The sequence below is a fragment of the uncultured Alcanivorax sp. genome, from assembly GCF_947258575.1.
Classification (GTDB): domain Bacteria; phylum Pseudomonadota; class Gammaproteobacteria; order Pseudomonadales; family Alcanivoracaceae; genus Alcanivorax.
This window is the reverse complement of record NZ_CAMYIV010000005.1, coordinates 170,127-226,861: the sequence shown is the minus strand read 5'-3', so window position 1 is coordinate 226,861 and position 56,735 is coordinate 170,127. Positions and strand designations below refer to the sequence as shown.

The 56,735-nt window shown below is 60.7% G+C and carries 53 protein-coding genes (1 of these 53 only partly in view); 23 read left to right on the top strand and 30 right to left on the bottom strand.

Annotated elements, in window-relative coordinates; translation table 11 throughout:
• Positions 1-24 precede the first annotated feature (24 nt).
• The 7 genes from Q0Y02_RS06065 to rsd all read left to right on the top strand — a co-directional run bounded on the left by Q0Y02_RS06065 (position 25) and on the right by rsd (position 7,010).
• Positions 25-2,367: a Tex family protein gene (locus tag Q0Y02_RS06065; RefSeq protein WP_297765847.1), complete on the top strand. Its 2,343-nt coding sequence runs from the start codon at positions 25-27 to the stop codon at positions 2,365-2,367.
• A 161-nt stretch (positions 2,368-2,528) separates the two neighbouring features.
• Positions 2,529-4,088, top strand: a complete 1,560-nt coding sequence (gshA, locus tag Q0Y02_RS06060; protein ID WP_297765844.1) for a glutamate--cysteine ligase — start codon at positions 2,529-2,531, stop codon at positions 4,086-4,088.
• Positions 4,089-4,335: 247 nt separating this feature from the next.
• The gene (locus tag Q0Y02_RS06055; protein ID WP_035246175.1) at positions 4,336-4,527 is read left to right on the top strand and encodes a ribosome modulation factor; all 192 of its coding nucleotides are present in this window, start codon (positions 4,336-4,338) and stop codon (positions 4,525-4,527) included.
• Between the two features lie 179 nt (positions 4,528-4,706).
• A complete protein-coding gene (locus Q0Y02_RS06050; RefSeq protein ID WP_297765839.1) occupies positions 4,707-5,213 on the top strand; it encodes a disulfide bond formation protein B in 507 nt (168 codons plus the stop codon).
• Positions 5,214-5,220: 7 nt separating this feature from the next.
• Positions 5,221-5,592, top strand: a complete 372-nt coding sequence (locus Q0Y02_RS06045; RefSeq protein ID WP_297765836.1) for a CidA/LrgA family protein — start codon at positions 5,221-5,223, stop codon at positions 5,590-5,592.
• Positions 5,582-6,307 carry an LrgB family protein gene (locus Q0Y02_RS06040; RefSeq protein WP_297765833.1) on the top strand — a complete coding sequence of 242 codons (726 nt, stop codon included), beginning with the start codon at positions 5,582-5,584 and terminating at the stop codon, positions 6,305-6,307. Before Q0Y02_RS06045 ends, Q0Y02_RS06040 begins: the two co-directional genes overlap by 11 nt.
• A 217-nt stretch (positions 6,308-6,524) precedes the next feature.
• Positions 6,525-7,010, top strand: a complete 486-nt coding sequence (rsd, locus tag Q0Y02_RS06035; protein ID WP_297765829.1) for a sigma D regulator — start codon at positions 6,525-6,527, stop codon at positions 7,008-7,010.
• Positions 7,011-7,409: 399 nt separating this feature from the next.
• On the opposite strand, the gene Q0Y02_RS06030 is transcribed toward rsd, so the two are convergent.
• Positions 7,410-8,132 (bottom strand): FKBP-type peptidyl-prolyl cis-trans isomerase, encoded by a 723-nt coding sequence (locus Q0Y02_RS06030; RefSeq protein ID WP_297765826.1) that lies wholly within the window; start codon positions 8,130-8,132, stop codon positions 7,410-7,412.
• A gap of 16 nt (positions 8,133-8,148) precedes the next feature.
• Positions 8,149-8,490 carry a DUF4124 domain-containing protein gene (locus tag Q0Y02_RS06025; RefSeq protein WP_272975259.1) on the bottom strand — a complete coding sequence of 114 codons (342 nt, stop codon included), beginning with the start codon at positions 8,488-8,490 and terminating at the stop codon, positions 8,149-8,151.
• 203 nt (positions 8,491-8,693) lie between these two features.
• On the opposite strand from Q0Y02_RS06025, the gene Q0Y02_RS06020 reads away from it, so the two are divergent.
• Positions 8,694-9,434 carry a ParA family protein gene (locus Q0Y02_RS06020; protein WP_297765820.1) on the top strand — a complete coding sequence of 247 codons (741 nt, stop codon included), beginning with the start codon at positions 8,694-8,696 and terminating at the stop codon, positions 9,432-9,434.
• A 185-nt stretch (positions 9,435-9,619) separates the two neighbouring features.
• On the opposite strand, the gene bioA is transcribed toward Q0Y02_RS06020, so the two are convergent.
• Complete coding sequence (bioA, locus tag Q0Y02_RS06015; protein ID WP_297765817.1) at positions 9,620-10,894, bottom strand: adenosylmethionine--8-amino-7-oxononanoate transaminase; 1,275 nt, start codon at positions 10,892-10,894, stop codon at positions 9,620-9,622.
• 269 nt (positions 10,895-11,163) lie between these two features.
• Positions 11,164-11,628: a TIGR02444 family protein gene (locus Q0Y02_RS06010; RefSeq protein ID WP_297765814.1), complete on the bottom strand. Its 465-nt coding sequence runs from the start codon at positions 11,626-11,628 to the stop codon at positions 11,164-11,166.
• A gap of 62 nt (positions 11,629-11,690) precedes the next feature.
• On the opposite strand from Q0Y02_RS06010, the gene Q0Y02_RS06005 reads away from it, so the two are divergent.
• Positions 11,691-13,595, top strand: a complete 1,905-nt coding sequence (locus Q0Y02_RS06005) for an ATP-binding cassette domain-containing protein (protein ID WP_297765811.1) — start codon at positions 11,691-11,693, stop codon at positions 13,593-13,595.
• Between the two features lie 22 nt (positions 13,596-13,617).
• Here the strand turns inward: Q0Y02_RS06005 and Q0Y02_RS06000 are convergent, their stop codons facing one another.
• Both Q0Y02_RS06000 and Q0Y02_RS05995 read right to left on the bottom strand, forming a co-directional pair.
• Positions 13,618-14,307, bottom strand: a complete 690-nt coding sequence (locus Q0Y02_RS06000; RefSeq protein ID WP_297765808.1) for an anti-sigma factor — start codon at positions 14,305-14,307, stop codon at positions 13,618-13,620.
• The gene (locus Q0Y02_RS05995) at positions 14,304-14,849 is read right to left on the bottom strand and encodes a sigma-70 family RNA polymerase sigma factor (protein WP_297765805.1); all 546 of its coding nucleotides are present in this window, start codon (positions 14,847-14,849) and stop codon (positions 14,304-14,306) included. Before Q0Y02_RS05995 ends, Q0Y02_RS06000 begins: the two co-directional genes overlap by 4 nt.
• A 172-nt stretch (positions 14,850-15,021) precedes the next feature.
• Here Q0Y02_RS05995 and Q0Y02_RS05990 point away from each other — a divergent pair, with 172 nt between their 5' ends.
• From Q0Y02_RS05990 to Q0Y02_RS05975, 4 genes are all read left to right on the top strand, one after another.
• Entirely contained in the window at positions 15,022-16,542 is a 1,521-nt protein-coding gene (locus Q0Y02_RS05990; protein ID WP_297765802.1) for a DUF4331 domain-containing protein, read from the top strand.
• 11 nt (positions 16,543-16,553) lie between these two features.
• Positions 16,554-16,799 (top strand): hypothetical protein, encoded by a 246-nt coding sequence (locus Q0Y02_RS05985; RefSeq protein ID WP_297765799.1) that lies wholly within the window; start codon positions 16,554-16,556, stop codon positions 16,797-16,799.
• Between the two features lie 169 nt (positions 16,800-16,968).
• Positions 16,969-18,018 carry a tetratricopeptide repeat protein gene (locus Q0Y02_RS05980; protein WP_297765794.1) on the top strand — a complete coding sequence of 350 codons (1,050 nt, stop codon included), beginning with the start codon at positions 16,969-16,971 and terminating at the stop codon, positions 18,016-18,018.
• On the top strand, positions 18,015-19,139 hold the full coding sequence (locus Q0Y02_RS05975) for a HupE/UreJ family protein (protein ID WP_297765791.1): 1,125 nt from the start codon (positions 18,015-18,017) through the stop codon (positions 19,137-19,139). The genes Q0Y02_RS05980 and Q0Y02_RS05975 overlap by 4 nt, the downstream gene beginning before the upstream one ends.
• Positions 19,140-19,421: 282 nt before the next feature.
• Here the strand turns inward: Q0Y02_RS05975 and Q0Y02_RS05970 are convergent, their stop codons facing one another.
• Positions 19,422-20,588, bottom strand: a complete 1,167-nt coding sequence (locus Q0Y02_RS05970; protein ID WP_297765788.1) for an acetyl-CoA C-acetyltransferase — start codon at positions 20,586-20,588, stop codon at positions 19,422-19,424.
• Between the two features lie 467 nt (positions 20,589-21,055).
• On the opposite strand from Q0Y02_RS05970, the gene Q0Y02_RS05965 reads away from it, so the two are divergent.
• A complete protein-coding gene (locus Q0Y02_RS05965) occupies positions 21,056-22,168 on the top strand; it encodes a lipid A deacylase LpxR family protein (protein ID WP_297765785.1) in 1,113 nt (370 codons plus the stop codon).
• A gap of 126 nt (positions 22,169-22,294) precedes the next feature.
• Here Q0Y02_RS05965 and Q0Y02_RS05960 read toward each other — a convergent pair whose 3' ends face one another.
• The 7 genes from Q0Y02_RS05960 to Q0Y02_RS05930 all read right to left on the bottom strand — a co-directional run bounded on the left by Q0Y02_RS05960 (position 22,295) and on the right by Q0Y02_RS05930 (position 26,219).
• On the bottom strand, positions 22,295-22,675 hold the full coding sequence (locus tag Q0Y02_RS05960) for a CbiX/SirB N-terminal domain-containing protein (protein ID WP_297765782.1): 381 nt from the start codon (positions 22,673-22,675) through the stop codon (positions 22,295-22,297).
• Between the two features lie 171 nt (positions 22,676-22,846).
• A complete protein-coding gene (locus tag Q0Y02_RS05955; RefSeq protein WP_297765779.1) occupies positions 22,847-23,755 on the bottom strand; it encodes a histone deacetylase in 909 nt (302 codons plus the stop codon).
• A gap of 82 nt (positions 23,756-23,837) precedes the next feature.
• The gene (locus Q0Y02_RS05950) at positions 23,838-24,518 is read right to left on the bottom strand and encodes a DUF4336 domain-containing protein (RefSeq protein ID WP_297765776.1); all 681 of its coding nucleotides are present in this window, start codon (positions 24,516-24,518) and stop codon (positions 23,838-23,840) included.
• A gap of 53 nt (positions 24,519-24,571) precedes the next feature.
• Positions 24,572-24,796, bottom strand: coding sequence for a DUF3820 family protein (locus Q0Y02_RS05945; protein WP_035246140.1), 225 nt, complete (start codon positions 24,794-24,796; stop codon positions 24,572-24,574).
• A gap of 6 nt (positions 24,797-24,802) precedes the next feature.
• Positions 24,803-25,252 carry a hypothetical protein gene (locus Q0Y02_RS05940; protein WP_297765770.1) on the bottom strand — a complete coding sequence of 150 codons (450 nt, stop codon included), beginning with the start codon at positions 25,250-25,252 and terminating at the stop codon, positions 24,803-24,805.
• Positions 25,246-25,878, bottom strand: a complete 633-nt coding sequence (locus Q0Y02_RS05935; protein ID WP_297765767.1) for a cation diffusion facilitator family transporter — start codon at positions 25,876-25,878, stop codon at positions 25,246-25,248. The genes Q0Y02_RS05940 and Q0Y02_RS05935 overlap by 7 nt, the downstream gene beginning before the upstream one ends.
• On the bottom strand, positions 25,878-26,219 hold the full coding sequence (locus Q0Y02_RS05930) for a DUF3703 domain-containing protein (protein WP_297765764.1): 342 nt from the start codon (positions 26,217-26,219) through the stop codon (positions 25,878-25,880). Before Q0Y02_RS05930 ends, Q0Y02_RS05935 begins: the two co-directional genes overlap by 1 nt.
• 80 nt (positions 26,220-26,299) lie before the next feature.
• Here Q0Y02_RS05930 and Q0Y02_RS05925 point away from each other — a divergent pair, with 80 nt between their 5' ends.
• The gene (locus tag Q0Y02_RS05925; RefSeq protein WP_297765761.1) at positions 26,300-26,710 is read left to right on the top strand and encodes a helix-turn-helix domain-containing protein; all 411 of its coding nucleotides are present in this window, start codon (positions 26,300-26,302) and stop codon (positions 26,708-26,710) included.
• A gap of 126 nt (positions 26,711-26,836) precedes the next feature.
• Positions 26,837-27,229, top strand: a complete 393-nt coding sequence (locus Q0Y02_RS05920) for a hypothetical protein (RefSeq protein WP_297765758.1) — start codon at positions 26,837-26,839, stop codon at positions 27,227-27,229.
• A gap of 146 nt (positions 27,230-27,375) precedes the next feature.
• Here Q0Y02_RS05920 and Q0Y02_RS05915 read toward each other — a convergent pair whose 3' ends face one another.
• From Q0Y02_RS05915 to Q0Y02_RS05900, 4 genes are all read right to left on the bottom strand, one after another.
• On the bottom strand, positions 27,376-28,485 hold the full coding sequence (locus Q0Y02_RS05915; RefSeq protein WP_297765755.1) for a DUF1513 domain-containing protein: 1,110 nt from the start codon (positions 28,483-28,485) through the stop codon (positions 27,376-27,378).
• Between the two features lie 41 nt (positions 28,486-28,526).
• Entirely contained in the window at positions 28,527-29,549 is a 1,023-nt protein-coding gene (locus Q0Y02_RS05910; RefSeq protein ID WP_297765752.1) for an imelysin family protein, read from the bottom strand.
• A 21-nt stretch (positions 29,550-29,570) separates the two neighbouring features.
• Positions 29,571-30,965: a di-heme oxidoredictase family protein gene (locus Q0Y02_RS05905; RefSeq protein ID WP_297765749.1), complete on the bottom strand. Its 1,395-nt coding sequence runs from the start codon at positions 30,963-30,965 to the stop codon at positions 29,571-29,573.
• Positions 30,966-31,070: 105 nt separating this feature from the next.
• Positions 31,071-32,351 (bottom strand): imelysin family protein, encoded by a 1,281-nt coding sequence (locus tag Q0Y02_RS05900; protein ID WP_297765745.1) that lies wholly within the window; start codon positions 32,349-32,351, stop codon positions 31,071-31,073.
• A 264-nt stretch (positions 32,352-32,615) separates the two neighbouring features.
• Here Q0Y02_RS05900 and nhaD point away from each other — a divergent pair, with 264 nt between their 5' ends.
• The gene (nhaD, locus tag Q0Y02_RS05895) at positions 32,616-33,851 is read left to right on the top strand and encodes a sodium:proton antiporter NhaD (RefSeq protein WP_297765742.1); all 1,236 of its coding nucleotides are present in this window, start codon (positions 32,616-32,618) and stop codon (positions 33,849-33,851) included.
• A 312-nt stretch (positions 33,852-34,163) separates the two neighbouring features.
• On the opposite strand, the gene Q0Y02_RS05890 is transcribed toward nhaD, so the two are convergent.
• Positions 34,164-34,445, bottom strand: a complete 282-nt coding sequence (locus tag Q0Y02_RS05890) for a hypothetical protein (protein ID WP_297765739.1) — start codon at positions 34,443-34,445, stop codon at positions 34,164-34,166.
• Between the two features lie 193 nt (positions 34,446-34,638).
• Between Q0Y02_RS05890 and Q0Y02_RS05885 the strand changes: the two genes are divergently transcribed.
• Together Q0Y02_RS05885 and Q0Y02_RS05880 are read left to right on the top strand one after the other, a co-directional pair.
• Positions 34,639-34,956: a hypothetical protein gene (locus tag Q0Y02_RS05885; RefSeq protein ID WP_297765735.1), complete on the top strand. Its 318-nt coding sequence runs from the start codon at positions 34,639-34,641 to the stop codon at positions 34,954-34,956.
• A gap of 19 nt (positions 34,957-34,975) precedes the next feature.
• Positions 34,976-36,538: a phospholipase D family protein gene (locus tag Q0Y02_RS05880; RefSeq protein WP_297765733.1), complete on the top strand. Its 1,563-nt coding sequence runs from the start codon at positions 34,976-34,978 to the stop codon at positions 36,536-36,538.
• Between the two features lie 54 nt (positions 36,539-36,592).
• Here the strand turns inward: Q0Y02_RS05880 and Q0Y02_RS05875 are convergent, their stop codons facing one another.
• On the bottom strand, positions 36,593-36,787 hold the full coding sequence (locus Q0Y02_RS05875) for a hypothetical protein (RefSeq protein WP_297766142.1): 195 nt from the start codon (positions 36,785-36,787) through the stop codon (positions 36,593-36,595).
• 244 nt (positions 36,788-37,031) lie between these two features.
• Here Q0Y02_RS05875 and Q0Y02_RS05870 point away from each other — a divergent pair, with 244 nt between their 5' ends.
• The 4 genes from Q0Y02_RS05870 to Q0Y02_RS05855 are packed head-to-tail and all read left to right on the top strand — an operon-like array spanning position 37,032 to position 41,482.
• Positions 37,032-37,808: a DUF3348 family protein gene (locus Q0Y02_RS05870; protein ID WP_297765731.1), complete on the top strand. Its 777-nt coding sequence runs from the start codon at positions 37,032-37,034 to the stop codon at positions 37,806-37,808.
• A complete protein-coding gene (locus Q0Y02_RS05865) occupies positions 37,805-40,069 on the top strand; it encodes a DUF802 domain-containing protein (protein WP_297765728.1) in 2,265 nt (754 codons plus the stop codon). Before Q0Y02_RS05870 ends, Q0Y02_RS05865 begins: the two co-directional genes overlap by 4 nt.
• Positions 40,069-40,740: an OmpA family protein gene (locus Q0Y02_RS05860; protein WP_272997207.1), complete on the top strand. Its 672-nt coding sequence runs from the start codon at positions 40,069-40,071 to the stop codon at positions 40,738-40,740. Before Q0Y02_RS05865 ends, Q0Y02_RS05860 begins: the two co-directional genes overlap by 1 nt.
• On the top strand, positions 40,733-41,482 hold the full coding sequence (locus Q0Y02_RS05855) for a DUF2894 domain-containing protein (protein ID WP_297765721.1): 750 nt from the start codon (positions 40,733-40,735) through the stop codon (positions 41,480-41,482). Before Q0Y02_RS05860 ends, Q0Y02_RS05855 begins: the two co-directional genes overlap by 8 nt.
• Before the next feature lie 125 nt (positions 41,483-41,607).
• Here the strand turns inward: Q0Y02_RS05855 and Q0Y02_RS05850 are convergent, their stop codons facing one another.
• The 10 genes from Q0Y02_RS05850 to Q0Y02_RS05805 form a co-directional block, all read right to left on the bottom strand.
• Positions 41,608-43,659: a BCCT family transporter gene (locus Q0Y02_RS05850; RefSeq protein WP_297765693.1), complete on the bottom strand. Its 2,052-nt coding sequence runs from the start codon at positions 43,657-43,659 to the stop codon at positions 41,608-41,610.
• Positions 43,660-43,897: 238 nt separating this feature from the next.
• A complete protein-coding gene (locus Q0Y02_RS05845) occupies positions 43,898-44,371 on the bottom strand; it encodes a hypothetical protein (protein WP_297765690.1) in 474 nt (157 codons plus the stop codon).
• A gap of 71 nt (positions 44,372-44,442) precedes the next feature.
• Complete coding sequence (locus Q0Y02_RS05840) at positions 44,443-46,473, bottom strand: hypothetical protein (protein WP_297765688.1); 2,031 nt, start codon at positions 46,471-46,473, stop codon at positions 44,443-44,445.
• 57 nt (positions 46,474-46,530) lie between these two features.
• Positions 46,531-47,757, bottom strand: coding sequence for a carboxylate--amine ligase (locus tag Q0Y02_RS05835; protein WP_035246113.1), 1,227 nt, complete (start codon positions 47,755-47,757; stop codon positions 46,531-46,533).
• A 1,164-nt stretch (positions 47,758-48,921) separates the two neighbouring features.
• Complete coding sequence (gene gcvPB / locus Q0Y02_RS05830; protein WP_297765684.1) at positions 48,922-50,388, bottom strand: aminomethyl-transferring glycine dehydrogenase subunit GcvPB; 1,467 nt, start codon at positions 50,386-50,388, stop codon at positions 48,922-48,924.
• Positions 50,385-51,743, bottom strand: coding sequence for an aminomethyl-transferring glycine dehydrogenase subunit GcvPA (gcvPA, locus tag Q0Y02_RS05825; RefSeq protein ID WP_297765681.1), 1,359 nt, complete (start codon positions 51,741-51,743; stop codon positions 50,385-50,387). The genes gcvPB and gcvPA overlap by 4 nt, the downstream gene beginning before the upstream one ends.
• Positions 51,744-51,894: 151 nt before the next feature.
• Positions 51,895-52,281, bottom strand: coding sequence for a glycine cleavage system protein GcvH (gcvH, locus tag Q0Y02_RS05820; protein ID WP_272974645.1), 387 nt, complete (start codon positions 52,279-52,281; stop codon positions 51,895-51,897).
• Positions 52,282-52,465: 184 nt separating this feature from the next.
• A complete protein-coding gene (gene gcvT / locus Q0Y02_RS05815; protein WP_297765677.1) occupies positions 52,466-53,545 on the bottom strand; it encodes a glycine cleavage system aminomethyltransferase GcvT in 1,080 nt (359 codons plus the stop codon).
• A 182-nt stretch (positions 53,546-53,727) separates the two neighbouring features.
• Positions 53,728-56,676: an Ig-like domain-containing protein gene (locus tag Q0Y02_RS05810; protein WP_297765674.1), complete on the bottom strand. Its 2,949-nt coding sequence runs from the start codon at positions 56,674-56,676 to the stop codon at positions 53,728-53,730.
• A 14-nt stretch (positions 56,677-56,690) separates the two neighbouring features.
• Positions 56,691-56,735, bottom strand: the end of a protein-coding gene (locus Q0Y02_RS05805; protein ID WP_297765671.1) for an outer membrane protein transport protein. The gene runs 1,314 nt beyond the window's last position; 45 of the gene's 1,359 nt are visible here — the last part of the coding sequence; its start codon lies off the right edge, out of view; its stop codon occupies positions 56,691-56,693.

The window sequence follows — 56,735 nt, the reverse complement described above, 5'->3', positions numbered from 1 at the left end:
GGCCGCACGCAGCCAGGAAATGTCATGCGCAGTATTGAACAGATTATCGCCGAGGAAATCGGCTGTCAGGAACGCCAGGTCCACGCTGCCGTAGGCCTGCTCGACGACGGTGCCACCGTCCCCTTTATCGCCCGTTACCGCAAAGAGGTAACCGACGGTCTGGACGACACCCAACTGCGTAACCTGGAAGAACGGCTGCGCTACCTGCGCGAAATGGAAGAACGCCGCGACGCGATCCTGAAGAGCATTGCCGAGCAGGAAAAACTGACCCCGGAGCTGGAGAAGGCGATCAAGGCCGCCGATACCAAAACCCGGCTGGAAGATCTCTACCTGCCCTACAAGCCCAAGCGCCGCACCCGCGCCCAGATCGCCCGCGAAGCCGGCCTGGAACCGCTGGCCGACGGTCTGCTGGAAGATCCGAGCCAGAACCCGGAAGAGCTGGCCGCCGGCTTCCTGAACGAAGAACACAAGATTGCCAGCGCCAAGGATGCCCTGGACGGCGCCAAGCAGATTCTCATGGAGCGCTTCGCCGAAAACGCCGATCTGCTCACCCGTCTACGTACCTTCCTGTGGGACAAGGCGCAGATCCAGGCCAAGGTGGTCGACGGCAAGGAGAAGGAAGGCGCCAAGTTCAGCGATTACTTCGACCACAGCGAAGCCGTCAAGAATATCCCCAGCCACCGGGCTCTGGCCCTGTTCCGCGGTCGTAACGAAGGCATCCTGCATGTCTCCATGGTGTTGCCGGAAGAACTGGAAAGCGCCCAGCCGCACCCCTGCGAAGCCATGGTCACCGCAGAAACCGGCTGGCAGCATCAGGGCCGCGCCGCCGATGACTGGCTCAAGGAAGTAATGCGCTGGACCTGGAAGATCAAGCTCAACACCCACCTGGAAACCGAACTGCTGGGCCGGGTCCGTGAGCTGGGCGAGGAAGAAGCCATTCAGGTGTTCGCCCGTAATCTGAAGAGCCTGCTGATGGCCTCCCCGGCCGGCCCCAAGTGCACCATGGGTCTCGATCCGGGTCTGCGTACCGGGGTGAAGGTGGTGGTGGTAGATGCCACCGGCAAGCTGCTGGAGCACAGCACCATCTTCCCGCACCAGCCGAAAAACCAGTGGGACCAGTCCCTGTCCGCTCTGGCCGCCCTGTGCCTCAAGCACAAGGTGGAATTGATCGCCATCGGCAACGGCACCGCCAGCCGCGAGACCGACAAGCTGGCCGGGGAAGTGGTCAAGGCCAGCAAGGGCAACATCCAGAAAATCATGGTGTCCGAAGCCGGCGCCTCGGTGTACTCCGCGTCGGAAACTGCCGCCCGGGAATTCCCGGATCTGGACGTCTCATTCCGGGGTGCCGTTTCCATCGCCCGCCGCCTGCAGGATCCGCTGGCGGAACTGGTGAAGATCGATCCGAAAGCCATCGGCGTGGGCCAGTACCAGCATGATGTGAGCCAGCTGAAGCTGTCCCGCTCCCTGGACGCGGTGGTGGAAGACTGTGTGAACTCCGTGGGCGTGGACGTGAACACCGCCAGCGCCCCGCTGCTGGCGCGCATCGCCGGCCTCAACACCACTATCGCCGGCAACATTGTCACTTATCGGGAAAGTCACGGTGCCTTTAGCTCCCGGGCCGACCTGAAGCTGGTGCCACGCCTGGGCGAAAAGACCTTCGAACAGGCCGCCGGCTTCCTGCGCATCATGGACGCCGCCAACCCGCTGGACAGTTCCTCGGTCCACCCGGAAGCCTACCCGCTGGTGGAAAAGATCGCTGAGAAACACGGTCGCCCGCTCAAGGACCTGATCGCTGACGTACCCTTCCTGAAGAAGGTCAACGCCGCCGACTTCACCGATGATACCTTCGGCCTGCCCACGGTCACCGACATCCTCAGCGAGCTGGAAAAACCCGGCCGTGACCCGCGCCCGGAATTCAAGGCGGCGGTGTACAAGGAAGGGGTGGAAACGCTCAAGGATCTCAAGCCAAGCATGATGCTGGAAGGCACCGTCACCAACGTGACCAACTTCGGCGCCTTCGTGGATATCGGCGTTCACCAGGATGGCCTGGTGCATGTCTCGGCCCTGGCCGACAAATTCGTGGAAGATCCCCACGATGTGGTCAAACCCGGCGATATCGTCAAGGTGAAAGTGCTGGAAGTGGACCTGGATCGAAAACGCATCAGCCTGACCATGCGCATGGACGACAAGCCCGCCGAGAAAGCCGACGGGCAACGCCCCGCCAGCGCCCGCAAGGGCAATGGCGGCGGCCAGCGCCAGGGCGGCAACAAGCGTGGCGGCGGCCAGCCCCAGAACAGCGGCGGCACCTTTGCGGATCTGTTCGCCAAGGCCAAGGACGAGCAGAAGAAAGGCAAGAAACGCCTGTAGTCATGGCTCAGGCTTACGGAAACAGCGGCACCCTCTTCCTCTGCCCCTCTCTCGCCAGTGGTAGTGGGACCGGGGAATCAGGATGCCGCCCCCGTGCAATGTAGGGCGGAAATGCCGATGGCATCTCCGTCACCCGGAGTTCGATAACGGAACCGCCTGCTATGGCACAGCTCGAACAACGCATCCATGCCCTGCTGGATTCAGACGCCGCCGCCACCCTGGCCGGCATTCGCCGCGGCATCGAGAAAGAAAGCCTGCGCATTACCACCGATGGCACCCTGGCGCAGACGCCACATCCGGCGGCACTGGGCTCCGCGTTGACCCACCCCTATATCACCACGGACTATTCCGAAGCCCTGCTGGAATTCATCACGCCACCCAGCACCGAGCTGCACAAACCGCTGGAATTTCTCGAACAGCTGCACCGTTATGTGTATAGCCATATCGGTGATGAAGTGCTGTGGGTCAACTCCATGCCCTGCATGATCCGCAACGATGCCGACGTGCCGGTCGCCCAGTACGGCAGCTCCAACGTGGGACGCATGAAGAGCGTCTACCGGGAAGGATTGGGTCACCGTTATGGCCGCAAGATGCAGACCATCGCCGGCATCCACTACAATTTTTCCTATCCGGAAGAGTTCTGGAAACTGAACCAGGTGCTGGAGGGGGAAAGCGGTCCGCTGCAGGACTACATTTCCAAGCGCTACTTCGATCTGACCCGTAATTTCCAGCGTTATTCCTGGCTGTTGGTCTATCTTTTCGGTGCCTCCCCGGCGCTGTGCAAATCCTTCCTGGCAGGCCGCGAACACCAGCTGGACACGTTTGACCACACCCTGTTCAAGCCCAGCGCCACCAGCCTGCGCATGAGTGACCTGGGCTACCAGAACAATGCCCAGTCGTCTCTGGCCATCAGCTACAACAATCTGGACGAGTACGTGGCGACCCTCACCCACGCCATCAAGACGCCGGAACCGGCCTACGACGAGATCGGTGTGAAGGTGGGCGATGACTATCGTCAGCTCAATGCCAACATCCTGCAGATCGAGAATGAGTACTACTCCTCGATCCGCCCCAAGCGCACCATCAACAAGGGGGAGCGCCCCACCACCGCCCTGCAGAAACGTGGCGTGGAATATATCGAAATTCGCGCCCTGGACCTGAACCCCTTCGAGCCGGTAGGCATTAACCAGCAGGAAATCCGCTTCCTGGATCTGTTCGCCACCTACTGCCTGTTGCGCGAATCGCCACAACTGGAAAAGTGCGATCTCCATGCCAGCAAGGAGAACCTGCGCAAGGTGGTCTACGAGGGGCGCAACACAGCCATCGAACTGTGCAACTGGGGCAAGTCCGTCTCCCTGAAAGACTGGGCCAGCGAAAAGCTCACCCAGATGCAGCCCATCGCCGAGCTGTTCGACCGCACTCACGGCGGCACCAACTACAGCGATGCCCTGGCCCGCCAACAGGAAAAAGTGGACAACCCGGGCACTACTCCGTCCGCGCGCATTCTCGACAAGCTGGAAAGCTGTCAGCAAAGTTTCTTCCAGTTCGCCATGGATCAGGCTCTGGCCCACCGGGATCACTTCCTGTCACGCCAGCGTTGCGACGAGACCAACCAGCGCCTGGAACAACTGGCCGAACACAGCCTCACCGAGCAACGCCACTGGGAAGACGCGGAGACCCAGAGCTTCGAGGATTACCTGGCGGATTACTTCCGCGACTGAAGCCCCTCCCACGCAGAGGCTTGCCCGCAAGCTGCAAAGCCAGCACTGACAGCGTGCATCGCTTGCAGGCAAGCGCCTACATTGGGCCGCTCCGTCTTGATGCTGTCACAAGGCCGCTGTGCGCCGCGTCTCAACACTACGGCCCAATCCGGTTTTTGTGCAATTTCACAACAAAAAGACGCGCTTCTTCCCTGTTCAGTCTGTCTTGCGGTGGTAGTCTCGGACAAACCGGCAAGGGAGCGTCGCGATGCCAGATCGTGATCAGTGCGAAAAAGCCTACAATCAAGGATGTATGTGGGGCATGGGTGGAGGCGACAACAATCGCTGTCCTTATTCCGCCGATGATGCCCTGGCAGAATGGTGGTTTCAGGGGTGGGAAGCGGGCATCCAGGCCTGGCATGATCGCAACCTGCAGGAACAGGATGCCAGGCAGGCCTGACACCATTCGAACAGCAGCCCTACCCTCTACCTCGATCCTTTGGGGGCGGTCGTTCGACCGCGAATGCCCGGCCCCATGAAGATCGCGGTCGAACGACCGCTGCCACGGTTCAATCCCACCCTTGCCGCCAACCCCGCTTTTGCCTACCCTTCGCCGGTCCCCGACGAAAAGAGTGGCCCATGTCGTCCCTTATCCCAGCACCCCGTCAGCTTAACCTGCTTGCCCTGTTGGCTTGTATTGCCGCCATGGCCGGCGCCCTTTATCTGCAGCACGTTGATGGCCTGGAACCCTGCCCGTTGTGCATCTTTCAACGCATCGGCGTGATAGCTGCCGCCCTGATTCTGCTGATTGCCACCCTGCATGGTCCGCAGCGTACCGGCATACGTGTTTACGGTGCCCTCACCGGGCTGGCCGCGATTGCCGGCGGCGCCGTCTCCATCCGTCACATCTGGCTGCAAAACCTGCCGCCGGATCAGGTGCCCGCCTGTGGCCCCGGCCTCAACTACATGCTGGATGTATTCCCCCTGCAAAGCGTCATCCAGGAAGTACTGGCGGGCTCCGGGGAATGCGCAGAAATGGACTGGTCCTTCCTGGGGCTGAGCCTGCCAGCCTGGTCCCTGGTGGTGTTTTCCGGTCTGCTGCTGGTGGCGCTGGTGCAACTGTTCCGCCCGCTCCCCACACGCTGATCGCACCATGATCGACGGCCTGCTGATTCTGCTGTTTTTCCAGTTTCTTGGTGAGGTGCTGATCCGCCTCACCGGCATCCCCCTGCCCGCCTCCGTGGTCGGCATGGTGCTGCTGTTGCTGGCACTGTTACTCAATGCGCCCTTCAGCCAGCGCGTGGCCCCCGCCGCCGGCGCCCTGATCAAGCACATCAGCCTGCTGATCTTCCCGCTGGGGGTGGGCATCGTGCTGCAGTGGCACCGCTACGAAGACTATGCCCTGGCGCTGGGTGTGGCCGTGGTGCTGGGCACCCTGCTCAGCCTGGTGCTGGTCACCGTGATGCTGAAGAAGCTACTGGGCGGCAAGCATGGCGAATCCCGGGGAGGCAGCCATGATCGATAAACTCGACAGCCTGGCCGGCCTGGTGCACACCCCGTTGTTCGGTATCCTGCTGACACTGGTCAGCTATCGCTTTGCCCTGTGGGTCTATGGCCGCAGTAACAGCCTGCCCCTGTTCCACCCCTTTCTGGTGGCGTCGATTCCGGTGATTGTCGTGCTGCCACTGGTGGGCGTGGACTACGAGGAATACCGCGACCAGACCACCCTGATTTCCTTTCTGCTGGGCCCGGCAACGGTAGCCCTGGCTTGGCCCCTCTATCGCCAGCTGCACACGGTACGCAGCGTGCTAACGCCGATACTGATCGCCACCGTGCTGGGCGCCTTTATTTCTGCCGCCATTGCCGTGGGGCTGGCCTGGTGGCTGGGCGCTCCCGCCGAAGTTGTGGGCTCACTGGCACCCAAATCCATCACCACCCCGATTGCCGTAGAGGTAGTGCAATCCACCGGCGGCTATGTATCCCTGGCCGCTGGCGCCGTCGCTATCACCGGCATTGTCGGCGCCCTGGCCGCAGGCCCCATCTTCCGCCTGCTACGCGTCACCGACGACCGCATCAAGGGCTTTGCACTGGGCCTGGTAGCCCACGCCATCGGCACCGCCCGAGCCTTCGAATACGGCGAAAAAGCGGGGGCTTTTGCCGGGTTGGCGCTGGGCTTGTGCGGGCTGGTAACGGCGCTGGCACTGCCCTGGCTGTGGCCCTGGGTAGCGCAGTATCTATAACCGCTGCAGCGGGCGGCACGCATCACGCAACACGGATAGCGCTAAAAAACCGCTTTTTAGAAGAAATTTGTCTTTAACGACAAGTCGCTGAGATAGCGTGGTTTTTCCTCCTGATCCGGCTTCAGGCCGATTTTGTCCCATTGCCAGCACAGCCCCACCAGTCCTAGGCTCGATAGCCCAACAAGACAATAGTCAACGGGTACTCCAAGGAGGAACCATGGCGAGCTCCCATTCTGCAGCTCTGGCCCAATGGCAGCGCATCGAGGCGCTGGTGCAGGCCTGGCTGGATGAGCGTCAGCAACTGATTGTGCTGCTCTGCACCCTGCAGGGCCTGAAAGGCTTATCCGATCACCGCCAGCCATTGCAGAAACAGGTACAGAATTTCTGCCAGCTATTGATGGACTACATCAGCGCCGGCTACTTCGAGGTGTACCGGGAGCTGGTCAATGAGGCTCGCCATTTTCACCGCGACAACCCCACGCTTACCCGACAGATTCTCCAGCAACTGGACAACTCCACCGACGAAGCCCTGGCCTTCAACGAGGATTTCGAGCGCCCGGAACAGTGGCTGGCACAGCGGGACCAGTTACCGGAACGGATTACCCTGCTGATGCAGACGCTGGAAGAACGGTTTGCGCTGGAAGACCAGCTGATTCTCAGCATTCACCAGCAAGAACCGCCACGGCAGCAGGCGACGCATTGAAAGCAGCGGCAAGCTACAAGCTTCAAGCTGCAACACGAAGAAATGCATGGCGTGCAACAGCACCCGCCGTGTTCCGCGCGTCAAGGTTAATTGTAGGAGCGCCGCTCTCTGTGCTCCGCGAGCATGAGGCGCGAATGGAGGTGGCGACCACCTAACCGGTTACATGAAACCTGTCGAGTGCGGATATTCCTGATCGCCCTAAGGGCGATTTCCGCGCTACGCACGGTTCGCACCTCAAGATGTGTTATTCGCTTCGCTCACCCTTTGGGCCGCACGGAACTACGTGCGTTACTCCGCTACGCTACGTTCCTACAGAAGCTTCGTAGAAATAATGGCGCCCGAATCAACAAAAAGGGCGCCCGAAGGCGCCCTTTTTGTTGAAGCGTGTGACGACGGGATTTATTCCTCGTCGGCACCGCCTTCATTACCGCTGCCTTTCACGTCCAGCAGTTCGATCTCGAAAATCAGCGCCTGGTTCGGGCCGATATCGCCACCAGCACCTTGCTCGCCATAGCCCAGAGACGGCGGCACAACAATTTTCCACTTGTCACCTTCCGCCATCATCGGCAGCGCTTCCTGCCAGGCAGGAATGATGTGCTGCAGACCGAAGCTGGCTGGCTGGCCGCGCTCTACGGAGCTGTCAAAGACGGTGCCATCCGGCAGGGTGCCGTGGTAGTGAACTTCCACGGTGTCTTCCAGGGTCGGAGATGCGCCACCTTCTTCACCGGACTCCAGCACTTCGTACTGCAGGCCGCTGTCGGTGACGGTAACGCCATCACGCTCGGCATTCTCGGCCAGGAATTTTTCGCTGGCTTCCAGGTTATTGCCGGCCGCTTCTTCCATTTTCTTCTGCTGGGCTTCAATCATACGGCCCTGGAAGTCACGAATCAGCTGATCCAGATCCTCGTCACCCAGCTGGGATTTGCCGTCTTCGGCAAAGCCATCACGCAGGCCTGCCACCATGGCATCCAGATCCAGGTTTTCCAGGCTGCGCATCTGCTCCGCACTGCGGAAGCCCAGTGCGTAGGACGCTTTCTGGTCATCACTTTTCAGTTCAGCCGTTTCCTGACCACACGCTGCCAACAGGACAGTTCCCGCCAGCACGATTCCCAATTTCTTCATTCTGCCTCCAATTGGCCTACTGTTGTTGTTGCTGTTCCGGCACCTTACCACCGCGCATTTCTTCGGCAGTGATGGTATTGGGCGCTTTTACGGTAAAGGGTTCCGCCTGCACACCGGGCGGCGGAATCTGGCCATACTGCCAGTTTCCCTGGGGGTCACGCCAGCGATACATCTCTGCGCTTTCCCCGTTTTCCTCCATCCAGGGAGAAATCTTCCGGTCCAACAACCGTTCCGGCTGCTGCCAGTTCTGTTCCACATGCTGCCAGTCCAGTAGCGGCTTACCGCCACCGAGCGGCACGGTAAACAGCGCTGCCAGCACAACCGCCAGCAACACGATGATAATCAACAGGTAACGCATGATGTTTCCTCTCCCCCTTTACTGAGCCGTCTTCACAGGATTCAGTTCCCCGAGAGAGCAAAATAACATCACAAATTACATCAATGCGCCTTATTTTGCGGTACTGTTGGTTTTGTGAGCAGCATCACCTTTTCTTCTGATAGTGATCACGCCACCCAAACCGCCGGGTACAATCCCTCGCAAAAAAACGAATAAGACACGGCATGAATAGCGCACAGAACAGCCATGCAAAGGGGATCGGCTCCCAATCGCGTTCGTCCAGCCCGTCCCGCATGGTAATTCTGATCGCGAACAGTAAAGGGGGCTGCGGCAAGACCACCATTGCCACCAACCTGGCCTGCTACTATGAGGCCATGGGGCGACAGGTATCCCTGCTGGATATGGATCCACAGCAGTCGTCGCTGCAATGGCTGAAACTACGCCGTGATACCACGATCCACGGCCTGGCCTGGCCGGCGGGCGAGCCGGTCTCCCTGGGCAGACTGCAACAGAAGCTGGATCAGGCCGGCCCGATTACCATCATCGATTCACCCGCCGGCCTGGACACCCATCATCTGGATCACCTGCTGCGCCTGTCACAGGTAGTGCTGGTCCCGGTACTGCCCAGCCCTATTGATATTCGTGCCACCACCCGTTTCCTGCAAACCGTCATGCTGGCGCCCAGCTACCGTCGCCGTCCACGGCGGCTGGCAGTGATCGCCAATCGTTCCCGCACCCGCACCCGCATGTACGAATCCCTGCGCCAGTTTCTCGCCAGCCTGAAGATTCCCTACCTGGTCACCCTGCGCGATACCCAGCTTTATGTGCAGGCCATGAGTAATGGCGAAGGCGTCCTCGACGCCGCCGTCTCTCGCCATCTAGACGACCAGCAGCACTGGCGTCGCATTGGTGAGTGGCTGGAGGTGCAGCGGCATCTGATTCAGACCATGCCGGGGTTTCGGTAAACCACCTGTAGGAGTTCCCTTCCAGGGGACGAACCGCGTGTAAACGCGGAATTGCCCGCAGAGCGATCAGGTTCTACAGGTCGACTCATGGCAGTGCGGCAGGTGAAAGCTCTTGTCGCCTCACTTCGCGAGGTTCGTCCCCTGGAAGGGAACTCCTACAACGGCTTTAAAGTTGGGGCTTGACGTCAACTGCCCTCCGCCAGATCCCGCATTGCCCCGGTCAGCTTGCTCAGGTCCTCCGGCTCAATCACGAAGGGCGGCATGATGTAGACCAGTTTGCCGAACGGGCGAATCCATACGCCCTGTTCCACAAAGCGTGCCTGCACCTGCTCCATGGCCACCGGCTCCTTCATTTCCATGACACCAATGGCGCCCAGCACCCGGGCATCAGCCACGGAGGAGAGGTCCTTCAGTGGCAGCAGCTCCGCCTTGAGCTGCGCTTCGATGGCCGCGACTTTTTCCTGCCAGTCGGAATCCAGCAGCAACTGGATGCTGGCATTGGCGACCGCACAGGCCAGTGGATTGCCCATGAAGGTCGGGCCGTGCATCAACACGCCGGCCTCACCGTCACAAATACCCGCGGCTACCAGGTCGGTACAAAGGGTGGCTGCCAGGGTCATGTAGCCGCCGGTAATCGCCTTGCCCAGACAAAGAATATCCGGGCACACATTCGCATGCTCCAGCGCGAACAGTTTGCCGGTACGGCCAAAGCCGGTGGCGATTTCATCAAAGATCAACAACACCCCGTACTGGTCACACAGGGCACGCACCGCCTTCAGGTAGGTGGGGTGATACATCCGCATGCCGCCGGCGCCCTGTACCACCGGCTCCAGAATCACGGCGGCAATCTCCTGATGATGATCCGCCAGCATCTGCTGGATGGAATTGAGATCATCGGTATCAAAATCACTGTCATACGCGCATTGCGGCGCCTCGGCGAAATAATGTTTGGCCAGCACCCCGCTGAACAGCGAATGCATGCCATTGACCGGGTCGCAGGCAGCCATGGCCCCGAACGTATCGCCGTGATAGCCGTTGCGCAGGGCCAGCAATTTATCCTTGCCGGTATGCCCCTGGCTGAGCCAGTACTGCAAGGCCATCTTGATCGCCACTTCCACCGACACTGAGCCGCTGTCAGCGAGAAACACCTTCTCCAGCGGGTCCGGCGTCAATGCCACCAGTTTTTTTCCCAGCTCCACCGCCGGTTCATGGGTGAGCCCACCGAACATCACATGGGCCATGCGGTCGATCTGGTCCTTGGCGGCCTGGTTCAGCACCGGGTGGTTATAGCCATGCACCGCCGCCCACCAGGACGACATGCCATCCACCAGCTCGCGGCCATCTTCCAGCGTCAACCGCACCCCTTTGGCACTGGCCACCGCGAAGGTGGGCAGCGGTTTTGAGGTGGATGTGTAAGGGTGCCAGAGGTGATCGCGGTCAAAGGCCAGGTCGGTGGTCATGGGACAGTCCGGTGAAACACAAGGGGAATGAAGGATGGCAGGAGGACGTTAAAAGTTCAAAGTGCGAGAGCGCGAGGTGGTGGCACCGTAGGAGCTCCTCTTGAGGGGCGAACCGCGTGTCAACGCGGAATCGGCCGAAGGCTGATCAGGAATGTCAGGGCTCGACAGGCTTTTCTGGAAAGGGATGGGAGTAGCTGCGATACCATTTCCTCGCCAAGGCTCGGATTCGCACCTCAAGAGGTACTCCTACAGCGGCTTCGTCGCAATGCCTAAAGCGCAACCAGATCATTGAGGGATTTCTGCAACCCCTCACACTGCGCCGTTTCCGGCACCAGTACCAACATCCATCCCATGGCATCCACCGGCTTGCCGGCAGGCAGCAGGTTGTCGCACAGGGTCGGCAGGGTGGCCAGTAACCAGCGCTCCCCTTCCAGCTCCACCTGCTGCAGCTGCCGCTTGAATTCCGGCAGCCGCGCATCGGCGCCGGCCTTGCGGCGCACGGCCCGCAGCGGGCGCAGGTAATCGGCTTCGAATTGCCCGGCCAGCTCCGCCATGCGGCGCCCTACTCCGGCATCCGGTTGCTTGCCTGACGCTGCCAGCCACAGGCCAGACAGCAACAGGGCCACCGGCACCTGATAATCGTCCTGTAGATGCAGGCAAGCCCGCTCAAAATCCTTGTCCTGCCATCGCCCCAGGGCATAGCGCCACAGATCCTGCTTTATGGAGTTGTCCACGGTTCCCCCGCTACGTTTGCTGGCTTACACTGCGCCGGTTCTCATTAACCCCGGATTACCCCATGCTCTCTCTGGAACACATCAACCTTCGCCGCGGCCCCGACCTGTTGCTGGAAGACGCCAGCGTGGTCCTGCACAAGGGCTGGCGTGTGGGGCTGGTGGGCCGCAACGGCACCGGCAAGAGCTCGCTGTTCAAGCTTATCATGGGCGAACTGGAGAGCGACGGCGGCAACCTGAACCTGCCCGCGGACTGGCGCCTGGCCATGATGGCCCAGGAAGTACCGGCACTGGAACAGCCAGCCATCGATTATGTGCTAGATGGCCACCGTGCCCTGCGCCGGGCAGAGAAAACCCTGGCCGACGCGGAAACCGCCGGTGATAACCACGCCATCGCCCATGCCCACGGCGAGCTGGAGGCGCTGCACGCCTGGCAACAACCCGCCCGCGCCGCCACCTTGCTGGCCGGCCTTGGCTTCAGCGAAACCCAGCAACAACAGCCGGTAGCCAGCTTCTCCGGTGGCTGGCGCATGCGTCTGAACCTGGCCCAGGTATTAATGAGTGATGCGGATTTGCTGCTGCTCGATGAGCCCACCAACCACCTGGATCTGGATGCCATCCTCTGGTTGCAGAGTTACCTGATACAGCAACCGGGAGCCCTGCTGGTGATCTCCCACGACCGCGCCTTCCTGGATGCCACCGTCAACCAGATCCTGCATATCGAACACAAACAGCTGAAACACTACAGCGGCGGCTACTCGGATTTCGAACGCCAGCGCGCCGAGCAACTGTCCCTGCAACAGAAGATGCACGAGAAGCAGCAGGCCCAGGTCGCCCACATGCAGAAGTTCATCGCCCGCTTTAAGGCCAAGGCCTCCAAGGCGAAACAGGCGCAGAGTCGAGTGAAAGCGCTGGAACGACTGGAACTGATTGGCCCGGCCCACGTGGATTCCGGTTTCAGCTTTGATTTTCACAGCCCGAACAAACTGCCCAACCCCATGGAAAACCTGGATGCGGTGCAGTGCGGCTACCCGGGCGCGCCGATTCTCGACCAGGTCAGCCTGAGCCTGCGCCCGGAATCGCGCATCGGCCTGCTCGGCCCCAACGGCGCCGGCAAGTCCACCCTGATGCGCACCCTGGTGGGCGAACTGGCGCCACTGGGTGGGCGCTTCGAGAAAGATGGCGATCTGGTGATCGGCTACTTCCACCAGCAACAGGTGGACCGGTTGGCCGCCGACGATGCCCCCTACCAGATGCTGTCCCGCTTTTACCCCAAGTGGAGTGAATCGCAGCTGCGCAGCGAGCTGGGCCGTTTCGGTTTCCACGGCGATGATGTGTTTGCACCGGTGGGCCGTTTCTCCGGTGGCGAAAAAGCCCGCCTGGCGCTGGCCATGATCGTGCAGGAAAAACCGGCGTTGCTGCTCCTCGATGAGCCGGCCAACCACTTGGACCTGGACATGCGCGAAGCGCTGACCATGGCACTGCAATCCTTCGAGGGTGCAGTGGTGCTGGTGTCCCATGATCGTCACCTGCTGGAAACCACCGTGGACGAGTTCTATCTGGTGGCCAACGGGTCGGTGAGCCGCTTCGATGGCGACCTGGATGACTACGGTCGCTGGCTGCAACAGAACCGCCGCGACGGTAAACCCGTCAAGGAAGACAAGCCCGGCGACGGTCTCGATGCCAAGGCCCGCCGTCAACAGGCTGCCCAGCAACGCCACCAGCTTCGCCCGCTGAAAAAACAGGTAGAAAAACTGGAAAAGCAGCTCAGTCAGTGTGACCAGACGCTGGCCGATATCGAAACGGCCCTGGGCAACGAAGCCCTGTATACGGACGATAGCCGCAAGAACGAAATGAACGGGTTACTCGGCGATCAGGCACGCCTGAAGAAACAGCACGACGAGCTGGAAGAACAGTTACTGGAAGCGATGGAGTCGCTGGAGCAAGCCGAAAGTGAACTCACCGACTGATGCGTCCACTTCCGTTTGCGCGTTACATCTGCACCAGACGAGTCTGATACACCACCGGACCGGTGGGCTGGCCGGTCGGTGAGCCACCCGCAGGTTCCAGGCTGATCGCCAGAGAGCGAGATTGTAACAACTGGCGCACCTGCTGATCGCTGAGATTCATCTGCAACCGGGCACCACCCGTGGGCAGCAATGCCAGTGATATCGGCGCACCGGATTCCGGCAGCAACCACAACTGGTAATCCCTGCCACCGTCCGCCGGCTGAACCGGCGGCATGGCCTTCACGCTCAAGCGCTGATCCGCAGAGGCATTCACCAGCCACAGGGGCTCGGCCTGCTGACTCTGCACCACCCCGACATAATGCGTCACCACCGGCGGTGACGGCGTCCACAGCAGCAAGGCAAAAACCGCCAGCACGGCGATACCCGTGCTCCAGCGCCAGGCGGTCAGGGTTTGCCACCACCGCGACGCCACCGGTGCCGTGCCTGGAAAGAGCCGTTGCTCGATGCTATTCCACACGGCCTTCGGGGCGGCCTCTTCCGGCAAGGATTCATTGAAAGGTTGCAGCCGTCGCTCCCAGTACCATACCTGACGACGCACCCGGGCAGAGACCATCATCCAGCGCTCGAAACGTCGCCTGGCGGCGCCCTGCAGCGTGCCAACCACATATTCTGCGGCCAGCGCATGATTACGTTCGTAATTATCCGGCTTCATGTGTCAAGACACCGGCGCAATACATCCAGCCCGCGACGAATCCAGCTTTTTGTGGTTCCTAACGGCTCGCCCATGGCGACCGCCAGCTCCTGATGAGTGAAACCACGAAAGTAGGCCATCTCGATACTGGACCGATACCGTTCATCCAGATCTTTCAGACAGTGATTGAGTCGTTGACGATCAAGCTGATTGCCGACGTTATCCATTGGGCCCGGTGTGTTGCTTTCCTGGCGGTCACTGACGCTATCGTAATCCGCTTCGTGGCGGCGGCGGCGCAAGGCATCAAGACAGCGATAACGGCCTATGGACATTATCCAGGTCTGCACGCTGCCGCGATCACAATGGTATTCGCCGGCGTGGTGCCAGACCTGAATATAGGTTTCCTGGAGCACGTCACAGGCCTCATCACGATCACGCAGCAAGTGCACACACATGCCAAATACGGCGCGATGGGTTTTCTGATAAAAACCAGCAAAAGCCTGACGGTCGCCCTGAGCGATTCGAGCCAGCGCGCGTACCAGTCCGTCGTCTGCTTCCGCCATGACGAGGCACCCCCTGTATTACCATAAGTCGTTCCTCACTAATGACAGATGCGTTGTCGTTAATACGTGAAAAAAACCGATTTGGATGCACAAAAAAAAGAAAAAGAAATTCTGCATCCAGTTCCTCTCCTGACGCGTACTACCTACACACCGACAAGAAAGGAGATTCGTCATGCTATCCCGCCTTACCCTGCTTCCCGCGGCCTGTGCTGCCGCCACTCTGCTGGCCAGTGCCGGCACGATGGCATCCAGCCACCGAGAAGCGCCATTTATTACCGGTATGCCCAAAGTCGACGGTACGGATTTCTACATGTTCAACAGTTATGAATCCGGCCGAGAGGGTTATGTCACTCTGATCGCCAACTACCTGCCCCTGCAGGACTCTTATGGTGGTCCCAATTATTTCTCACTGGATGACGACGCCATCTATGAGATCCACATTGATAACGATGGCAACGCGCAAGAAAACATCACCTTCCGTTTCCAGTTCAATACCGAACGTCGTGACCTGGCCGTCGATGTAGGTGGCACCTCAGTCCCCGTACCACTGATTAATATCGGTGCGGTAACCGGCCAGAACAACGATGCCCAGAATGTACTGGAAAGCTTCACCGTAGAAATGGTGACCGGCGACCGTCGTACCGGCAACGTACAGAACCTGACCAAGGCCGGCAGTGGTGACAGCAGCTTTGCCAAACCGCTGGACAACATCGGCACCAAGTCCATTGCTGACTATGAAACCTACGCGGACAACTTCATCTACGACGTCACCATCCCTGACTGCCCCATGCCCGGCCGGGTATTTGCCGGACAGCGCCAGGAAGGTTTTGTCGTCAACCTGGGTGAGGTCTTCGACCTGGTGGCGCTGAATCCGCTGGGTGCACGTGACTCGCGCAGCAACATCATTGCCGACAAGAACATCACCAGCCTGGCACTGGAAGTTCCGGCTGACTGCCTCACCGGTGAGAACACCGTCATCGGCGGCTGGACCACCGCCAGCGTCCGCCAGGCCACGGTCATCAACCCGGCACCGCAGGGTTCCGAGACCACCGGCAGCAGTAACGCCAAAGGCCCGGCAGTGAAAGGCGGCGCCTTTACCCAGGTATCCCGGCTCGGCTCTCCGCTGGTTAACGAAGTGGTTATCGGCCTGCCCGACAAGGACCGTTTCAACAGCAGCGAACCGAAAGATGATGGCCAGTTCGCCACCTATGTGACCAACCCCAGCCTGCCTGCGCTGGTAGAAATCCTGTTCGGTGTACCGGCACCGGAAACTCCCCGTAATGACCTGGTCACCGTCTTCCTTACCGGTGTGCCCGGCGTCACTCAATTGCCCAGCGTCACTGCCAGCGAAATGCTGCGCCTGAACACTGGCATCCCGGCCACGGCGGCAGGTGGCCAGAATGATCTGGGTGTTGCAGGTGGCGACTTTGCCGGCTTCCCCAATGGCCGACGCCCGATTGATGATGTGGTAGACATCGCCCTCACCGCAGCCGAAGGCTTTCTGTGTGGCGCTGATGTGAACGGTGAAGCCGCTGGTGGCGAAATCGGCTCCTGCGGTACTCAGGACATGCAGGTCAACGGTGGCGCTATCGTCAACGACGGTGCCCTGCCGAACGCGGCGGACTACCTGACCCGTTTCCCCTACCTGAACACCCCGCTGCCTGGCGCCGATAATGTCGCCGTGGCAGAGTGAAGGAGGACACCATGCGATACTTACTGGCTACCACCGTCAGTCTCGGCGCCCTGGTGTTGAGCGGGTGCTTTGGTGACGACAATGATCGCCCTCGGCAACAGGCACCAGTGGCGATCAACTACACCGCCTTTGTGAAAGCTCAGCTTGCCACTACCGGGGATACCCGGGAACCGGTTGCGATTAATGACATCCGCTTCATTTTTCGCGATCAAACCAATCCGGATGCTTATAACAATGTATTGGCACCGGATAATTGAGACCCGCTCCCGCCGTCTAGCGACGGCGGGAGTCATCCGCTCCGAGAGGGCCCCCGGGAAGCGACAACACGCCAGTGAATGGCGGTTTGTCCGTACCCTGGCGGCCCTCTCTCTTTATCTGTCGAGCGCGCTGCTTCATGCCGCTCCCTATACTCCGGCCGGGGATCATGTGGTCCTCGCCCGTCTACCCCAGGCGCAGCGCGCCCTGGCGCCACCGGCAGCTCCCCTCGACCTGTCGGCGGCCCTGGCGCTGGCTCGCTCTCAGATTGACTATGCCAGCGCCCAGGGCGACCCCCGCTTTCTCGGTTACGCCGAGGCCACGCTGGCACCGTTCAGTCAGGACATGTCGTCACCGGCAGCCAACCTGCTGATGGCTCGCATCGAACAGCAACGTCATCAATTTGCCCGCGCCCGTCATCGCCTGACGCGACTGCTGGAACAGTCCCCCAACCAGGGGCAGGCGTGGCTGATGCTGGCCAATATCGATCGGGTACAAGGTCGTCTTGATGAGGCCCGCCAGGCCTGCCGGGAAGCCGCCAGCACGCTGCCGCCCACCACCGTATTGCTCTGTCAGGCCAGCGTACAGGCCATGACCGGCCAGCGGGAGCAGGCCTATCGCACCCTGCAGGCCCTGGCATCCAGCCCGGCCGCGCCACAGGGAAAATCCGCCCAGTGGCTGGACACCCTGAGCGCCGAAATGGCGCTGCAACAGGGCCGTCTCGAGCTGGCCTCCGAGCACCTTCGTGATGCCCTGCAGCAAGCCCCGGATGATCCCTATCTACGCTACCTGCAAAGCGACCTGTGGCTTGCCAACGACCAGGCAGAGGCGGTCATCCGCGATCTTTCTACTTGGCAGGACAGGGAAGGCGCCTTGCTGAGGCTGGCCATTGCCGGGCAACGCCTGGAGCACCCTCAGGCCCAGGCCTGGCGGGAGGACTACCGGGCCCGCATGGCCGCCGACCAGGACACCGGTCGCCAGCGCCACCTGCGCGAGCACGCCCGCTTCCTGCTTGAAGTGGAATCCGATCCACAAGGCGCCCTCACGCTGGCCCGGGAAAACTGGCAGCAACAACGGGAACTGGCTGACCTGCGACTGCTGCACGCCAGCGCCGTGGCCGCCGACGACCAGGCAACCCTGGACCAACTACAGGCCTTTGTGGACCGATACCAGGTTGACGATGCCCAACTCACTCAACCTGCCAAGGGAGCCAGTGAATGAGATCCCTGTGTTTGCTTTTCCTGCTGTTGCTGGCCGGGCAGGCGTTCGCCCACAAACCCAGTGACAGCTATCTGGTGATCAACACCAATGAGGGCAATGCACTGATCGAGGGACGCTGGGATATCGCCCTGCGTGACCTGCAGCTGGTATTGCCGGTGGACCAGAACGGCGATGGCGTCATCACCTGGGGCGAACTGCGCCAACAACGGCCTGCCCTCTCGGCCACCGTGTTGCCCGCCCTGACCATCGACGCGGTGTCCGACGAACAGCGTCAGGCCTGTGCACTCACCCTGACCCGGCTGCAGGCCATCGACCATGTGGATGGCACCTACGCCGCCCTGCACTGGCGTGGCGACTGTCAGAGCCCGCCGGAGCAACTGGCGGTGAACTACGAGTTTCTGTTTGACCGGGATCCCAGCCACCATGGCCTGCTGCGGCTGGAACAGGGCGACGACACCCTCACCGCCGTGTTCAGTAATCAGCACCGTAACCAGCGGATGGGGGCGGATGCCGGATCGCAATGGCAGGCGTTCCAGGGATTCATCCGCCAGGGTGTGCACCACATTCTGATCGGCTACGACCATATCCTGTTCCTGCTCACGCTGCTGTTCCCGGCAGTACTGGTATGGCAACGGGGTGGCTGGCAGCCGGCATCCACCATCACCGGCGCGCTCACTCAGACCCTGGCGATTGTCACCGCCTTTACGGTCACCCATTCGCTGACCCTGGCGCTGGCAACACTGGGGATCATCACGCTACCCACCTGGCTGGTGGAGTCTGCCATCGCCATCACCGTAGCGTTGGGTGCAGCGGCCAACCTGGTACCCCGGCTGTTTCCCAAACGCTGGGTGATGGCTTTCGTATTCGGGCTGATTCATGGCCTGGGCTTTGCCTCGGTACTGGCCGATCTGGGGCTCACCGACAGCGGGATCTTCCTGCCGTTGCTGGGCTTCAATCTGGGCGTGGAACTGGGACAGGTGGCCATCGTGCTGCTGTTTGTGCCGGCGGCCTATCTGGTCCGCGATACCGTGGCCTATCGACGGATCTTTGTACCGGTCGGCTCGGTAGCCATCATGATCCTGGCCGGCGTATGGCTGGCAGAAAGGCTCAGCGGCGCCTGACAAGGCATACATGCCGGGCCGTTGCCACGGATTGCGTAGGGTGGACTGAGCCTAAGGCGAACTGCACCGATTCGGCGTTTGATGGTGCAGTTCGCCCTAGGCTCAGTGCACCCTACGTCCTGGGGAGCTGTGAGTGCTCTCGACCATAAAAAAGCCGCCCCGGGAAACCGGGGCGGCTTTTTTTCGGGTCGAACAACGCGGCGGTACGGCACCCGACTTTTAATCCCTGGCGACACGCCAACCCCGCGTTGCAACTTTCAACTTTGAACTTTCAACTACGCCTTACAGCACTTCGATGATGGTCGCGTTAGCGGTGCCCAGGCCTTCGCAGATGGCCAGCAGACCGTACTTGCCACCGCGACGCTTGAGCTCGTAAACGAGGGTTCCCATCAGCTTGGTGCCGGTGGCACCCAGCGGATGCCCCAGCGCCTGGGCGCCACCGTTGACGTTGAGCTTGTCGTAGTCGGCCCCCACCGCCTTCATCCATGCCAGCGGCACGGAACCAAAGGCTTCGTTCACTTCATACAGATCGATATCACCAATGGTCATACCCGCCTGCTTGAGCACTTTCTCGGTGGCCGGGATCGGCCCTTCCAGCACCATGGTCGGATCAGAACCCACCACCGCCATGGCATGAATACGGGCCAGGGGGGTGAGGCCGTATTCCTTCACTGCCTTTTCGCTGGCAATCATCACTGCAGAAGCGCCATCGGTAATCTGGCTGGCGTTGGCGGCGCTGATATGGCCCCCTTCCTGCAACGGCTGCAGGGCCTTGATGGCATCCAGCTCCGCTTCCCAGCGGATGCCTTCGTCCACGATGTGCTCATCACTACTGCCATCTTCCAGGGTAATCGGCACCGGGATGATTTCCTCATTGAAGCGGCCCGCTTCCGTGGCCGCAGCACCACGCTTGTGGGAATCATAGGCGAACTGGTCCAACTCGGCCTTGCTCACCCCGTACTTCTCCGCCATGCGCTCGGCGCCGATGAACTGGCTGAAATTTTCACCGGGATAACGCTTGCTGATTTCACCGGTGAACGGGTTGCCCATTTCCTTGACGGCCGTTACCGGCGCACCGATGGGCACCTGGCTCATGGACTCCACGCCGCCGGCGATGACCAGATCCTGGGTGCCACTCATGACCGCCTGGGCAGCGAAATGAATCGCCTGTTGTGAGGAGCCGCATTGGCGATCGATGGTGACGCCGGGTACGGATTCCGGCAGACAGGAACTGAGAATGGAGGTCCGTGCCACGTTAAAGGTCTGCGGCCCGATCTGGCTCACGCAGCCAAAAATCACGTCGTCCACCTTCTCCGGCGCCACACCGATACGGCCTACCACCGCATCAATCACCCGGCCACCCATATCCGCCGGGTGTACCTTGCTCAGCCGACCATTCTTCTTGCCACCGGCGGTACGCACCGCCGCTACGATATATGCCTCTGCCACCTTGCCTCTCCTCACACGTGGTTGACGAAAACTCGATACTTTCTTTGAGGCTACGCTTGAGGCAGGGAACGGCTCAATGACAGAAAACAACGCGGCAAGCAGCCATTCGGTCACCGCCGCGTCAGCACAGGGCCGCCATACGGACTGTAAAGTTCGAAAAAATCGATTAAATCGCCCAGCCAGTTCCGCTGTTTCATCAAACGCTTCCAGCCCATCCTTGTCATCACAAGTCTGACGCTCACATTCGCTGAACCGTCACCGCTGGCATAACGACAACTCTCTGCAGAAACAGGCAATAACCGTCCAGCAACCTAATACCGCTACTGCACGTGCCGGCACGACTGTACGCGCAGCAAACGTAACAGGGGGCGCACTGCTCCCCCGCAGTTGGACACGGAGCCATGACACACACACAGAGACAGACAGGTGCAGCCAATTCACAGAGGCATCCCACGAGCAGGCAGGCCATGACCGTGCTGCTTGTGACCCTGCTGGCCAACCTGGCGGCACCCAGCCTCAGCCGTGGGGCCACCAGCGTCGATACCATGCAGCTGGCCCGGGCCGACGGCACGGCATTCGAAGAGCAGCGTCCACGACGCCCCCGCATCAACCCGGAACAGGAACGGGAAACCGGCAGCTGGTCGCTGACTCTGGATAACGACCTGCTGGTTCCCGGCAGCCGGGACCAGGACTACACCTATGGCATCAGTGTCGCCGCCACCGGCACCCGCGCCCGGGACTTTGCCCTGTCACTGAATACGCCGCTAACCTGGATCGACAGGTTGACGGGCGTAGAAGGCATCACCAACAGCAATGTCCAAGGCCATAGCTTCGAGGCCGGCATCTTCGGCTTCACACCCGAAGACAAGGAGGCAAAAGCGCCACTGTACGACGATCGCCCCTACGCCAGCCTGCTGTATCTCTCCAGCAGCCGGGTACAAGTGGACCCGGCCAGGCAGGTAGCCTGGCATACCTCCCTGACAGTGGGCGCCCTGGGCCTGGATCTGGCTGGTGATATACAGAACGGGGTCCACAAGGTGATTGGCAGTGACCGGGCGGAGGGCTGGGAGCATCAGGTCAGCGACGGCGGCGAACCCACCTTTCGCTATGCCGTGGCCCGGCAGAAAATCCTGCCCGTATCCACCGACAACCTGGAAGTGAAGAGCACCGTGGAAGGCTCCCTGGGCTACCTCACCGAAGCACGCTGGAGCCTGAGCTTTCGTGCCGGACGTTTGCATAGTCCCTGGTGGCAGACCAGCCCGGAACTGGCCCACTACGGTGAACGCAACAACGCCACCGCCATGAGCCAGGACCATGAGCATTATCTGTGGGGCGGCATTGCATTGGTCGGCCGGGCCTACAACGCCTTTCTGCAAGGTCAGTTCCGTGGCAGTGAAGTGAGCTACGACAGCGACGAGCTACACCATGGCGTGGCCGAAGCCTGGCTGGGTTACACCTGGGCCTTCAACGACGGCTACCGGCTCAGCTATGTGCTGCGTGGCCACACGTCCGAACTGAAAGACGGTGTGGGCGATCGCAATGTACTGTGGGGCGGACTGGTATTTGCCAAGACATTTTAGGGCCGATTCAGAGCATCGCGCTCCAAAGGCGGCCTACGATTCCAACGCTTCCGCGTAGAAGACCCTCCCGGGCAAACAGGGCATCAATCTCTCTGGCGAATGCCGTGCCGTCCATAGCCATGCCCGCTAGTCCTGTTCCCCGATATGTTTGAGTACCAGGCCCGCCAGACCGTTGGCATTACCAAAATAATCCAGCAACTCAATGGTGAGATCGGGAAAACGTTGTCGGGCATCTTCCACCTGGGCAGGGATGTCCTTGCCCACGTGCTTTCCCTTGTTGAAAAACAACGGATACAGCTGCACGCGGTTAACCGGCTGGTGCTCCAGTTGCTGAATCGCTTCAACCAGTGAGGGCTGCGCCAGCTCAAGGAAACAGGGCAGTACGGCCACATATTCTTCACCCGCCTCATGGGCGGATTGCGCCACGGTTTCCACCAGCGCGCGAAACTCGTCGTTGGCAGTGTCGCTGCGGCTGCCGTGAGCCATGATCAATAGGGCTTTGGACATTGTAGCTCCTTCGGAGCAGTTGAAAGTTGAAAGGTAAAAGTTGCAAGGAATACAAAGCGTGGCGTCATACCGGGTTGCCATTCGCCATTGCCTAAGTCACTGGCACTTTCGATCTTGCAGCGCGAACTGTAGAGGCTCCACTCACTACCGCCCCAGACCGCGTTTCAACTTTTAACTTTCAACTTGCAACTCAAATGCCTGCTCTATAACGATGCCGTGCCGCCTCGCCAGCGCTTCCCGGTCATCATCGTAGCCGCCACCAATCACCGTGGCCACCGCTATCCCCCGCCGGCGGCAGCGTTCGATCACGCCCCGGTCACGGTCGGCAATGCCCTGCTCGGTAATACACAGCCGGCCCAGCGGGTCATGCTCGAAAATATCCACACCGGCATCATATAGCACCAGTTGCGGACGCACGGTATCAAGCAGGGCTTCCAGGGTTTCGAACACCGTATCCAGATAATCCCGGTCAGTCATACCCAATGGCAAGCCCACATCCAGATCGCTTTTCTGCTTGCGCACCGGAAAGTTTTTTTCGCAATGGATGGAACAGGTAAAAGCCCGCGGTTCATCCGCGAGCATGGCAGCGGTGCCATCGCCCTGATGCACATCGCAATCAAAAATCAGCAGCCGCTCCACGGCGCCGCTGGTCAGTAACTGTTGGGCGGCGAACGCCAGATCATTGAAGATACAGAAGCCGGAACCGAAATCGTAATGGGCATGATGGGTCCCACCGGCCAGATGACAAGCCAGGCCCTGCTTTAAAGCCAGCTGGCCGGTGAGCAGGGTTCCCATGGGGGCAATACAGGTGCGTTTCACCAGGCCCTCGCTCCACGGCAACCCCAGGCGCCGCTGGGCCTTCTGATTCAGAGTGCCGGTAACGATGTCCGAGACATACTGCGGACAATGGGCCTGGCCCAACAGGGCCGCCTTGGCCCGGCCCGGACGAAATTCGTTGTCGCCGTGGGCTATCCCCCGCTCCCGCAAATGCCCATGCAAACGAGCGAACTTTTCCATGGGGAAACGGTGTTCGCCGGGAAAGGGAAAGCTGTAATCGGGGTGATAGACCAGGGGCAGCACGGCAGACCATTAGCTGAAAAACGGTTATCGCATTGTGGCGGGCGCCGCCTCCTGGAGCAATAATTCCGCACTTAGTGGCACCTTAAAACAACCACTCCAACCCGTGGCGGGCCTGGTTGCGGGCGTTTTCGGTAATCACTTCGCCGTGGGCCAGGCTGAGTTTTTCGAAGGGCCATTCCAGGATGCGGGTAATGCTGGCGCGCGCCTTTCTGCGGTTCAGATAGACCAGCCGCAGGATCGGATGCCAGCCAGGCTTTTGCCACAAGCCGCCCAGTTTCAGATACCAGCGGGTAAAGCCATGGTCACACTGGCGGAAGTTTTCGATCAGGTCGGCGGCGATCAGGGTACGGCTGGCGGAATGATAGAACACTGTCTCTTGCAACATGGAGCCTTCGATAAAGACCAGCTCAAAATCGTCCCCCCAATCCGGGTGCGGGGTTTCCGACAGCGTCGCATCCAGAGTCAGGTCCTTGCGCTTGCCCGCCAGTTTGGCCGGGCCATGCAGAAGCGCCTGCGGGTAACGCTGTTTTACCTCGGCGGCAAACACATGGTGGAACAGGTTCGGGCAGACAATATGTTTCACCTCACCCAGTGCCGCCAACTCCGCCGCCAGGTCCTCATTTACCGGTACTGGCGAATGCAGAAGCAGACCGCCGCTGGACAGCTTCACTACCGTCATGCGGGACCCCACATGCAAGCCCATGAAGGCGTGCGGAATGGCGACATGCCAGATAGTGTCGGTAAGCGATTGAAGCTGGCTCATGGTGTGATCCTTCCGTGTCTCTGAACCACCAAGACTAAAGACGAAAGGCCGTGCTATCCATGGCTTTGTCGTAACGGCTCCAGCAGCTTTTCGGTGCCGTCCATTTTCAGCATCAACGCCAGCGCCATCAGCCGGCCCAGCTCGCCGTTGGGGAAGCCCTTGCTGGCAAACCACAGCAGATAGGGTTCGGGCAGGTCGATCAACACCCGCCCCTGATACTTGCCGAACGGCATGGTGCGTTCGATCAGGGCTTTCAGATCTTCCTGTTTGAAATCCATAGAAACTCAGCGGTAACGGCGACGCAGACGGCGGTGACGATGGCCGAAAAAGGCGCGAATAATCACCGACGTGACTGTCGGCAATACCCGCGGCTCGAACACCAGGGTGTCGAGAAGCCTACAGCCAGTGTCGCTATCCTCCAAGCGTCTTTGATGACGCCACTCTCGCATGCCGGTCATGGGTGAGGCCTCCACGAAACCCTCGCCGGGAGTGAGGGACAGTAACGTCAGGTCTGAATGCCCTACCGGCAGCCAGCCAAACAGTTTGATGGGGCTGCGAAACAACGGCCTGCCGGGCGTCAGCGGCATGTCCTGCAATACCCGGATACCTGCCGGCGCCCCCATGGTCAGCCAGGGACGCATTTCCTGGTTGATCCTTTCCATGGCCGTAATGTCCTGCCACAGAGCAGCCCGGCTCACCGGCAACGCACTGGAAAATTCCAGTCTGATCAACATGACTCCTTTTCCTCCGCGCATTGCTGGCCGCCCTGTTCATCTCGTACCTGACGCAAAATTGACAGGGCGCTGTGGGTAAACAGGCCGGCAATCGCCAGCGCTACCAGCAGGTCCGGCCATCGGCTGCCCAGCCACAGCACCAGGCCGCCGGACACCAACACCGCCAGATTGGCCAGCGCGTCATTGCGCGAACATAACCAGGCGGAGCGGATATTGGCGTCCCCTTGCCGATGACGCAGCAGCAACAGGGCACTGACCACATTGGCAACCAGCGCCAGCCCGGCCACCCCCATCATCATCTCTCCCTGGGGAGCGCTGCCCTGCCACAGGGCCCAGATACTGTTGGCCAGCACCACCACGCCCATGATCAGCAGGGAAAAACCCTTGATCCGGGCGGCACGCAACCGCCAGGCCATAGACTGCCCCAGCGCCCACAAGGTCAAGCCATAGGTGGCGGTATCGCCGAGGAAATCCAGCGCATCCGCCTGCAGGGCACGGGAATCCGCCAGCAACCCGGAGGCCGCCTCCACCACAAACATCACCGCATTGATTAACAGCACCGCCCACAGCACCCGGCGATATGCCGGTGCCGGACTGGCCTGGATATCGGTATCACAACAGCCCATCAGTCAATCTCCATCAGTTCACGCAGGTCATCGGCAATCGGCATGGGTTGTAGCGGGCTGACGTTGGCGCCGCCGGTATTGCCCAGGGGCACCCACAGCCGCGACATCAAAATGGCCGCCGGCAGACGTAACAGCTGCCCCCGCACTTCGCCAGCATCCCGGCGCTGCAGCCCCACCTTAAGCATCCACCAGTGGCTCTGCACATGGGGGACGACCCGCTTCTGGCCCAGCACATGGGCCCGCTCCAGCAGCGCAAACGCCTGCTCCCAGCGTCGTTGCCGGTAAGCCAGCCGCGCCTCTCCCATGGCTGCCGTAAAAGCCTGTCGCTGTCGGTCATTCATGAAAGCCTCCTTGAACCCTTACCGTTATGGCACCATTAAAAAAGCTATAGTGACTACAGGTTCAAGCCCCCGGAGGCGCCATGAGCACCCTTTTTTCCATCGGCACCCTGAGCAAAGCCGCCGGCTGCAAGGTGGAAACCATCCGCTACTATGAAAAGATCGGCCTGATGCCCGAACCCGCCCGCAGCGAAGGCGGCCAGCGCCGCTATCATCGCAAGCACCGCGAACGGTTGCGGTTCATCCGCCACAGCCGCGAGCTGGGCTTCACCCTGGATGATATTCGCGAGCTGCTGGCCATGAGCGAGCAGCATGGCCACGCCGACAGCATCGCCCGCCGCCACCGGGCCGCCGTACAAAATCGTATCCGCTCGCTGACGGCATTACGTGATGAGCTGGACCGGATGATCGAAGAGTGCGAACAGGGACACGAGGGGGAATGCCGGGTCATTGAGGTGCTCAGCGATCACCAGGAATGCAGTGGTGACCACTGACGTTTTTTTCGGTTTACCCCATATGGGGGAAGCTCTTTTCTGTCCAGTTTCTACAATTAACCTGGAACGACGATTCCCGGTTGAAGACTCGCCGGGTCAAACCGATGGACAGAAAAGGGGAAAATCATGAAATGGACCTTTGGCCTTGCCACACTGCTCGCCTCACAGTTTGTTGTTGCGGACTATTATTCCAGCCTTGATGACGACACCTGCTGGGATGGCCGTAACAGCCGCGGCGGCCCCTGCATGGAAGTGCACGACACCAAATGGAGCCAGTACACCGAGGGACGCTTCACCGTCACCTTCCGCAACACCTGCAACAACCGTATTTATGCCCGCTTCTGCAATGAGCGCAATAACGGCTCCGAGGATTGCGGCGCCTCCGGAATTTCAGCGGGTAATACCAAGAGCTGGTCCACCAGTAACGCCAATGGCCGCTATACCTATAACTGGATCGGGGTAGAAAAAGGCTCTAAAGACTGGGTCTGTTCCGGCAAGGTATCCAACTGGCACGATTGAAACAGACGATAGAACTTCGCCTTGTGAGCAAGGCTCCAACGGGCCACGGATGCTGGTCAGAAACCCGCTGTTGGAGCTTTGCTCGCAAAGCGAAGAGTTTTACTCCCCTCCCGCCATCAATCTCTCTGGCTTGCTGAAGAAACCGATCACCCTAGCCAGAGATGGTTATCCCACCAGCCATCAGGCAGTGTCAGCCAGTGACTTTGCACTGCACCGCCGGTGCAGTCGAAGTAACGACATTTTCCTTGCCCTGACGTCACCGCGAAGCCGCCAGGCACGGCGCCGACACCGGCACAGTCTGGCATGGCAGCATCCACCAGGGTCGCGGCGCTATCCAGATCCCAGATAAAGAAACGATTGCCGCGCGGGGCGGTCATCGCCACCAGGCGCTTTTCATTGTGAATGGCGATACTGGCTGTGTACTGCTTCATCATCGCCAGCTGAGATGTTGCCACCGGGAAAGGCTGATACGCTTCGCCAGGGCGCTTGATGGCCAGCAGCGGCACACTGTCCCAGGGGGCGCCGTGGTATTGCTGTCCGGTAATCACGGTTCCATCCGCGGCCACGGCCAGATGGCGGATGCTGTTCTGTGATTGCGGCAGGGTTTCCTTGCTGATCCGTTCACCGTGGCGATCCATGACCACCAGACTCGGTGCCATGGCATCCAGGTTCATTTCCTCACGGCTACCGCCTTCGGTGCGAATACCGCCGTTACCGATCACCAGGGATTCGCCATCCGGCAGCCAGGCAAGCTGATGGGGGCCAACACCATGGCTGGACACTTCGCCGTCATGAATCAGCTGCAGGCGTTGACTGTCCAGCCGATATCGACCCACCACCCCACGCCCCGGCTCACCGGTGTCGTTTTCCGTGGCGTAAAGCCACTGGCCGCTGCGATGGAAGACAGCGTGACCGTAGAAATGCCGTTGCGACTGACTGTGCAGGGTCTGCACCAGGGTGCCGTCACGCAGATCAACCAGATAGCTTTCCCGGGAAGGGCGGCGGCCGACGAAAAGCGCCAGAGGCAAAAAAGGATGCCGACAGACGTCGTGGCAGCGCTCTGCCACCGGGGTGGCAAAGGCGCGCCGACCATCGAGAAAATAACCGACGGCATAATGCTGGCCGGCGTCATCGTTACGGGCGGAAAGCAGCAACGGGGACTGGCCGCGCCCGGACCAGAGAGCCCACCCGCCAAGAGTGGCAGCGCCAGCTACCGCCGCACCAACACCCAGCAATTGTCGTCGTGTCAGTGACATCTCGTCTCTCCACAAGCCTAGCTAAATCCCGCTGTAGGAATCTAATCCCCATCGTTGGCGTTGAAGCCGATCTGGATTCCCAGATGCCGAGCCAGGTCAGTCTGTTGCAGGTTTTCCAGTGCATCCAGATCCGCATACAGAGACTGCAGCTGTGGTTGGTTGGCCTTGTCCTGCACCATGTTCATCAACGGGGCAGGCAGGGCAGCCAGCTTGTCGCGCACACTTTTGTAGGCCGCATCGATATCCCCCACCAGCTTGGCATCACCCACCAGGGAACGGACCCGCTCCCACACCGCCTGGGCACCCTCCAGAGCGGCCAGCAGATTTTCCGTGGAATGACGGCTGCGCCAGGCTTCCGCCTGATAGGGCTGGGGGACACCGCTATTGAGCCGCCCCATGGGCGTGCCCAGCTTTTTCTTCAGGGTATCAACGCCGGTGACCTGAACACGCAGGATGCCACCCAGCGCCTCATCCGCATTGGCATAACGCCCATTGGGGAAGCTCGTGAGTGTCTCCAGCATCCCGTCGGGCTGCTGCCACAGGGCAAGCACCTCATTGGACAGGGCCAGCTGGTGACGAGCGATGCCCGTCAGCAAGGGGCAATAACGGCCCCGATTGTCACTGAGGGCCGCCTGCTCATCGAAAAGCACATATTCAAACGCGGTAAGCCCCTGCACCACCACACTGGCACCTTCCAGTTGCAGCTGAGTCAGATCGGCAAATTCATTCAGCAAGTCCTCGGTCTGGCGCGCCACCATGTTGCGTTTGTCCGGCCAGAACTGGACCTGCCAGCTGCGATTACCCTCGGACAACGGCCCCACCATCAATGGCTGCAGACGGGACCAGGCGCTCTGGGTCTGATGGAAGGCCTGCTCCAGGCTGGCCAGTGGCTGGTCGCCGCTGCACCAGGCACGGGTGCTATCGAGCAAGGCGGCATTGCGGCTTTGCCATTGCTGATGGGCGGGCAGCAGCACCTGATTGGCCAGTTGCACGGTGACCTCCTGGCGAGGATTGCTGCAAGCGGCCAGCATCAAGGTGGTAATCAGCACTATCAGGCGTTGCATGGGAACCTCAGGGTGAAAGCCTTACAGCGAATTCAGGAAAGCCAACAGGGCGGCGCGCTGTTCGGCATCAAAGTTAAGCACCGCGTCCCGGGAGCGGGCGGCTTCGCCACCGTGCCAGAGAATGGCTTCCATCAGGTTACGGGCCCGGCCGTCGTGGAGGAACTGGGTGTGCCCGTTCACCGCCTCGGTGAGGCCAATGCCCCACAGCGGCGGCGTTCGCCATTCCTGCCCGTTAGCCAGAAACTCCGGACGGCCGTCGGCCAGACCCGGGCCGACATCATGCAGTAACAGGTCGGTATAGGGGCGGATGGTCTGGCCGGCCAGCTCCGGTTCTGCGGCATCGGCGCCGGTGGTAAAGCTGGGCACATGGCAGCCCTGGCAATTGGCCTGGTGGAATAACGACTTGCCTTTGAGTACCTGCGGGTCATCCACATTGCGGCGGGCCGGGACCGCCAGATTGCGGGTATAGAACAGCACGCTGTCCATGATGCTGTCGCTGACTTCCACCTCACCGCCATTGGGCATGGCCAGGCAATCTGCCTGGCTGGGCGCGCAGGAATCCGTGGGTACCAGATGACTATTGAGCCCCATGTCGTTGGCAAAGGCTTCCGCATTCTGCTGTCGCAGGCTGGGCTGACCGGCCTTCCAGCCGAACCGGCCCATGGCCGTGGTGCCTGTGGCACGATCCCAGACCCGGTTGGCGCGGCCGCTGATACCATCACCGTCCTCGTCATGGGGATCGGCGTGGGCCAGCAGATCGGCGTCGGGAATCGCTTCCAGAAAGCCCAGGCCGATCATCGGCGGCGCAACGCGGGCGGAGTACAAGGTAGCGGGGTGCATGTCTCCATAAGCCAGATCGGAAAACGCCAGACGCGGTTTGCGCAGTTCCACCTGGTGACCATCGGCAAAGGTCATCGTCTGCGGCTCATAGCTGACCCGCACCCGACCTTCCGGTGACACCCCGGGGATGGCCGCATCCTGGAATTGGCCGCCGTAGTTGGGCTCTGGCACCAGACCGCTGCGGGTCAGGTCGTCGGTGGCACTGGCAGGCACCGACAGGCGTACCAGCATGGACACCGCCTGCTTGGCATCCGGGGCCGGCGGATGGCCACGACCATCCTTGATATGACAGTTCTGGCAGGCGTTGGTGTTGAACAGTGGGCCCAGGCCGTCCCGGGCATCGGTGGACGCCGGGGCAATCACCCAGGGGTTGCGAAAGAAACTGTTACCGACACTGAAGTCCAGCCGGCGCGATGGCGACAGGTTGGCCAGCGGCAGGGAAAAGGCGTTCTGGTCGGTCTTGGTAACCGTGCCCTCGCCGGCTGACAGGTGCTCGCCGGGTTCCGCTTCGGTAAAACTCGGGCCCTGGTCGCAGGCGGCGAGCAGGGTGGCCAGAGTCAGCAGGAGATAACGCAAGGTATGAATATCCTTCTGTCTTGATGCGCAGCCGCAGGCGCCACGCTTCCAGGGTCAGGAAGGGCAGCAGCCCTTCTCTGCCCTGTCGCTGTGAAACACGATGCTTCAGAAACTGTGATTGGCGGTATCCGGATTCAGGGCCTGAATATCCAGTACCAGGGCCGCCTTCTCGATGCGGGTGGTCTGTTCCACCAGGGCGTCAATAGCCCCGTTCACGATGGCCGCGCCTTCGGCATTGCCAGGCGCGATCAGTTGATCGAAATGCACGCCGCTGGCGGCACTATCGACCAATGCCTGCAAGGCCGCCTCACTGGCGTCCAGGTCGGCTTTCAGCGCCTCGTCCAGCTGCGGTTCGCTGGCAGCCACCAGATCACTGAGGGACGGGCCGCTGAGGGTGTCACCGTTTACCCGCTGGTACTCACCCAGATAGACATTCTCGATGCCCTTGGCGTTATAGAAGTGCGAGAAGTGCGTGTTGTCACTGAAGCAATCGTGCTCGTCTTCCGGCGAATGGGCGGCCAGGGCCACCTTCATGCGCTCACCGGCCAGCTCGCCCAGGGACAGGCTGCCCATCCCGAACAGCATCTTGCGCAGGCCGTTTTCCACACTGTCGGCCGCCAGTTCGGCGCGATAGTTGTCCTGGCCCGGCTGCCATTCAGCCACCATGGCTTCCAGATCACGGATCAACAGATCAGTGACCACGGTCAGGTAGTCGCGGCGACGGTCGTTGTGGCCCCCGGTGGCATTGTCGCCGATGGCAAAGTCCGTGGCCGGGCGTTCGCCGGCACCGGCATCGGTGCCATTCAAATCCTGGCCCCAGAGCAGAAATTCGATGGCGTGATAGCCGGTGGCCACATTCACCTCAGAGCCGCCCAGCTCGTTCAGGCTGGCCAGCAGATCGGCATTCAGCTCACTCAGATCCAGCTGCTGTTCGCCAATCTTCAACGACTGGCTGGCAATGATATTGGCGCGGGCGCCCGGGTTACCCATCACCGCCTGATAGTTGTCGTCCACGTAATCAATCAGGCCTTCATCCAGCGGCCAGGCATTCACCTGGCCTTCCCATTCATCCACCACGGCATTGCCGAACCGGAAGACTTCCGTCTGCATGTAGGGCACCCGGGCATCGCGCCAGGCCTGACGAGCCGCCGCCAGGGTCTGCTCATTGGGCTGCGCCAGCAAGGCGTCAATCTGCCCACGCAGCTCGCGAGCCTCGCTCAGGGCATCGCTGTAGGCAGCCAGCGCCAGATCGGCATAGTGGTTGATCACCAGCCGGGCACGGGCCTCGTCGTAGGACGGAGCCGGGGTGGCAGCGGGTTCATCACTGCAGGCAGAGAGCAGCAGAGAGGCCAGCAACAGGCCCCCGGTAGAGACGCGGGACAGCATGGAATTCCTCGAATATCGTGTAACGGCAAGTGAACAGGCGCCAGTCACAGGGGCACCCAAAAACGTCAGGACACAATAATGCGAATTATTCGCATTAATTTAAAGGGGCAAGGCAGCAAATTTGCTCTTTCATGGGGATTTTTTTTCATGCCCGGGGCGTTCACAGTAAATAAAAGCGGGATTAGTGGTGAACCGGGTTCACAAAGGGCCTAGAATACCGCCGCCCTCACCCTCAACACCTCCCTGCCGTGAGAGAGGCCCGTCATGAGCACCGTTTTACTGATCCTGGTCGCACTGGGTTTTCTGTCCATCGTCGTCGAAGACATGGTCCACATCGACAAGGCCAAGACCACTCTGTTCTTCGGCTCCCTGGCCTGGCTGCTGTATTTCATCGCCCCGCCGGCCCACCTGAGCCACCACGTCCTGATGGAACGGCTGGACGAAAACCTGCTGGATATCGCCACCCTGTGGCTGTTCCTGATGGCCGCCATGACCTTCGTCGCCTACTTGTCCGGCAAGGGCATTATCGACAGCATCGTCAACCGCCTGCTGCCCACCCGCATCAGCGAACGCAAGCTGATGCTGCTCACCGGCCTGTTCGCCTTCCTGTTCTCCTCCCTGGCAGACAACATCACCGCCACCCTGGTGTGCATTGCCGTGCTGATGAATTTGAAACTACCGGCGGAAAAGCTGCTGCGCTATGTGGTCCTGGTGGTGTTCTCGGTGAATGCGGGCGGTACTGCGCTGATCACCGGCGACGTCACCACGCTGATGATCTTTCTGGCGGACAAGGTGGAAATTCCCGACCTGCTTCTGCTCAGCCTGCCTGCCGCCGGTGCGGTTGCCGTACTGGCGGGCATGCTGTCGCTGGGGCTCAGCGGCGAGGTAGTGATCAAGAAACAGGAGACTGTCATTGATCGAGGCGACAAGGTCATTGCGGTGCTGTTCTTCGCCACCATTGTAGGCACCATTGGCGCCAACGTGGCGTTCGGCATTCCGCCGGTGCTGTGCTTCCTGTTCGGCCTGTCGCTGATGTTCCTGGTGGTGCAGTTCCTCAACAAGGACGAACCGGTACTGGAATATATCCGCAAGATCGAATTCGATACCTTGCTGTTTTTCCTGGGCGTTTTGCTGTTGGTGGGGATGCTCAAGGAACTGGGGATGCTGGCCTACTTCCCGGCGCTGTATGATCTGATGCCGCCGGTGGCCGCCAACTTCCTGGTGGGAATCGCCTCGGCCCTGTTCGACAACGTGCCCCTGACCGCAGCCCTGCTCAATTCCGGTATCGACATGACCTTGCCAGAATGGCTGTCACTGACTTATTCGGTGGGCGTGGGTGGCTCCCTGCTGGTGATCGGCTCCGCCGCCGGGGTGATCGCCATGAGCAAGGTGGAAGCGCTGACCTTCGTCAGCTACCTGCGCTATTTTCTTTATCTGCTGGTGGCCTACAGCGTGGGGTTTGTGGCCGTGTTGGGGCTGGGGCAATTGCTGGTGATGTAGGGAAATCTGTTTTACCACAGAGGGCACAGAGTTCACTGAGGGAAACCCCGTTTCTTCGAGGTAAATGTAGGGTGGGTTAGCCGTAGGCGTAACCCACCGATTGCGAGTTGCTTGTGGATTACGCCTACGGCTAATCCACCCTACACACAGAAAAAAGTGATGATTTTTACTCAGTGCACTCTGTGGTGAAACACGACGGCGGCGTTTGCGCACGGATAACCCGCCCCATCATGACAGGAGCCGGTCAATGGAGACCGGAGGGCGTGTTCTCTTCATGGCAAGGCGACACTGCCCGGCCTACATAGCGAACATTCAGTTGGCGCCATAAAGGTCGCTATTGAGATCTTTCAGGTCGCTATCCAGTTGCTGCCAGTTGCCCTGGCCATCGGCATCCATGTCGGCCAGCTCATGGTATTCATCAATACGCTGCTGCAAATCGGTGAGCACATCCTGCAGTGCCAACTGGTGGCGCTCCGCTTCTATGCTGGAATCCCCATTGGCACCGACACCCCGGGCTTCCAGCTGCTCCAGTTCCGCTTCCAGTTCATCCAGCTTGCCCTTGATGTCGGCAAGCATCTGCTTGGCATTTTCCATGATTATGACTCCTTGAAGTCGCTGCATGAATGCGGTTCCAGATTGGCCCGATTGTTCCCTCAGGGTCAAGACAGCACCCTGTAACGGTGTATTACGTAGGACAATCGGTCAGCGCAGACACCACAATTGTGGCTGCATCCCGGGTATTCCGTTACATTGCTGGAAATGATTTCACTGACAGGCCACGCAGGTAATGAAAAAAACCGCTGAACGAGCAGAACTGCTCAAGGACATGATTCAGGAAGCCATCGACGATGGCGCCACCACCGTGGAAGAGGTACACCAGCATATCGCCAGCCTGCCCTTCGACGCACTGGAAAAACTGGGATTGTTTGAAGAACGGGCCAGCAATCTGAAAGAGAAACAGCGCAAGACCATCGGCCTGGTGTACGACACCATTCGCAAGGTCAATCAGGAAGTGGGCTCACTGATTTCGGAACAGTTTGCGGCTCTGGAAGACGCCCGCACCGCCTCGCGCAATATGGACGACAAGGACGAGCAGGACGACTAGTTCGTCCTGCTGATCAGGAATGAACCCCACCCTCACTCTCTCTGTTCGTCTGACGCTGATTGTTGTTGCCGCCTTTCTCCATGGCTGCAACAGTTTCCACCCCGGTGAGCGGCTACACAGCGGCGCCCTCCCTCCCCCGACACAGGGGCCCCTGGTCGATGCCACGCAAGCCGCTCTTGGCGACCGCCGGCAAGATCATCAGTCCGGTTTCTATTTACTGCATGATGGCCTTTCCGCGTTTATTGCCCGGGTATCACTGATTGAAACCGCCCGCGCATCCCTGGACCTGCAGTACTACATCTTCAGTAACGACACCACTGGGCGAATCATTATCAGCCGGCTATTGGAAGCGGCAGACCGGGGCGTACGAGTGCGCGTGCTGGTGGATGATCTGGGCACCCGCGTGGACAACCCTCTGGTGGCCACCCTCCACGACCATCCCAACATCCAGATCCGCCTGTTCAATCCGGTCAAGGCCCGGGGCGGCCCCCTGCGGCTGATGGAAATGGCCTTCACTTTCGGGCGCACCAACCACCGCATGCACAACAAGTTGATGCTGGCTGATTCCCTGGTAATGATTGCCGGCGGTCGCAACCTGGGTGACGAATACTTTTCCAATACGCATCTGGATTTCCAGGATGTGGATGTGCTGACCACTGGGCCGGTGGTTCAGGCCGGCATGCAAAGTTTCGACGACTACTGGAACAGCGAGGCCTCTCTGCCGGTGGATCGGGTACTGGATGCAGAGAATTCGGACATGTCCCTGGCGCAAACGCGCGAGGCCCTGCACGCCTTCCTGGTCGAACAGCGTGACAGCGAGTTCGTCGATGCCCTGCGGGGCTCCAGCCTGGCTCGCAAACTGGTGGCCGGGGAAGTCCCCCTGGAATGGGGTACGGCAATCCTTTATGCCGACCCTCCGGGCAAGGCTCTCTCACATACCGACACACCGCGGGACACCTTCCTGGTGGAAGACCTCAAGAGAATGCTGGACAGCACCGAAGAGCGGCTGCAGATCAGTTCCGCGTATTTTGTGCCTGGCAAACGCGGTGTCGCCCTGTTTCGCGACAAGGAAGCCGCCGGCGTGGACATCAGCATTCTCACCAATTCCCTGAGTACCACCGATGTGGCCATCGTGCATAGTGGCTACTCGCGCTACCGCAAACCGCTGCTGGAAAGTGGCGTGGGCCTGTGGGAACTTCGCGCCGAAGCCGGGCAGCGTCAACGCATGCGCTGGTTCCAGGGGGAGTCCCGCGCCAGCTTGCACGCCAAGACCTTTGTCATTGACCACGACCGCAGCTTTATCGGCTCGGTCAACCTGGATGGCCGTTCGTTGATACAGAACACGGAAGTCGGTCTGCTGATTGAAAGCGAAGCGCTCAACCAGCAACTCAGCCAGTTGTTTGATCGCTGGGTCGCCGCCGATTCCGCCTGGCAACTTTCTCTCAATGAAGAACAAAAACTGCAATGGCAGGCAACGGATAACGGCGACGCCGTTATCCGTGAAAACGATCCGGAAACCTCTCGCTGGCAACGGTTTCGGGTCTGGCTATTGTCCTGGGTACCGATTGAGTCGCAGATTTAAACCGTACGCTCCGAAAACAGGCTGGCGCGCTGCCAAAAAAGAGCGGCTTACCTTTCATGGCTGAGTCTGGCCCATGCAGTATTCATCAAAGGCCGCCAGGCTGCGCTCAAAGCCTTTCTCTTGCGCCAATTCCCAGGGCCGCTCACAGGAATCGCTGGCCGGACACCACTGATACCCCGCCGAACCCAGGCAGCAATATTGGTCACGATCGCTACCCGGCATGGGCTGGCAGCCCGCGAGAAGCAGCATCACCGTTATTATCCGTGTTGTTTGCATTACCGGATTCTCCTCCAGCCGACAGGCTCCGATAGCGACTCGCCCCGCACACCAACGATAGCGGCGCAGCTCGCCACCCAAGCTGAACCCATTTCACCACCCCAACCTTGCCATCGCCAGCAGCGCGCAACCGACAGACGCATTATCATCCCCGCCCTTTCCCGATTAGAATGGCCGGCTCGCTCCAGAACACCCTGCAGTATGGATAACCAAGAGAATGCATAGGACGCACGCACCTTCACAATCCGGCCCCGCCGGCAGCCGCCTGGTGGCGCTGCTGACACAGCTGGATCGCAAGGCGGCCCGGGCCAGCCACGGTGATTTTGCCGAGCGTCTGGGGCGGCTGTTCGATCTGTCCGATGCCATCGCTCTGGACGGTGCCAATCAATACCGCCCCAAAGGTCCCTTCGAGGCCAGCCCGGACGCCGCCGAGCGCCTGCAGGCGGACCTATTGAAAAGCCGCGACGCCTTGCTGGCCCACCTGAGCCGCAGCTTCGCCGGGGAAAAAGCCGCCTCGGTGATTCCCCTGCCGCCGCTCAAGGACGACGCCCAGGCCGACAAACGCCCCACCTTTGGTGCCTACGAACGCTTCTATCAGGCCCATCAACGGCAGATGATTGCCGGGCTCAGCAACCTGCGCCAGCGGGCCCGCCGTATCCTCAGCGGCCACAGCCAGGCCATGGCCCGGCTGGCGGAACTGGATGCGGTATTTGAACAAAGCCTGAGCGGCTACGTGCGCCACTGCTTCGGCGCCCTGCCCGGTTTTCTGGAAAAACGCTATCACACACTCTGGGACACCCGTGATCCCTTTCATACCGTCGAAGACTGGCTCGCCCCACAGGGGTGGCTGAGCCAGTTCCGGCGTGAACTGCAACTGCTGTTACTTGCCGAGCTGGACGCCCGCCAGGAACCCATACTCGGCCTGCTGGACGCCCTTGTCGCCGATGCGACGGGCAACCAGTCCACCCATAACGAGGTAAGCAAGACCGTATGAGACGCTTTCTTTTTGCTGTCCCCTTTCTCCTCGGCGCCATTGCCGTGGTCTGGATCGCCGCCACCTTTCTGAGCAACCCGGTGGCCCTGACCGTGACCCTGATCATCGCCGCCGCCTATACCCTGGGCTTTGCCGAGTTGGTGCGCTTTCGCCGCACCACCGCCACCCTGGACCGGCAGCTCGATGACCTGCCGGAAAGCCGCGATGGCCTGACTCACTGGCTCAAGGCCCTGCCCGGCAGCCTGCGCCACGCGGTGCACCGCCGCATCGACGGCCACCCGGCGCCCCTGCCCGGCCCCCAGCTGACCCCCTACCTCACCGGCCTGCTGGTGATGCTGGGCCTGCTGGGTACCTTCGTGGGCATGATCGTCACCCTGCAAGGGGCCGCCACCGCCCTGGATGGCAGCAGCGAACTCACCGCCATCCGCAGCGCCCTGGCCGCCCCCATCGCCGGGCTCAGCCTGGCCTTCGGCACCTCCATTGCCGGTGTGGCCGCCTCTGCCATGCTGGGCCTCAGCGCCGCCCTGTGCCGCCGCGACCGCATGACCGTATCGCGCAAGCTGGACGACCGGGTGGACCTGGAACTGCATGCCTTCTCCCTGGATCACCAGCGTCAGTCCGCCTACACCGCCCTGCAGGATCAATCCCGCATCTTCCCGGAGCTGGTCGACGCCCTGCAGGGGCTCACCGGGCGCATGGAGCAGATGGGCGAACAGCTCAGCGAGTCCCTGACCCGCAACCAGCAGGATTTCCACCACACCCTCACCGACCAGTACCGCACCCTGGCGGATTCCGTCAGCCAGTCGCTGAAGGAAACCCTGGCGGACAGCAGCCGCCTGGCGGTGGAAAACATCCAGCCGATCATGAAGCAATCCCTGGCCGACCTGAGCCAGCAGGTGCAGGGCACCCACGAGAGCCTCAACGCCATTACCGAAAAGCAGCTTGCCACCCTCACCGAGCGGTTCCACCAGACCACCGAATCCGCTGCCCAACACTGGCAGCACGGGCTTGAGCAGCACCAGCAGACCAGCGCCCGGCTGGTCAACGATATCAGCACCTCCCTGGCCGCCCACCACGACCAGTTCCGGGACAACAGCAGCCAGCTGCTCGAACAGATGCGCAGCACCCAGGCAGAGCTGGGCAACGCCAGCGAACAGCAACTGGCAACCATCGCCGAGCAATTCCGCAGCGCCAGTGAGCAGGCTCTGCAACAGTGGCAACAGGGCCTGGCCGAGCAGAAAGACACCGGCCACAGCCTGCTGCAGGAAGTGCGCGAGACCCAGCAGCAGCTGGCCCGCACCAGCGAAGAGCAGCTCACCGCCGTCACCGGCCAGTTCCGTGAAGTCAGCGATCAGGCCGCCGCCCAGTGGCGCGACGGCATCGACGCGCAGCAGGCCTCCGGCACCACCCTGATCAGCGAACTGCGCAGCGCCCTGAGCGCGCACAACAGCCAGTTCCAGGACAGCGCCACCGGCCTGCTGGACGGCCAAAAAACCGGCCTGGAGACCCTGGTGACCACCGTGCGCGAGGAACTGATTGCCCTGCGTGACGCGGAAGCCGGCCGCAGCGAGGCCGCCAGCGAGCGCCTGGCACAGCTGGAAGGCACCGTCAGCGAGCACCTGGGCCGCCTGGGCACCGCCCTGGAAGCGCCCATGACCCGCCTGATCGAAACCGCCTCGGAAACTCCGAAAGCGGCCGCAGAAGTGATCAGCCGCCTGCGCGAGGAAATGACCCGCAGCAGCGAACGGGACAACGAGCTGCTGGAAGAGCGCCGCCGCATCATGGCCGAGCTGGACACCCTGCTCAGCGGTCAGCGCGATGCGGCTGGCGCCCAACGGGATGCCATCGAAACCCTGATCACCACCGCCAGCGACACCCTGACCCAGGTCAGCGACACCTTCGCCCAGCAGGTCAGCGCACAGAGCGAGCAGCTCGACCAGGTGGCCGGCGATGTGTCCGGTAGCGCCGCCGAAGTGGCCAGCCTCAGCGATGCCTTCGCCACCGCCGTGCAGGTGTTCAGCGACGCCAACGACAAGCTGCTGGACAACCTGCAACAGGTGGAAAGTCGTCTGGAACAGTCCTCCGCCCGGGCCGACGAACAGCTCAACTACTACGTGGAGCAGGCCCGCGAGGTAATCGAACTGAGCATGGCCTCGCAGAAGGAAGTGATCGACGCCCTCGGTACGCTCAATAACGCCAACAGCGGCGCCAACGGCAACGACGCCCACAGCGAAGAACGCCCGACCAGCGAGGTCAACTGATGGACGATCTTCACGACAGCGACAGCTCATCCGTCTGGGCCATCTTCTCCGATCTGATGGCTGCCCTGGTGGGCATTCTGGTGCTGGTGCTGGTGTGGGTCATCGGCATCCAGCTGGAGCTGAGCCAGTCACTGGAAGAGGAAAAGGCCCGGCGGGTGGCCGAAGAGCAGCGCCGCCAGGCCCTGGAAGAGGCGCTGGCCGACCCCCTGGCCAGTGGCCGGGTCACCTTCCGCGATGGCCGCATCGGCATCAGCGGCAGCGTGTTATTCCAGCTCAACTCGGACCAGCTACAGCCGGAGGGCGAGGAACTGCTGCGCGATCTGGCCAAGCCGCTGCAGGTGTTTCTCGACCAGCACGACGAACTACTGATGGTCAGCGGCTTCACCGATGATCTGCCGATTCAGCGTGGCAACCGCCGTTATCAGGACAACTGGGGCCTGTCTGCCCAGCGGGCACTCACCGTAACGCGCACCCTGATCAACCAGGGCATGCCCGCTGACCAGGTGTTCGCCGCCGCCTTCGGCCCCCACCAGCCGGTGGTGCCCAACGACAGCGATACCACCCGGGCCCAGAACCGCCGGGTAGAACTGACCACCGTGCCCCGCCAGGGCGCCAAGGTCAGTACCGCCCAGCATGCCAGCCAGGCAGAAGGAGCCGACGGCAATGGCTGATGCTCCTAGCCTCAACACGCCCTCGCTCAGTGCCATGACCGAACAGCTGGCGAGCCTGCGCGATCAGGGCGCAGCCCGCTTTGCCCCGGTTCGCTTTCGCTACCTGGAAGCCCAGGCCGAGCGTCTTGGCACCCTGACACGTGTCAGCCCCACGCCGCTGACACGGCTGGCCACAGCGCTGGAAGAGTTTCAGCAAGCGTTTCAGGCCGAGAGTGCCCGGGTGGATGCGCAACTGGCCGAGGAGGCGCTGAGTGAGCCCGTGGCCGCCATGCGGGAGAAAGGGGATCTGAAAGCACTGCTGCGCCATCTGCGCGCCCGTCAACGGCAGCAAGACCCTTCTGCGTTTGCCGCCCTGCACGCCTGCTATGCCAACCAGACACCACAGGAAGACGACGACCACAGAGACCCGATGACCGCCCTGCTACGCCAGCAGGAACAGAGCGTACTGGCCCGGCACGGCATCACTACTCCGGCAACGCCGACAGACAATAGCGGCCCACGGGAGCTGAAAGCCCTGCGTCAGGTCCGCGCCACACAGCAAAGTCAGCGCAAACGCCAACGCATCGCTCAGGCTATCCATCAGACCCCCAGCGACGCCGGCCCGCTCAATTCCCACCGTCTGGTCACAAGCGCCCTGGAAACCCTGCGCGATCTTTCCCCCGCCTATCTGGATCACCTGGTCACCCAGGTGGATACCCTGATGTGGCTGGAGAAACTGGCCAAGCAGCGGCGTCCCTCCTGACCGCCGCTCACGCGTCTATTCAAACCACCGTAGGAGCCATGCTCGCATGGCGAACCCGAACACCTTTCGCCATGCAAGCATAGCTCATACAAAACTGCCGGCCTTCTTTACCGACAGTATCAGACTTACCGATCTTCTTTCCCTTCATCCTCCGGCGGATGCAGCAGATCATCGTGCTCACCCATTTCCCAGGGCAGTTTGCCCGGAGTGAGATCCAGGAAATGCAGGTAGTTTTCGAACTGGTCGAGAATATCGCGAATGATGTCATCCTCGTCATAACCGAACACATCATAGGAACGGCCACCGCGACGCAGGAACACTTCCGCCCGGTAATAGTTTTCCTCTTTCATCACCGTGGAAGCGCCCCCCGCCGTTACGAAGCCGGGCACCGGCTGGCTGACCAGGCGGATGTCATAAACAAAGCCCACATGCCCTTCACGTTCCACCTGCAGCTCGGCACGGATCAGGCTCTCATCGAACACCACCCTGGCATCCCAGCCGGACTCCTTCATCTCTTTGACCACCTTTTCCATGCTCTGCATGGCTTTACCGCGAATGAAGCTTTCCACATTGTCGCGGCCAGGGAAGTCCATCATGCCTTTCAGACGATGGCGCCACTGGGAACCGGTCAGGTGACGGCGCGTCGCCATATGCATTTGCAAGCTGGTTTCGCGATGCCCCTCAATCACCAACGCCCGCCACATGCCCACGGCAGCCAGAATAATAATGATGGCAAAGGGCAAGGCGCTGGCAATGGTCATGGTCTGCAGCGCCTGCAAGCCACCAGCCAGCAACAACACCGACGCAATGGTCCCCTCCAGCACCGCCCAGAAAATCCGCTGCCAGGCCGGGGTATTCAGCACCCCGCCGGAAGCCAGCGAGTCCACCACCAGGGAGCCGGAATCCGAAGACGTCACAAAGAAGGTGATAATCAACAGCACCGCCAGAAAGGAAATAAACGACGACAATGGCAGTTCATCAAACAACTTGAACAGGGCCACTGCCTTGTCGGTCTGCACATCTCCGACCAGGGTGGTCACCCCCTCATTCATGATCATGTTCAGCGCGGTATCGCCAAATACGGAGAACCACAGGAAGGTGAACAGGGACGGCACCAGCATCACCCCCACCACAAACTCGCGGATGGTACGGCCACGGCTAATCTTGGCAATAAACAGCCCGACAAAGGGCGCCCAGGCGATGGTCCAGCCGAAGATAAACAGGGTCCAGTTACCGATCCAGTCGCTGTGGGTATAGGCCTGCAGATTGAAGGTGCGTTCGACAATGCCGCTTAAATAGCTACCCGTGTTCTGCAGAAAACTTTCCAGGATATGAATGGTCGGCCCGACCACAAACACAAACGCCATCAGCGCCACGGCCAGCACCATGTTAAGAATCGACAGGCGCTTCACACCCTTGTCCATCCCGGCCACCACCGACACGGTGGCCAGAGCGGTAACAATGGCAATGGCGGTAATCTGCACCCAGGTGGCCACCGGCACACCCCACAGATAATTCAGCCCCGCGTTGATCTGTGCGGCGGACAAACCGAGGGTGGTGGCAATACCGAACATGGTGCCAAGAATCGCGAACACATCGATGGCATGACCGATCGGCCCGTAAATTCGTTCACCAATCAGCGGGTAAAACGCCGACCGCATGGACAACGGCAAACCATGGCGAAAGGCAAAATAGGCCATCACCAGACCCACCAGGCCGTAAATCGCCCAGATATGAAAACCCCAGTGGAAAAAGGCAATCTGCATGGCCTGCTTGGCCGCATCCACCGTTTCTGCCGCCCCGGCCGGGGGCTCCGCATAATGCAGCACGGGCTCCGCCACCCCGAAGAACAGCAAGGCGATGCCATAACCGGCGGAAAACAGCATGGCGAACCATTCCGGGAATGAATATTCCGCCTCGCAATGATCCGGCCCCAACTTGATATTGCCCCAGCGAGTCATCGCCACACCGACAATAAAGATCAGGAACAGCGCTACCGACAGCATGTAAAACCAGCCGAAATTCGAGGTGATCCAGGCTTGCGCCGTGTTAAAGGCTTCGCCAGCCCGTTCCGGGTCGCTGATGGTGCCGATAATCAGCAGAAGCGATACCACCACAGCCGGAATAAAAACCGGTAGCAGAATCGTCGAGGTGGGGAGGGTGCGTTTTTCCGTCATAGCATTTCATCCATGATGACAGGGTTGGCGACTGGAGAATGCCGGTAGCAACTCTCCGTAACTGACAACGGCCTCATGCTAGCAAAGATGGGCCCAACGGTTTTTTAAATCCTGTTATTTATTAATCCGGAATGACATTGCCTTTACTGCAGGAGCGGCGCTCCTGCGGCAAGCATGAACCATGATCCGATATGATGAATCACAGGCTTGATACTAAACCGGAGCAGGAAACGTTCATTTATCCTTCACGCAATAACCGACGTAACCGATAACAACGTACCAGAAAAGCCAACGCCAACAACAGTAGCGAGCCGGACCAGATCGCAAACACCCAGCGAATCCCTGTAGCAGTAACAGTCAGCGATACATCAGAAGGGGTAACAAAAAACGCGAAGGCATAAAAACACGCATGCAGGGAGCAGGCGTAAAGCAGCAGATTCCATCCTGACCAGGGATGCGGCCCCAGCGAAGAGAAGCGCCACAACCCCCATAAAAAAATCAGGTTATACCCGGGCATCAGAAGAGCAAGAAGACCCAGCATCTCACCAAGACTATCTACATAATCCGGCGTCAGGTTGGCGAGCATCACCACGCTGCCCATCATCGACACAACGAACACCCCGACACCCGCAAACCAGGTGCCATCGACGGGAGCAATGGCACACACCAGCCAGGCGACTATTGCCAGCCGGAACAACAGGACATCCATCATCAGCGTGTTCTTCGCAGCGTCATGGGGCGTCATCGTGTTGCCGGGCCTTGCGCGACGGGATCAGGCCTTGATCAACCCGGCCCGGTCGCCCCTTCACTGGCCTGCAGGCCACCCTCGGGCAGCCTGTCCGCGCCCCAGCTGCGCTGCAGATAGCCGCTGACCTGATCCAGTTGCTGCTGCTCAACCTGGGCCAGCTCGCCCCGCTCCAGGGGATCAAAGTGAAAGATATAAAGCCGCGACGCAAACTGCTCGAACGGCAGTGACGCCTCGCCAAAACGTTCGCCATGGCCTGCGGTGCTGACCACCACGCCATCGCCCCAGTCCTGGCCGCTGTCGTTATTCGGGTTATAGAAATACACCCGCATAACATCCTGGGGGTCCAGCGCCACCCGCAAGATACTGATGGCATGCCAGCCGATAAAACGAGCAGCACTGTCGGTGACAGCGACCCCCGCAGGCTGGGGATGTATCAGCGGCTGATTGCCGTTGTAGTAGGGATGATAGGCCGCATAGAAATGACGCAGGAAATCATCCAGCTCCCACAGCTTGCCGGTTTCCACATCCACATTGATACGAAAACCGCGGCCGGACCACCAGCCATGAAACTCCGGGTTCACCCAGCGGTGGGGATCACCCTCACGCTCAATACAGCGGCGGCCCATTTCCGCATAGATCCGGTCCAGATGGGGCACCACCAACAGCGACACCGGGTCCAGGTCCATGGGCAGGCTGCTGGCCACACCACCGACGCTTTCGCTGGAGGAAATCGGCTGGCCCTCGAAATGCATGATGATTTCATCGTCACGGGCCGCCCAGGTGACCATTTGCAGCAGGTAATCCGGATCGTTGTACGACCACATGGACAGCGCACGAGCGGACTGGCAGGTGGGATTATTGCCCTGCCCCACCCCCAGAGGCTGCCCCAGCATGCACAGCACACCTTCGATCAGATGCGCCTGTGGCGGCACCTGATCCCCGAAAGCCAGTGCCAGGCGCTGGCACGACCAGTCAGACAGAACCAGGCCCAGCTGCCGCCACAGGGCCGGCGCCACTGGCGGTTGATAGAGAATGCCCCGCTCCAGCACCAACGCCAGGCCATAAATGGCCTGGGCTGTTTGCGGATGCACCGCCGCTTCAATCAACGCCTGCACCAACTGCCGGTAACACAGCAGGCAATCACGACCGGTTGACGACAGGCCCATGGCCTCCGCCACCAGGTGGTCACCCTCATCCAGCAAATGGCGCAGCAACACCGGGTGATACGGCGACACCAACCCGGTGTCGTGCATGGCCCGGGCAAACCCGGTGGCTTCGCCCTGCAAGGCCGTGGCATCCATGCTGGCCAGCCGCTCCAGGTAGATCGCCACGCCCGGGTCTTCCCGGCAGGCCCGGGTCGGGCCGAACAGGCTGCTCACCAAGCGGTCCGCCCCCTGCCCGCTGCTGCCCAGATCGATATCCGGATTGACCTGGCAAATGGCGATCTGCGTGACCATTTGCTTGACCGGCTCGGTCTGAATGGGGCGCTGATTGAGAATCCGCCAGATCTCTTCAATCAGCTTGTCGACGATATGCTCATAGCCGATGCGCTCGGCCAGATGCTGCAACAGATTCTGTGGCAGCACCGCCAGGCGGCCCTGGGTTTCACGCTGCGCCTCGGAAGGCGGCGAAAACAGCATGGCCAGATTGAGCGCCAGCACCTGGGTGAGAAAATGGTGGGCCTGCTCGGCGGAAATCAGGGTATGGCGGTAATCCCCACAGGCCACCGCCAGCATGCGCAGCTCGCTCAGGGCCTCGATCACCACCAGCTCCGCCTGGGCACTTTGCAGGGACTGGGTAGTGAAACCGGGAACCAGAATCTGCGGCTCCGCCCAATCTGTGCCGGCGAAGATCCCGGCCGCCTCCAGCGTCACGATGCGTTCGCCCAGGGCCGCACAACCGCCCTCCTGCATCATTACCCGCCGGGCCGTATCCAGTACCCGTGGCACCTTGGCCGGCCGGGTAAAGGAGGGCGCCTCTGCCAACTGGGTGATGGCATCATCCAGCCGTACAAGTAGCAGAGACAGATTGCTGGACGCGGACGTCTCTGAATGGGTCGTAGACACAGGGCAGTTCCTTAACGAATCCGTGGGGGCCCGGCGGGCCCCATGGTGACAGCGTATTCACACATAGAAATCCAGCTCTTCCTGCCGCTTGAGCAACCGGTGCATCTCTTTCGGGTCGTCACCCATGAAGTAAATCAGCCCCCAATGGGTACCAAAGGCGGTGCGCTTGGTGACCACCTCTTCCATGGGCGCCGTCAGTTCATGGGACTCGAAGTAGGGATGGTCTTCGGTCTCTTCCGGGATTTCCAGCTGGCTGACCACACGGCGCCGCGGGTACACCCCGAAACAGCCGGCATGGCCCTTGGCATCCACCACTTCTTTCGGGAAGTACGCCTTCACTTCCTCTGTGGTGGCCTTGGGATCGAACACCAGCATGGTGGCCTGGTAGGCATTGAAACCCTCGTAGACCCGTTCCAGCAACTCGAACACCTTGAAGCCCGGCGGGCGATAAGCCACTTCACCAAAGTACATCTCACCATCGCTGGTGACAAAGTACTCCGGATGAATCATGCCGAACTCGATATCAAAGGTCTTGATCAGCTTCTCGATCTGCTGGGTAATTTGCGGCCGGTATTGCTCCAGATCCGGCGACGCAGGGACATACACCGAATACCCCAGCGTCACATATTCGGACAGGTTGAGAAAACAGATCTTGCCATCATGGATCCAGGCCTCCACCGCAAATTCCCAGCCATCCAGATGCGACTCCATCAACGACGGAAATTCCTCATCAGGAATCGCATCCACCTCATCCGGAGTACGGATCACCCGGTGGCCGAGACAACCGGCCTTGTCAAAGGCCTTCAGGTGGATCGGGTCATTGGGATCACCATCCAGTTTGAGCAGGGTCTGGTTCACCCGCTTCAGGAACCGGATCACATCCTCCCGGTCATGGGCTTCCTCAAAAATACCCACCCGGATACCGCCAAGCTGTGCGCGCCGCTTCATCAGGGACTTATCCCGCATCAACATGGCCTGGCCCAGCAAACGAGGATTATCCAGCAGCACCGAATTAATCGCACCGGCCCACTCCACGGTTTCCTCATACAGCGGTACCGACACATCCACACCCATGTCTTTCAGGGTCTGGGCAATCTCCATGGAGCGATCATTCAGGCGTTCGAAATTCCAGGGCACGTAGGGAATATCATGCTCCTGGCAATACGCCTCTGCCCAGTCCGGGGCCACTACCACATACCGACGATCAAACTTCTCAGCCGCCTCGACCGCGTTCAAACTCCATCCTAATAAAGCAATATAGCCTTTGTTGGGATCTTTTTTCATTGAGCGCCTCCTGTCGAAAATTTGGCATTGGCCCTTTACCGTACACTTCTCCACTTCTTTAACAACCGTTGACCTTTTGCTTTCACAGCATAGGCTGCAGCTCCCTCTTGAAAGAAAGAGACAAAATAGGGATAAAAAGAGACTTGCCACCTGCGAGGGGTAGCGTCGAATGCAGCACTATTCACCGCTTACAATGAGTCGCCAAGGGAGCCCAGGAAGGGCGACTGCATAGAGTCAATGGAAATATTGATCTTCTTGAAAAGACTGACACAAGACTAAAACCATATGTAATCTCCGAATCCAAGAAAATCACGATCTTAGGCAGTAAAATTAATATTCGCCAAAGAGTAAGGCTCCCAAAAATTTAATGTAAAAAAACCTTCATCAACAATGGAACCATGGAACCCTGAAAATACCCTTAGGCGTAGCTGGAAAATCCTGATCCTATCAGCCCTGCAATGAAAACCAGGACAGCGAACAACATGCCGGCTGTAGCAACTAACGACGGATCACTCTTTTTCTTTCCAGCAATTAATACGGCCGCCAATAAGTGAACCAATGGGAGCAATGTCCAAGAGGTCAATGACAGCCAAAAGAAAAATGTTTCTGCCCCACCAGTGTAACCACGGGAACAAAGAAAGCATGTAAATCCAAATGACAGCCAACCTACAAAAATAAGAGTTATATATCGCCTTGATAGATTCATTGCCATTCTCACTCTCAAAGCCCCAAGCAGGACCATACCGGTTATTTCAAAAAACAGTCATACCATATCACATTATCCACATACCAACTTGCGGCTACTCAATCCCCTGCATACTCATAAAAATCCACGCCTTATTGAATATAGATTCTCATGAACTCATCAACTGATTCGTTTATTTGAAAATCCGGAAACCTGCAAACCTTAATCTAAATATTCAACTTGCTCGGCGCTGAAAACGGAGCCCCATGAAAATATTGGCTAAAAGGACAGCAATGTAGAAGGCGAGGAATAGGCAAGGGGTGGGCTGGGGGTGATCAGTCCGTTGGATCGCGGGTGATATATAAAAAAGAACCCGGCATTCGCCGGGTTCTTGTTCGCCATGCGAGCATGGCTTATTCGCTTCGCTCGCCCTCTCCCCCAGCCCCTCTCCCGCAAGCGGGAGAGGGGAGCTAAACGATTTACTCGCTCCAGGTCAGGTCCAGCTCTCTCGCAGCTTTCACATCATCCAGGCGGCGCACCGGCTGGGTGAAGGGCGCTTCTTTCACCATGTCGGGCTCGGTTCGCGCTTCTTCCAGGATGGCGGCCATGGCGTCCACGAACTCGTCCAGGGCTTCCTTGCTTTCGGTTTCGGTGGGCTCGATGAGGAAGCACTCCGGCACCAGCAGCGGGAAGTAGGTGGTGGGCGCGTGCTGGTTGTAGTCCAGCAGGCGCTTGGCGATATCCATGGCGGTGACACCCAGCTCTTTCGCTTCTTTCGCAAAGGTGAGGATGAACTCGTGGCTGGCGCGGCGATCCGGGTAGGCGGCGGTGCAGCCCACGGCTTCCAGGCGCTTGAGCAGGTAGTTGGCAGCCAGGGTGGAAAATTCGCCCACGCGGATCATGCCTTCACGGCCCAGGGAACGGGCGTAGAAGTAGGCGCGCAGCAGCACACCGGCGTTACCCATGAAGGCACTGAGGTGGCCGATGCTGGTATCCAGGGTGTCGCTGTCGATCCAGTGGTAGCTGCCGTCGTCACGCTGGCCCGCCATGGGGGTGGGCAGGTAGGGCAGCAGGCGCTCGGACACACCCACCGGGCCGGCACCGGGGCCGCCACCACCGTGGGGGGTGGCGAAGGTCTTGTGCAGGTTCATGTGGATCACGTCGAAGCCCATGTCACCGGGGCGCACCTTGCCGAGGATGGCGTTCAGGTTGGCGCCATCGTAGTAGAGCAGGCCGCCAGCTTCGTGAACGGCTTTGGAGATGGCTTCGATCTGCCGTTCGAACACGCCGCAGGTGCTCGGGTTGGTCATCATCAGGCCGGCGGTCTGTGGGCCGCAGGCTTCTTTCAGGGCTTCCAGGTCCACGTCGCCGTCTTTGCCGACGGGCACTTCACGGACCTTGTAGCCACACATGACGGCGGTGGCCGGGTTGGTGCCGTGGGCCGCTTCGGGGATGAGGATTTCAGTGCGCTCATCATCGCCACGGGCTTCGTGGTAGGCGCGGATCATGGCCACGCCGGCGAATTCGCCCTGGGCGCCGGCCATGGGGGCCAGGGACACGCCCTTCATGCCGGTGACTTCCTTGAGGAAGTTCTGCAGCTCGAACATGCAGCTGAGGAAACCCTGACTGTGGCTTTCCGGCGCCAGCGGGTGACGGTTGAGAAAGCCCGGCAGCATGGCGGCCCGGTTGGCGCCGCGGGGGTTGTACTTCATGGTGCACGAACCCAGCGGGTAGAACTGCTTGTCGATGGCGAAGTTCTTGCTGGACAGGTTGGTGTAGTGGCGCACCACCTGCATTTCGGAGACTTCCGGCAGGGCCGGCTTCTGCTTGCGACGCAGGTGCGCGGGAATCGCCGACAGCTTATCGTCGCTGAGTGCCTTGGGCGCCTGGGAGGTGGCGCTGCGGCCCGGGTGAGACAGTTGGAAGATCAGTTGTGTCTCGCTCATGCCAGCACCTCCTTCAGGGCTTGTTCGAAGAGCTGCAAATCCTGCTCGGAATGGACTTCGGTGGCGTTCACCAGGATCGCATTGTCCATGTCGTAATCAGTGGCCAGGCTAACGCCGCCCAGCACATCTTTCTCGGCCAGGGCCGCCAGCACCTCACCGGCCGGTTTCGGCAGGGTGAGTACCACTTCGTGGAAGGTGGGTGCGGTGAAGGCGCGTTCCACGCCGTCGATGGCGGTGAGCTTGTCGGCCAGCACCTGGGTATTGGCATGACTATGGGCGGCCACATTGGTGAGGCCGTCCGGCCCCAGCAGGGAGGTGTAGATGGTGGCGGCGGTCATGGCCAGGCCCTGGTTGGTGCAGATGTTACTGGTGGCCTTGGAACGGCGGATGTGCTGTTCGCGGGCCTGCAGGGTGAGGGTGAAGCCCTGCTTGCCTTCCATGTCCACGGTGCGGCCGATGATACGGCCCGGCATCTGCCGTACGTATTTCTGTTTGCAGCACATGAAGCCGAAGTAGGGACCACCGGAGGACAGCGGCACGCCCAGCGGCTGGCCTTCGCCAACCACGATATCGGCACCGTCTTCGCCCCATTCACCAGGCGGGGTAATCAGCGCCATGGCGGTGGGGTTCACCACGGCGATCACCAGCATGCCGTTGGCGTGGGCCCAGTCGGTGAGCGCATCCACTTCTTCCAGGCTGCCGAAGTAGTTGGGCTGGCTGATCACCAGGGCTGCGTAGTCTTCGCCTTCGTGGTGCTTGAGGGCGTCGATCAGGGTCTGCCCTTTTTCCTGACAGAAGGGCACGGTTTCCAGGGCCACATCCTGGTTTTCCACAATAGCCTGGGTGGCGCTGGTGTAGCGTGGGTTCAGGGCCGCCGGCACCAGCACCTTGCGGGACTTGCTCTTGCGGTTGGCACGCAGGCTCATCAGCACCGCTTCGGCCAGGCCGGAAGCGCCGTCGTAGACCGAGGCGTTGCTCACGTCCATGGCGGTGAGCCGGGTCATCAGGGTCTGGAATTCGTAGATCACCTGCAGGGTGCCCTGGCTCGCTTCCGCCTGGTAAGGCGTGTAGGCGGTGTAGAACTCACCGCGGGTGGCAATCTCCCATACCGCCGCCGGGATGTGGTGCTGGTAGGCACCGGCACCGATAAAGCTCACGGCACCGGCGTCCATGGCCGCGCGCTCGTTCATCAGCCGGGTCACATCCATTTCGCTCAGCCCTTCGGGCAGGGCGTCGAGTTTGCCAGCGGCTTTCAGGTGCGCGGGGATTTCATCGAACAGGTCTTCGATGCTGTCGGCGCCGATGGCGTCGAGCATGGCGCGCACGTCATCGGGGGTATGGGGGATATACGGCATTGGGGTACCTGGATAGGTTGGGTGTTGGCTAATACAGCGCGCTACATCAGCACCGCAGGAGCGGCGCTTGAGCCGCGAATCCGTGCGAGGAAAGACATCGCAAGCACGTTCGCGGCTCGAGCGCCGCTCCTACGGAGTGTTATCGCTAGCGTTATTCGCTTTCGATCTGCGCCTGGTACTGATCGGCGGTGAGCAGGTTGTCCAGATCACCGGCTTCGCTCATCTGGATCTTGAACAGCCAGCCGCCTTCATAGGGAACGTTGTTGACCAGTTCCGGTTCATCTTCCAACGCCTCGTTGATCTCGATCACTTCACCGGAGATCGGGGCGTAAATGTCGGAGGCGGCTTTCACGGATTCCACTACGCCGGCTTCATCACCGGCGGCCAGCACCTGGCCCACTTCCGGCAGCTCCACATACACCAGATCGCCCATGGCATCCTGGGCGTGTTCGGTGATGCCCACGGTCACCACACCGTCATCGTTCTTGGCCCATTCGTGGCTGGCGGCATAACGCAGCTCGGCTGGAATCTCGCTCATTGTTGTCTCCTTGGTTTAACGCTTCACGCGGCATGCTGCACGCATGACGCCGAAATCTGTATGTTCTGCAGGCTTGTCGTTGAAGCCATGCCTGGGTGCCAATTTCTTCGTCATGCAAGCATGACTTCCTACAAACCCCGGTCCAGTTCAGATGCCGTGGGAAGCGATGCTTGCATCGCGAATGCTACAACTCTTTGTACACTGCCTTGCCGTTACGCACGAAAGGCGGCTTGACCACCTGGGCGGGTTGGCGCTTGTTGCGGATTTCCACGTCCACCTTGCCGGTGGCGCCGGCGGGCAGCCGGGCCAGGGCGATGGACTTGCCCAGCGTCGGCGAAAACGTGCCGCTGGTAATTTCGCCTTGCTCGCCATTGGGCAACAACACTTGCTGGTGGGCGCGCAGTACGCCCTTGCCTTCCAGCACCAGGCCAACGAGTTCTCCGTGGCCATTTTGTTGCTGGTTGAGCAGCGGCTGGCGACCGACAAAATCCCGGTCGTTGAGCACCAAGGTCCAGCCCATGTTGGCTTCCCAGGGGGTGATGCTTTCGTCCATGTCGTTGCCGTACAGATTCATGCCGGCTTCCAGACGCAGGGTATCGCGGGCACCCAGACCGATGGGCGCCACGCCAGCGTCCAGCAATTGCTCCCACAGCTTCACCGCATCGGCACCGGGGAGCATGATTTCCACGCCATCTTCGCCGGTGTAGCCGGTACGGGCGATCATCCAGTCGCCCTCTTCGGCGAAGCCGAAGACTTTCAGGGTGTTCACCGCCTCGGCACGGGCGCCGCTGAGCAGGCCGGCCACCAGGCTGCGTGCCTGCGGGCCCTGGATGGCGAGCATGGCCAGGTCGGCACGCTCGCGGATATCCACGGCGAAACCGCCGGCGTGCTTTTCCATCCAGTCCAGGTCGGTCTCGCGGGTGGCGCAATTTACCACCAGACGGTAGTCATTGTCCCGCTTGTAGGCGATCAGGTCATCGATGACGCCGCCGCTGTCGTTGAGCATGCCGCTGTACAGGGCTCGGCCAGGGGTGACGCGATCCACGTCGTTGGCCAGCAGGTGGCGCAGGAAGTCCCGCGCGCCGGCCCCGGCGATATCCACCACCGTCATGTGGGACACATCAAATACGCCTGCGTGCTGGCGCACCGCATGGTGCTCCTCGATCTGGGAGCCATAGTTGATCGGCATGTCCCAGCCGCCAAAGTCGACCATCTTGCCGCCGGCCGCCAGGTGCGCGTCGTACAGAGCTGTGCGATGACCCATATAAACACCACTATTCAAATGAGCGGCAATTATATCGGGACGAGGCCGGGGGGCATAGGCTGGCGGCATGGACAGGGCCGGATTGGCCGGGTATTTAGCAGGGTTGGTGGAGATCGCGGCCTAACGACCGCTCCCACAAAGCAGCGCAGGGCTGGTTACGGGAGCGGCCTCGCGTTTGGCGGTTACTTGATGGAACCGCTCTGGAAGGTCAGGTTGACGCCGCCGGCAGGGATCTGCAGGTCGATGGTGGCCGCGCCGCCACCGATACTGACATCGACAGCCTGCTCATTGAGACTGAGCAGGCCGATCACCAGGCGACCATCGGCCAGGAACTCCACCGGGCCGTTCAACTGCAGGTCATTGAGCTCCAGACTGTGCAGGTTGTGTGGCAGCCCCAGCGGCGCTTCCATTTCCGGGGCATCCAGAAACAGATCCAGGGTGGTGTCGAAGGTCAGCGAATTGCCGTCGTGACGGATATAGCCGCGCACCGGCTCGGTACGATTGCCGCTGCCGTCATCCGCATAGCGGGCACGCATCACCAGCGGCTCGGTGGGCACTTCCGGCTCCACCAGACCGAGGATCTGGGCATAGACGCTGCTGTTGGTGGTCATCAACACCGGCGGGTAGAGCAGCACTTCCACCGCCTGCTCGTCCTCGTTCCAGCCGATGATGTCCGCATTGATGCCACCGTTCAGGTAGGTGAACTTCTCCCCGGGGCAGCTCTGGTTCAGTGGGCAGCCCACGTTGGCGCCGGTGGCCAGACCGCCGGTGCCGGTGACAAACAGGGAGGCGGCATTAGTGGGCGTGGGGTACTCGCCGCTGCCTGGCGGGTCTTCCACCGCTTTTTGCTCACCGGCATCCATCTCGAAGTTGGCGTTCACATCCGCCTTCGGCAGGTTGCGCAGCGGCAGGAACACATTGCTGGTGGCCGGGGCACCGGTAAAGGCAATGGCCATATCCGGGCCACCTTCATCCGCAGCCGGCGCCAGCAACTGGGCGGTCTGCAGGGGCATACCCGCCACCGAGCAGATCACGTCCTGGCCGCAGCCGGTGTTTTCATGGGACCCGAGCACATACTGGTACAAGGTGCCCTCTTCCCAGGGCTGTGCGGGAATCACCGTGAGTGAGCGGGTGTTGCGGGACAGGTAGCCGGGCACCGCCTCCAGACAGTTACCCGCACTGTCGATTTTTTCCACTCGCACACTGCCTTCACCGCAGGCCTGGCCGAGCACCATGCTGCTGGCATCCATGTCCTGGGAGAATTGCACTTCAATAGGCCGGTTGGCAGGCATCTCATCCACTGGCAGCAGGTCGCCGGCCTGGTTCTGGAAGGCACTGGCGCACTGACCCTGAATGCCGTTACCCAGATCGCGACTGGACGGATCCACGGCGCAGGGAAAGCCCGGGTACACAGTGGTGGTGTAAGGCGTGCGCGGCGCATCCGGGCTGTAAGCAGGCATGCTGAACAGCAGGGTTTCCGGGCTAGCCGGGTTACCGTGCAGGTCTTCCACACCGTCGGTGAGCGTGACCTGATACTCGGTGCCGAATGCCAGCGGCTGCTCCGGGGTGAGGATCAGCGAGGCCCCATCCAGGGTCCAGTTGAACGGCACCGCCGCCCCCTGGTCGGTGAGAGTGACACTGACGCCGGCTTCAATGCTGTCCTGATCCGGGGTTTCACTGAGATTGAGGACAATGGGATCACCGGGGCGGAAGCGGTCCGCATAGTCACCGGGCTGCCAGCTTTGCAGGGTGGGCCCGGTGATATCCACCGGCGGCGCCGGGGCATTCTCCTGATCCAGGTAGGATTCCATATGGAAGCTGAGTACGCCAAAGGCGGTTTCGATACCGAGCACTTCCGGCTCGACCACACCCAGGGCATCGATCTCCATACGCCCCTCTTCGACGATGGCACGGCCCACCAGCTCCACTTGCAACAGGGTCTGGGTGAAGGCGCCGTTGGCACGGGAATCGGCAGTGGAAAACGCCAGATCCAGGGTCAGCATGATGCGGCGCGGCGCTTCCGGGCGGGCACTGTAGGGGGCCGGCAACAGGTAGCCGGTGGCATCGGACAGGAAGCTCACCGTCACCTCGCCGGAATCAAAGCCGGCGGGCAACTGGCCACCGATCAAGACTTCCAGCGGCGCGCCTTTTAGCAGCGCGCCCTTGCGAATCCGCAGCGGCGAGGCGTCCGGGTAGTTGGGAATAAAGGCCAGGTCGGCAAACAGATCCCCGGACAGTTTCGACACCGTGGTGTTGCCCAGCAAACGGGCAATCAGGGGCACACAGTTGATCGGCGCGCCGGTCAGCGGAGACAGTGTCACGCCTTCCTCATTACAGCCTTTCACCGGGTCGGCGGCCATGGCTTCCAGAGCCAGGGTTTCACGGGGCTGAGAGTCCTGCGGGTTTACCGCAAACTCACTGTCGCCGGTCAGGGCCGTGCCGAAACGGCTGCTCAGGGCGCTATCGAGCATCAGGGTATAGCTCTGCCCCGGTTGCAGGTCGCCAGCCGGGTCTACCGTGAGGCGGTTGCTGCCTGCCAGCACGCTGGCCTCCACCAGGTTGCCGCTGCCATCTTCCAGGCTGACGGTGGTGCCGTACTCCACCGTGCCCGGGTCCAGCGGCTGGCTGAACTGCACGTGCAGGGTAGAGAAATCCATCAGCGGGCGGGTGTCGTCAGCGGACGGCGAAAAGCGGCTGACGGTAAAAGCCTCCGCCTGCTGTTGCTCGCTGGCCGGGCCCTTGCCGGCAGTGCCGGTGGTGAAGGCCAGCTCGCCACCGCTGAAACCGGCCAGCGTCATGCCATCCAGCTGCAGCCGGTAATCGCTATGGAATGCCAGCGGCGCTTGGGGAGTCACCACCAGGGACCGGTCCTGGTCGGCGCGGGATAGCACCACATCCACCTGGCCATCCGGCCCCACCAGGCTCACGTCCTGATCGGCCAGTGTTGGCGGCTCGGAAAACTGCACCACCACCGGCGCATGCACGGACACGCCGGTCTGTTCATCCGCCGGATAGCTGTAATAGACCTGCCCTTTTTTACGGGCGCTGTAATCCACCGTCTGCTCGCTACCGCCGCCACAGGCGACCAGCAGCGACGCGGCGGCAATCAGGGAAAGTATTCGCAACATCATGCTTGCCTCCGCAATCAGAATTTCAGGGTCAGGGAACCGCTGAAGACGTGGACGTCACC

What these genes read in the sequence shown, in the direction of transcription:
- gcvPA (WP_297765681.1), bottom strand. Translation starts at nt 51,743, where the DNA reads ATGCCGTATATCCCCCATACCCCCGATGACGTGCGCGCCATGCTCGAC.
- Q0Y02_RS06055 (WP_035246175.1), top strand. Translation starts at nt 4,336, where the DNA reads ATGCCAGATCGTGATCAGTGCGAAAAAGCCTACAATCAAGGATGTATG.
- Q0Y02_RS05880 (WP_297765733.1), top strand. Translation starts at nt 34,976, where the DNA reads ATGAACCCCACCCTCACTCTCTCTGTTCGTCTGACGCTGATTGTTGTT.
- Q0Y02_RS06030 (WP_297765826.1), bottom strand. Translation starts at nt 8,132, where the DNA reads ATGAAGAAATTGGGAATCGTGCTGGCGGGAACTGTCCTGTTGGCAGCG.
- bioA (WP_297765817.1), bottom strand. Translation starts at nt 10,894, where the DNA reads ATGACCACCGACCTGGCCTTTGACCGCGATCACCTCTGGCACCCTTAC.
- Q0Y02_RS06065 (WP_297765847.1), top strand. Translation starts at nt 25, where the DNA reads ATGCGCAGTATTGAACAGATTATCGCCGAGGAAATCGGCTGTCAGGAA.
- Q0Y02_RS06050 (WP_297765839.1), top strand. Translation starts at nt 4,707, where the DNA reads ATGTCGTCCCTTATCCCAGCACCCCGTCAGCTTAACCTGCTTGCCCTG.
- Q0Y02_RS05945 (WP_035246140.1), bottom strand. Translation starts at nt 24,796, where the DNA reads ATGGATTTCAAACAGGAAGATCTGAAAGCCCTGATCGAACGCACCATG.
- Q0Y02_RS05925 (WP_297765761.1), top strand. Translation starts at nt 26,300, where the DNA reads ATGAGCACCCTTTTTTCCATCGGCACCCTGAGCAAAGCCGCCGGCTGC.
- Q0Y02_RS05870 (WP_297765731.1), top strand. Translation starts at nt 37,032, where the DNA reads ATGCATAGGACGCACGCACCTTCACAATCCGGCCCCGCCGGCAGCCGC.
- Q0Y02_RS05990 (WP_297765802.1), top strand. Translation starts at nt 15,022, where the DNA reads ATGCTATCCCGCCTTACCCTGCTTCCCGCGGCCTGTGCTGCCGCCACT.
- gshA (WP_297765844.1), top strand. Translation starts at nt 2,529, where the DNA reads ATGGCACAGCTCGAACAACGCATCCATGCCCTGCTGGATTCAGACGCC.
- Q0Y02_RS05835 (WP_035246113.1), bottom strand. Translation starts at nt 47,757, where the DNA reads ATGAAAAAAGATCCCAACAAAGGCTATATTGCTTTATTAGGATGGAGT.
- Q0Y02_RS05810 (WP_297765674.1), bottom strand. Translation starts at nt 56,676, where the DNA reads ATGATGTTGCGAATACTTTCCCTGATTGCCGCCGCGTCGCTGCTGGTC.
- Q0Y02_RS06000 (WP_297765808.1), bottom strand. Translation starts at nt 14,307, where the DNA reads ATGAAGCCGGATAATTACGAACGTAATCATGCGCTGGCCGCAGAATAT.
- Q0Y02_RS05910 (WP_297765752.1), bottom strand. Translation starts at nt 29,549, where the DNA reads ATGCAACGCCTGATAGTGCTGATTACCACCTTGATGCTGGCCGCTTGC.
- Q0Y02_RS05860 (WP_272997207.1), top strand. Translation starts at nt 40,069, where the DNA reads ATGGACGATCTTCACGACAGCGACAGCTCATCCGTCTGGGCCATCTTC.
- Q0Y02_RS05975 (WP_297765791.1), top strand. Translation starts at nt 18,015, where the DNA reads ATGAGATCCCTGTGTTTGCTTTTCCTGCTGTTGCTGGCCGGGCAGGCG.
- Q0Y02_RS05850 (WP_297765693.1), bottom strand. Translation starts at nt 43,659, where the DNA reads ATGACGGAAAAACGCACCCTCCCCACCTCGACGATTCTGCTACCGGTT.
- Q0Y02_RS06005 (WP_297765811.1), top strand. Translation starts at nt 11,691, where the DNA reads ATGCTCTCTCTGGAACACATCAACCTTCGCCGCGGCCCCGACCTGTTG.
- rsd (WP_297765829.1), top strand. Translation starts at nt 6,525, where the DNA reads ATGGCGAGCTCCCATTCTGCAGCTCTGGCCCAATGGCAGCGCATCGAG.
- Q0Y02_RS05920 (WP_297765758.1), top strand. Translation starts at nt 26,837, where the DNA reads ATGAAATGGACCTTTGGCCTTGCCACACTGCTCGCCTCACAGTTTGTT.
- Q0Y02_RS05935 (WP_297765767.1), bottom strand. Translation starts at nt 25,878, where the DNA reads ATGGGCTGTTGTGATACCGATATCCAGGCCAGTCCGGCACCGGCATAT.
- Q0Y02_RS05915 (WP_297765755.1), bottom strand. Translation starts at nt 28,485, where the DNA reads ATGTCACTGACACGACGACAATTGCTGGGTGTTGGTGCGGCGGTAGCT.
- Q0Y02_RS05985 (WP_297765799.1), top strand. Translation starts at nt 16,554, where the DNA reads ATGCGATACTTACTGGCTACCACCGTCAGTCTCGGCGCCCTGGTGTTG.
- nhaD (WP_297765742.1), top strand. Translation starts at nt 32,616, where the DNA reads ATGAGCACCGTTTTACTGATCCTGGTCGCACTGGGTTTTCTGTCCATC.
- Q0Y02_RS05965 (WP_297765785.1), top strand. Translation starts at nt 21,056, where the DNA reads ATGACCGTGCTGCTTGTGACCCTGCTGGCCAACCTGGCGGCACCCAGC.
- Q0Y02_RS06040 (WP_297765833.1), top strand. Translation starts at nt 5,582, where the DNA reads ATGATCGATAAACTCGACAGCCTGGCCGGCCTGGTGCACACCCCGTTG.
- Q0Y02_RS05900 (WP_297765745.1), bottom strand. Translation starts at nt 32,351, where the DNA reads ATGCTGTCCCGCGTCTCTACCGGGGGCCTGTTGCTGGCCTCTCTGCTG.
- Q0Y02_RS05995 (WP_297765805.1), bottom strand. Translation starts at nt 14,849, where the DNA reads ATGGCGGAAGCAGACGACGGACTGGTACGCGCGCTGGCTCGAATCGCT.
- Q0Y02_RS06025 (WP_272975259.1), bottom strand. Translation starts at nt 8,490, where the DNA reads ATGCGTTACCTGTTGATTATCATCGTGTTGCTGGCGGTTGTGCTGGCA.
- Q0Y02_RS05845 (WP_297765690.1), bottom strand. Translation starts at nt 44,371, where the DNA reads ATGATGGATGTCCTGTTGTTCCGGCTGGCAATAGTCGCCTGGCTGGTG.
- Q0Y02_RS05865 (WP_297765728.1), top strand. Translation starts at nt 37,805, where the DNA reads ATGAGACGCTTTCTTTTTGCTGTCCCCTTTCTCCTCGGCGCCATTGCC.
- Q0Y02_RS05855 (WP_297765721.1), top strand. Translation starts at nt 40,733, where the DNA reads ATGGCTGATGCTCCTAGCCTCAACACGCCCTCGCTCAGTGCCATGACC.
- Q0Y02_RS05890 (WP_297765739.1), bottom strand. Translation starts at nt 34,445, where the DNA reads ATGGAAAATGCCAAGCAGATGCTTGCCGACATCAAGGGCAAGCTGGAT.
- Q0Y02_RS05885 (WP_297765735.1), top strand. Translation starts at nt 34,639, where the DNA reads ATGAAAAAAACCGCTGAACGAGCAGAACTGCTCAAGGACATGATTCAG.
- Q0Y02_RS05940 (WP_297765770.1), bottom strand. Translation starts at nt 25,252, where the DNA reads ATGTTGATCAGACTGGAATTTTCCAGTGCGTTGCCGGTGAGCCGGGCT.
- Q0Y02_RS06045 (WP_297765836.1), top strand. Translation starts at nt 5,221, where the DNA reads ATGATCGACGGCCTGCTGATTCTGCTGTTTTTCCAGTTTCTTGGTGAG.
- Q0Y02_RS05875 (WP_297766142.1), bottom strand. Translation starts at nt 36,787, where the DNA reads ATGCTGCTTCTCGCGGGCTGCCAGCCCATGCCGGGTAGCGATCGTGAC.
- gcvPB (WP_297765684.1), bottom strand. Translation starts at nt 50,388, where the DNA reads ATGAGCGAGACACAACTGATCTTCCAACTGTCTCACCCGGGCCGCAGC.
- gcvT (WP_297765677.1), bottom strand. Translation starts at nt 53,545, where the DNA reads ATGGGTCATCGCACAGCTCTGTACGACGCGCACCTGGCGGCCGGCGGC.
- Q0Y02_RS05930 (WP_297765764.1), bottom strand. Translation starts at nt 26,219, where the DNA reads ATGAATGACCGACAGCGACAGGCTTTTACGGCAGCCATGGGAGAGGCG.
- Q0Y02_RS05960 (WP_297765782.1), bottom strand. Translation starts at nt 22,675, where the DNA reads ATGTCCAAAGCCCTATTGATCATGGCTCACGGCAGCCGCAGCGACACT.
- gcvH (WP_272974645.1), bottom strand. Translation starts at nt 52,281, where the DNA reads ATGAGCGAGATTCCAGCCGAGCTGCGTTATGCCGCCAGCCACGAATGG.
- Q0Y02_RS05950 (WP_297765776.1), bottom strand. Translation starts at nt 24,518, where the DNA reads ATGAGCCAGCTTCAATCGCTTACCGACACTATCTGGCATGTCGCCATT.
- Q0Y02_RS06020 (WP_297765820.1), top strand. Translation starts at nt 8,694, where the DNA reads ATGAATAGCGCACAGAACAGCCATGCAAAGGGGATCGGCTCCCAATCG.